Raw genomic sequence first — 56,122 nt, forward strand, 5'->3', positions numbered from 1 at the left:
CGAGGAGCTCCGGGGCGTCGAGCCGGTGGCCGAGTCGGGAGGAGAGCCGCAGCAGGCCGTCCATCCGCCGGAAGCGGCGGGTGTTCTTGCCGGAGCCGAACCTGCCGGAGCCGTCCCGCACCGCGTAGAGCCGGTCGCCGGCCAGGCCGCGCCCGTCCACCTCGACCGCGTCGAGGAGTTCGCCGCCGGTGGACTTCACCGGGTAGCGCCAGATGCGCTCCACGACACCGGAGATCTCTGCCATGGCGGGAGCCTATCCGGCCCTCCCGATCGTGGTCTAGACCTATTGGCGGACCGTCAGCCCACCCGCGCGACCGCCCGGACGGGCGCGCCGTCCGCCGCCGCCAGCCGCAGCGGGAACAGCGACACCTCCACCGGCGCACCCGCCTCCCGGGCCGCCAGCAGCGGGGTCAGGTCGGTGAGGTTCTCGGCGATCACCCCGCCGCCGTCCCGGCCCAGCAGCACCCGGTGCGCGGCCAGCGAGGGCTCCTGGCCCGCCGGGTCGTGCTCGTCCGCCAGCTCCGCGAGCAGCGCCGCCACCGCCGGATCGGCCGGTCCCTGCTCCGGCGTCGGGTCCACCGACAGCGCGTCCACCCCGACGGTGCGCACCCCCGCCGCCACGATCGCCTCCGCGGCCTCCCGGGACAGGTACGGGTGCGCCAGGTACAGCTCGCTGCCCCAGTGCCGCGGCCAGCCGGTGGCCAGCAGCAGCACCGCGCCCGGCGTGCACTCGGCCAGCGCCGGGGCGAGCTGATCCGCCGTCACCGCGGTGCGCGGGGCCAGCCCGCGCAGGTCCGCGACCACCGCCGGGCCGGTGAACAGCTCCAGCGGCAGCCCGTCCAGCGTCGGCCAGGTCACGTCCACGTGGTACGGGGCGTCCACGTGCGTGCCCGCCTGCGAACCCAGGTGCAGCGCCAGCACGTTGACCCCGGCGGTGTCGGTGGTGAGGGCGGGCCGCAGCTCCACCTCCGGGTCGCCGGGGTAGACCGGCATGCCGGTGGTGAGCGGATGGGTGAGGTCGATCAGCGTCGGCGCCATGCCGTCCATCCTGCCCCGCCCGGCCCGCCCGGCGCAGCGCTCCCGGGCCACTGCCCCGCCCCCGGTGCCCCACCGCCTAGGGTCGGAGCATGAACGATTCGCAGGTGCGCAGGCCGTGGGTGGTGGGGGTGTCCGGCGCGTCCGGGACGCCGTACGCGGCGTCGGTGATCCGGGCGCTCCTCGCCGCCGGCGAGGCGGTCGACCTGGTGGTCTCCCGCGCCGCCCGGCTGACCATCCTCGACGAGACCGGCATCGCCTACCGGGACGCCCACTGGCGCGAGGACCTGGCCCGCTGGATCGGCACCGACGACCTCGACGGCGTCCGCCACTGGTCGGCCGGCGACTTCGCGGCCGGCCCGTCCTCCGGCTCCTACCCGGCCAAGGGCATGCTGGTCGTCCCGGCGACCACCGGCGCGGTGGCCGGCATCGCGCTCGGCCTCAGCAAGGACCTGCTGCAGCGGGCCGCCGCCGTCACCCTGAAGGAGCGTCGCCCGCTGGTGGTGTGCCTGCGCGAGACACCCCTCAATGGGGTGACGTTGAAGCACCTGGTCGAGCTGGACGCGCAGGGCGCCGTGGTGCTGCCCGCCTCGCCGGGCTTCTACGCGGGCGGCTCCACCGCCCGCGAACTGGTCGACTTCGTGGCCGGCCGGGTGCTCGACGCGGTCGGCGTGCCGCACGCGCTCTACCGCCGCTGGGACGGCGAACTGGGCGCTGCGGCCAAGGCAGAGTGAGGCCGTGCGGATCGGGAGAGTATGTTCATTGCGATATCCGGGTTGATCGGCGTACGCCGCCTTCGAATCCGGATAATGATCTCGGGTCCGGTGAGGTTCGGAAGGGCGCTGGCAGGTATATGGACACAGTGGACAGACAGCTCATCCAGGCACTGCGGGAGAACGGCCGCGCCTCGTACGCGGAGCTCGGCCGACTGGTCGGCCTGTCGGGTCCGAGCGTCACCGACCGCATCAACCGGCTGGAGCAGGCCGGGGTGATCACCGGCTACCGCGCCACCGTCAACCCGGCGTCGCTGGGCTTCGGCGTGACCGCCCTGATCGGTCTTCAGCTCACCGACGCCGCCGACCACGAGGACGTCGCCCACCGCCTCAAGGACCTCTCCGAGGTCGAGGACTGCTGGTTCATCGCCGGTGACGACTCGTACATGCTCAAGGTGCGCGTCCCGGACGTGGAGGGGCTGGAATCGGTCGTCAAGCGGATCTCCGGCACCAAGGGCGTGGCCCGCACCCGTACGACCGTCGTACTGTCCACCAAGTGGGAGAGCCGGGTCAGCGACCTGCCGCTGGGCTCCGGCGAGTGACCCCGCGGACGACGGAGGAGTGACACGATGACGCTGGTCGGACTGGAGGAGCTGCGCGCCGCGCAGCAGCGGATCGCCGGGGTGGCCGTACGGACCCCCCTGCTGCCCTGCCCGTGGGCGGCGGACGGCGAGCGCCGTCTCTGGCTCAAGCCGGAGAGCCTCCAGCCGACCGGCGCGTTCAAGATCCGCGGCGCCTACAACCGGCTCGCGGCGCTGACCGCCGAGGAGCGGGCGCGCGGCGTGGTCGCCCAGTCCAGCGGCAACCACGCGCAGGCGGTCGCCTACGCGGCCGGCCTGCTCGGCATCAAGGCCGTCATCGTGATGCCGGACACCTCCCCGGCGGTGAAGGTCGAGAACACCCGCGGCTTCGGCGCCGAGGTCGTCCTCGTCCCGCCGCACGAGCGCGACACCCTGCCCGCCGAGCTGGTCGAGAAGCACGGCTACGTCTGGGTGCCCCCGTACGACGACCGCCACATCATCGCCGGCCAGGGCACCGTCGGCCTGGAGATCGCCGAGGACGCCCCCGACGAGCTGGACACCGTGCTGGTGCCGGTCAGCGGCGGCGGCCTGATCTCCGGCACCGCCGCCGCGCTCAAGCTCGCCTGCCCGGGCGTGCGGATCGTCGGCGTCGAACCCGAACTCGCCGCCGACGCGCAGGCCAGTCTGCGGGCCGGCGAGCACCTCGCCTGGCCGGTCGCCGACACCTACCGCACCGTCGCGGACGGCCTGCGCACCCCCTCGGTCGGCAAGCTGCCCTTCCGGCACCTGCAGGCGTACGTGGACGACATCGTCACCGTCACCGAGGACGAGATCCGCGACACCGTCGCCCTGCTGGCCCGCCGCGGCCGGCTGGTCGCCGAGCCGTCCGGCGCCGTCGCCCCCGCCGCCTGGTTCCACCGCGCCTCCGAGGTCGGCGGCCGGGTCGCCGCGGCCGTGGTCAGCGGCGGCAACCTCGACCCGGCCCTCCTCAGCGAGCTGCTCGCCCGCTGAGCGGTCCCCAGGGGGACCAGGACGCCCATCAGGGGGCGCGGGGCGATCACTTCAGGGGCGCGGGGAACCGCGCAGTCCGGGGGCGGCGGTGGCCGAACCGGGCTGGCCCATGGTTCGTAAGGTGGCCCGCATCCGAATCGCGCAGTTCCCCGCGCCCCTGAAGCGATCGCGCACCCCTGGGCTGATGTCCCCGCCCCCGGAGTGGTCGCCGCCGCGCCGCGGGCTTCCCGCGCCCCTGTGGCCGGGCCCCGCATACCGAGGCGTAGGCTCGGTTCCGGCATTGTTTCGGCAGGTACGAGAGGCGGGGTCACCGCATGGACGCAGGGCTGAAGCGCGAGCTGGAGGCGAAGGTCTACGCGGGCGAGCGGCTCACCCGCGAGGACGGCGTCGCGCTCTACGAGAGCGACGACCTGGCCTGGCTGGGCGGTCTCGCCCACCACGTGCGGACGCAGAAGAACGGCGACGTCGTCCACTTCAACGTCAACCGCCACCTCAACATGACCAACGTGTGCAGCGCCTCCTGCGCGTACTGCTCCTTCCAGCGCAAGCCGGGCGAGAAGGACGCGTACACCATGCGCATCGAGGAAGCCGTCCGCCTGGCCAAGGCCATGGAGGTCGAGTCCCTCACCGAGCTGCACATCGTCAACGGCCTGCACCCGACGCTGCCCTGGCGCTACTACCCGCGCTCGCTGCGCGAGCTGAAGGCCGCGCTGCCGAACGTCTCGCTGAAGGCCTTCACCGCCACCGAGATCCACTGGTTCGAGAAGATCAGCGGCCTGACGGCGAGCGAGATCCTCGACGAACTGATCGACGCCGGCCTGGAGTCGCTCACCGGCGGCGGCGCGGAGATCTTCGACTGGGAGGTCCGTCAGCACATCGTGGACCACGCCACCCATTGGGAGGACTGGTCGCGGATCCACCGCCTGGCACACGAGAAGGGTCTCAAGACCCCGTGCACCATGCTGTACGGCCACATCGAGGAGCCCCGGCACCGGGTCGACCACGTGCTGCGGCTGCGCGAGCTGCAGGACGAGACGGGCGGCTTCCAGGTCTTCATCCCGCTGCGCTACCAGCACGACTTCCACGACTCCAAGGACGGCGTCGTGCGCAACCGGCTGATGGACCGCACCGAGATGGCCACCGGGGCCGAGGCGCTGAAGACCTTCGCGGTCTCCCGGCTGCTCTTCGACAACGTCCAGCACGTCAAGGTGTTCTGGGTGATGCACGGCGTCACCACCGCGCAGCTGGCGCTCAGCCACGGCGCCGACGACATGGACGGCTCGGTCGTCGAGTACAAGATCACCCACGACGCGGACAACTTCGGCACGCCCAACAAGCTCGGCCGTGACGACCTGCTCGACCTGATCCGCGACGCGGGCTTCCGCCCGGTCGAGCGGAACACCCGCTACGAGGTCATCCGCGAGTACGACGGCCCGGACCTGGCCCGTCGGGAGACGCCGCAGGCGATGCGCCTCTGACACCCCGCCAGTCGCGGGCGGCCGCGCCGCGCCGCCGCCGGACACGCGCCGGGGCCCGTCGGCACCGCGCCGACGGGCCCCGGCGCGTGTCCGGCGCCCGCGCGCCCCGGCCGCGACAACACCCCTGCGGGGTTTGTCCGATCGGCGCAGCCTTTCCACTGGCGCCCCGCCGACCGCGTATGCTCACAGGCTCACCACACGCCCCGGGTTTCGTCCAGGCCCGGGACTTTGGGAGGATCGTCCCCATGTCCGGTTCCCATCGCGCCACCAGCCACCTCCACCCGGCCGACGTGCCGGGTCCCCGCAGCAGTGCGGACGGTCAGGCACCACGGCCGCGCGGGCACCGGCGGAAGGCCAAGCCGAAGCGCCGCGGCGGCAAGACCCTGATGGGCGGTACGGCGGTGCTGCTGGCCGCCACGGCCGGCTGGTTCACGGTCGGCCAGGGCCGGTCCCTCCCCTCGTTCACCAGTGCCGGCGCGGCCGAGCGGCCCGAGGCCGACACCACGCACGCCGACATCGCCCCGCTGTCGGCCGGCGGCCACACCGAGGGCCCGTCCACCGCGGACCGCTCCGACCGCACCGACGGGACGGTCGCGGCGATCCCGGGTCTCGGCCCGTCCTTCCTCGCCAAGATCCCGGCCGAGACCAAGCAGGTCGTGGTCGCCTCCGGCAAGGACAAGGACTCCGCGGACACCGTCGTCACGCTCTGGACGCGCACCCCGGACGGCCGCTGGCGGGCCGGTCAGGCGTGGGCGGCCCACAACGGCTACAAGGGCTGGTCCGCGGAGAAGCGGTCCGGCGACCTGCACAGCCCGATCGGCGTCTTCGGCCTCACCGACGCCGGCGGCCGCAAGGCCGACCCGGGCAGCAGGCTGCCCTACGACAAGGACGCGAACTTCGTGGTCGGCGGCAAGGGCTTCAACGGCGAGCCGCTGGCCGGCTCCTTCGACTACGTGGTGGCGATCAACTACAACCGGGTGGCCGGCCGCTCCCCGCTGGACACCGCGTCGCCCGAGGGCAAGGCCAAGGGCGGCGGCGTCTGGCTGCACGTCGACCACGGCGGCCCCACGCACGCCTGCGTCTCGCTGCCCGAGGCGAACATGATCGAGCTGATCCGCGCCCTCGACCCGGCCGCCCACCCGGTCATCGCGATGGGCGACGCCGCGGCACTGGCCGTCTGACCCTGCGATTTGCGGGGATTTGTCACCCTTCTACAGTCAAACTCCCCGGATACTGTTCCGGTGCGTCACCGGGCGACTGATGGGTAACCCGGTTGAGTTGATGTATGACCGCCTCCCGCATCGTGGCGCTCGGCCACTACCAGCCGCCCAAGGTCCTCACCAACGACGACCTGGCGAAGCTGGTCGACACCGACGACGAGTGGATCCGCTCCAGGGTGGGCATCCGCACCAGGCACATCGCGGTCGACGAGACGCTCGTCGACCTCGCCGCCGAGGCCGCGCAGAAGGCGCTCGCCGCGAGCGGGCGCCAGGCCCACGAGGTCGACCTCGTGGTGGTCGCCACCTGCACGGCGGTCGAGCGCAGCCCCAACACCGCCGCCGCGGTCGCCGCCCGGCTCGGCATCACCGCGCCGGCCGCGTACGACATCAACACCGTCTGCTCGGGCTTCTCGTACGCGCTGGCCACCGCCGACCACGCGCTGCGGGCCGGCGCGGCCACCCGGGCCCTGGTGATCGGCGCCGAGCGGATGTCCGACACCATCGACTGGACGGACCGCTCCACCTGCGTGATCTTCGGCGACGGGGCCGGCGCGGCGGTGGTGGAGGCCGTTCCCGACGAGCAGGCCGGCATCGGCCCGGTCGTGTGGGGCTCGGAGCCCGCGAAGGGCGACGCGGTGGTCATCACCGGCTGGGACCCGACCATCAGCCAGCAGGGCCAGGCGGTGTTCCGCTGGGCCACCACCCGGATCGCCCCGCTGGCCCGCGAGACCTGCCTCAAGGCCGGGCTGGACCCGTCCGAGCTGCGCGGCTTCGTCGCGCACCAGGCCAACCTGCGGATCATCGACGCCATCGCGGCCAAGCTCGGCACCGCCCCGGACGCGGTGATCGCCCGCGACGTGGTGGACTCCGGCAACACCTCGGCCGCCTCGATCCCGCTCGCCCTCAGCAAGCTCGTCGAGCGCGGGGAACTGCGCTCGGGCGACCCGGTGCTGCTGTTCGGCTTCGGCGGCGGTCTGGCGTACGCCGGCCAGGTGGTGCGCTGCCCGTAGCGCGCCGGGCGCGCGTCCGACCCGGACAGACAGCAGTGGGGCGCCGGAATCCGCGGATTCCGGCGCCCCACTGCTGTCGGGCACGTCACGGTGCGTCGGCGAACCTCCCCCGAGGACACGGCCGCCGCCCGCCACGCCCCGGACAGGAGGCCGGGGCGAACGTGCGAGGTGGACGATGGAGCGGGCTACTTGGGCGGCTTCTTGCCGGCGACGCCCAGGTAGACCTGGAGGGCCAGGTTGGGCTTGAGGTCCTTCACCTTCACGCCCCACGAGGTGAAGGCCTTCTGGTGCTCCGCCGCGGAGGCGAGCAGGGAGACCAGCGAGCCCGCCACGGCGGCCGGATCGATCGTCTTGTCGGTCTTGCCCTGGTTCGACCGGACGGCCTCGGTGAGCGGGGCGACCACCGAGTTGAGCACCTTCATCCGGATCTTGAAGAACCGTTTGTCCCCCTCGGCAGCACCGAGAGTGACCACTCGAAGAATGGCATCGTTCTTGCGCCAGAAGGCGAGGAAACCGTCCACCAGTTCTTCCGAAGTGGCGGCACCGGTCTTTCCCGCCCAGGACTTTCCTTCGACGAGCTCTTTGAGCCCGCCGCTGTCCTCGGCCATTTCCTCTGCGATCTCGAGGACAGCGCCCTCGACATCCGGGAAGTACTGGTAGAAGGTCGCGGGGGAGGTACCCGCCATACGGGCGACGTCGATGACCTTGACGTCCCGGTAAGGCGACGTGCTGAGCATCTCGCGGAGGCAGTCGAGCAGCTTCTGCCGCGTCTCCTGTCCGCGTCGCCCGGCGACGCGACCGTCGACGGTGCGAACTTGTCCTGTCATGCCGTCAGCTTACCGTGGCACGATCTTGGCGCGATTCGGTGATGCGACAATTAGGCCGCTCGTGGCGGTAATGGAGCGCCCGGACGGATATTCAGCGCTCCTGTTGTAGCCCCCCCGTGCACTGATGACCCCACAGCGTGACGACCGGTCTGCTGAGGGGTGGTCGGATGACAGGCAGTGATCGCCGCGGCGGTCGGACCCGGCTCCGCCGGAGGGCCGGCCGGCCCGTGCGCGGTCGCGTCCGGGGCGTGTCCGGGCCCGCCAGGGGCGGCGCCGGGCGCGCGTCCGGAGCGGACGCGGCCCGTCCGGAACGGCCTGCCCCGCGCGGCGCGGGCGGGGGAGATTGGCTCCCGGGGGGTGGGCATTGGAGAATCGGGTGCGCACCCCGGACGGGGGACGGCACAACGGGGAGGTGGCAGCTCAGTGGACCAGCTGACGGCGCACGATCCAAGGCGGATCGGGCCCTTCGAGGTGCTGGGACGGCTCGGCGCGGGCGGGATGGGGCTGGTCTACCTGGCGCGCTCCGCATCGGGCCGGAGGGTCGCCATCAAGACCGTGCGCACCGAGCTGGCCGAGGACGACCTGTTCCGGGTCCGCTTCGCCCGCGAGATCGCCGCCGCCAAGACGGTCGGCGGCTTCTACACCGCCGCCGTGGTCGACGCCGACGCCGACGCCCGGGTGCCCTGGCTCGCCACCGCGTACGTGCCGGCGCCCTCGCTGGAGGACCTGGTCAACCACTGCGGTCCGCTGCCGGTGGACGCGGTGCGCTGGCTGGTCGCCGGCATCGCCGAGGCGCTCCAGTCGATCCACGCCGCCGGCCTCGTCCACCGCGACCTCAAGCCGTCCAACGTGCTGGTGGTCGAGGACGGCCCGCGGGTGATCGACTTCGGCATCGCCGCCGGTGTCTCGCACACCCGGCTGACCATGACCAACGTCGCGGTCGGCACCCCGGCGTACATGTCGCCCGAGCAGGCCCGCGACAGCCGCAGCGTCACCGGCGCCAGCGACGTCTTCTCGCTCGGCTCGCTGCTGGTCTTCTGTGCCACCGGCCACCCCCCGTACCGCGGCGCCAACCCGGTCGAGACGGTGTTCCAGCTGCTGCGCGAGCAGCCGGACCTGTCCGGGCTGCCGATCGAGCTGGCCGACCTCGTCCGGGCCTGCATGCGGCCCGCGCCGGAGCACCGGCCGACGCCCGCGCAGATCCAGGCCGAGCTCGCCCCGCACCTGTTCTCCCGGGACGACGCCCTCGGCGACGCCGGCGACTGGCTGCCGCCCAGCGCGCTGCAGCTGATCGAGCAGAAGCGCGGCCGCCGCTCGCTCGCCCCGCCGGTCGCGCCCCCCGTCGCCCCGCCGCCCGTGCCGCCGGTGCTGCCGCCGCAGCCGTCCGCGCCCCCGGCCGACAGCCGGGGCAACGGCTCGCTCGGCGGCGAGGCCGCCACCGAGCGGATGGCAGCCGGCGGCCGGCCCGCCCGGCAGGAGGAGGTCCGGCTCTCCGGTGGACCCGTCCGGATAGGGCCGGGCCCGCGCGCCGACCAGTCCGTGGCCGGGCAGTCGGCCGCCGCGCCGGCCGCGCCCGCGGCCACCGACTGGGTCCGCCGCGCACCCGTCCCGGCGCCCGCCCCGGCGCCGCGCTGGCGGCCCTGGCGGTTCCGGATGTCCAACGACGTCTGGGGCACCCCGGTGGTCGCCGACGGCACGCTCTTCGTCTCCAGCTTCGAGGTGCACGCCCTGGACATCGCCTCCGGCGAGCGGCGCTGGAAGACCCGCGACGTCGCCTGGGCGCTCGCGGTCGCCGACGGCCGGGTGCACGCCGCCGACGGCCCGCACCTCTACACCGTGGACGTCGCCGACGGCACCGAGCGCTGGCGCAACTCCCTCGACGGCTGGGTCTACTCGCTGGACGCCGCCGACGGGGTGCTCTGCTGCGGCATCAGGGGCGGCGGCGTGCAACTGCGTTCGGCCGCCAACGGCGCGGAGCTGTGGCGCGCCGACGACGCCCAGCAGGACTACGAGAACCCGCAGTCCGGGCCCGCCCTGGTCGGCGGCTGCGCCTACTACTACGGCGGCGGGCGGCTGCGCTGCGTCGACCCGCGGGGCGGCGGGCTGCGCTGGTCCGTGCCGGTCGGCGAGGACGTGCCCTCCCGCCCGGTCGAGCGCGGCGGCGTGCTGTACGTCACGGCCGGCCCCCGGGTGTACGCCCTGGACGCCGCCACCGGCGCCGAGCGCTGGCGCTTCGACGCGCCCGTGGTGCTGTTCACGCCGCCCGCGCTGGACGCCGGCGCCGCCTACGTCGCCGACTACCTCGGCACGCTCTACGCCGTCGACCTCGCCACCGGGCGGGAGCGCTGGCGCGGGCGGACGGGCAGCCGGCAGGGCGCCGAGCCCGCCGTGGTCGCCGACGGCGCCGTGCTGCTCGGCTCGGGGGAGACCCTCCACGCCTTCGACACCGCCACCGGGCGGGAGCGCTGGCGGTACGCCGCCCGCGGCGAGATCGTCGGCTCCCCGGCCGTCGCCGACGGCCTGGTGCACCTGGGCAGCCGGGACCACTCGCTGCACACCGTGGACCTCGCCACCGGCCGGCTCCGCTGGGAGCTCGGCACCAAGGGCGAGCTCACCGGCTCGCCGGTGGCCGTCGCGGGACGGGTGTTCGCGGGCAGCAAGGACCGCTGCGTCTACGCGCTGGACTCCTACTACGGCACCGCGGTGCCGCAGTAGGACGCGGGGAGGCCCCGGGGCCGGCCCGTCACAGCCCCGGGTGGCGGGCCCGCCAGCCCGCCCAGGCGGACTCGATCATGTCGTCGACGCCGTACCGCGCCGACCAGTCCAGCTCCTTGTGGATGAGGTCGGCCGCGGCGACCACCCGGGCCGGGTCGCCCGCGCGGCGCGGGGTGACCTCGGGCTCCACCGCGAGGCCGGTGATCCGGGCGATCGCGTCCAGCATGCCGCGGACGGAGACGCCCTCGCCGCGGCCGATGTTCAGGGTCAGGCTCACCGGCTCCCCGGCCGCGTCCAGCCGGCGGACGGCGGCCAGGTGCGCGGCCGCCACGTCCTCCACGTGGATGTAGTCGCGGATGCAGGTGCCGTCCGGGGTCGGGTAGTCGTCGCCGAAGACCAGCGGCGGCAGGCCGTCGGTGAGCCGCTGGAAGACCATCGGCACCAGGTTGGTGACCCCGTCGTCGGCCAGCTCCGGCGAGGCCGCGCCGGCCACGTTGAAGTACCGCAGCGAGACCGCCGACAGCCCGTACGCCTTCGCGGCCGCGGCCAGCAGCCACTCGCCGATCAGCTTGGTCTCGCCGTACGGGTTGATCGGCTCGCACGGGGTGGACTCCGTCACCAGGTCGGTGTCCGGCATGCCGTAGACCGCGGCGGAGGAGGAGAACAGCACCTTGCGGACGCCGCCCGCGACGGCCGCCTCCAGCACCGTCCGCAGGCCCTCGACGTTCTCCCGGTAGTAGAGCAGCGGCTCCGCCACCGACTCGCCGACCTGCTTCTTGGCCGCAACGTGCAGCACCCCGGTGACCCCGTGCTCGCGGACGGCCGCGTCCAGCAGCTCCCGGTCGAGCGTCGAACCGACCACCAGCGGCACCCCGGCGGGCAGCCGGTCGGCCGAGCCGGAGCTGAGGTCGTCGAGGACGACCACCCGCTCGCCGGCCTCCGCCAGCTGCCGCACGACATGTCCGCCGATGTAACCGGCGCCGCCCGTGATCAACCAAGTCATGCCCGAGATCCTATGCGGCACCCGTTCGAAACCCCGGTGACCGGCGGCCGGTGCGGGCCGGGCGTGTTCGAGTCGAGTTGTCCGACACCCCGATAAGTACGGTCCGGTACGATCGCAGGCGGTTATCGTCAGCGGGAGGAGCAGGTCGCGGGATGACCGCCAGCACTCCCGGCACGGCGCCCAGCACGTCACCCCAGGTCAGCGTCGTGGTGATCGTCTTCGACGACGCCGCGCACATCACCGCTGCGGTGCGCTCGGCGCTCGCCCAGGGGGACTCCGTGGCTGAGGTGATCGTCGTCGACGACGCCTCCACCGACGCCACACCCGAACGCCTGGCCAGGCTCGCCGCCGCCGACCCCCGCGTGAGAGTGATCACTCGCACGGAGAACAGCGGCGGCTGCGGCACCCCCCGCAACCAGGGCCTCGCCGCGGCCCGCTCGCCGTACGTCATGCTGCTCGACAGCGACGACGTGCTCGCCCCCGACGCCGCCCGGACGCTGCTGCAGACCGCCGTCGCCGAGCAGGCCGAGGTGGTCGCCGGGGTCTGCGTCCGCCGCGAGCTGCCCGCCGGCACCGACACCCCCTGGCAGCGCGACCTCTTCCCCGCGGCCGGCGCCCCGTCCCGCCGCTACGAGGGCATCGGCGAGCGCCCCGAGTTCCTCCGCGACACCCTCTGCGTGAACAAGCTCTACCAGCGGGACTTCCTCGACAAGCACCAGGTGAGGTTCGCCGAGGGCCCGGTGCACTACGAGGACTTCGTCTTCACCGCCCGGCTGTACGCGGCCCGGCCGCGGCTGGTCGCCGTCGGCGACACCGTCTACCTGTGGCACGTCCGCCGGGAGGCCGGCCGCCAGTCCATCTCGCTCCGCCGGGACGAGGTCCGCAACTGGCAGGACCGGGTGGACGCGCACGCCGATGTGGTGCGGATCCTCGCCGAGGCCGGCGAGCCGGACCTCGCGGACGCCGCCCGCACCAAGTTCATCGACCACGACCTGCGGATGTACATCCGCGAACTGCGGCAGAAGCCCGCCGCCTACCGCGCCGCCTGGTGGCGGATCGCCCGCACCCACCTGGCCGGCTTCGGCCCCGCCCCGCTGCGCGGCGCCACCCCGGCCGGCCGCTGGCTGAGCGAACTGCTGCTGGCCCGCCCCGAACCGGTCGAGGGCACCGACCTCGCCCGCGCCTGCGAGCTCGCCGCCGCCCCGCCCCGGCTCGCCCCGCCCTACCTCGCCGACGAGGACGGCCGCCCCGTCCTGGTCGACGGAGTGCCGCTCACCGGCCTCGACGAGCTGCCCCCGGCCGGGCTGCCGCTGGCCGTCGACGGCACCGTCCGGCTCGGCCCGGTCTGCAGCGTCCGGCTGCGGCTGCACGACCCGTACGGGCTGGTTTCCGCCGCCCGCCCGGTCCACGTCCGCCTGGAGCTGCGCACCCGGCTCGGCCCGCCGCTCACCGTCGGCCGCGCCCTGGAGCTGGACGCGCACCCCGACGGCGGCTGGACGGCCGAGACCACCGTGGACGCCTTCGAACTGCGCGACGTCGGCGAGATGACCGCCTGGTCGCTGCGGGTCGTGCTGGGCTTCGAGAACGGCGACCGCGCCGCCACCGCCGTCCGCGCCCCGGGCCTCGGCAAGCGGCACGCCGTCGTGTACCGGCCGCTGCTGCGCCTCGCCCTCGTCCAGGCGTACGGGACGACCAACGGCGAGCTCGGGATGCGGGTCGCCGACGGGGTGCGCGGCGGCTGGGAGGTCGTCCGGGCCCGGCTGCGCCGGGTGCTGGCCCGCCTCGGCTGAGGGCGAACGGCCCGCCCGGGCCGGGCGTGCGACGGCCGTCGGGGCGCCCGCGGGACGGGGCACTCCCCGCGCGGTGGGAGAATTCATCCCATTCCCATGATGCCGTGGCTCAATCGGCAGAGCCGCCGCGGCAGCGTCGGAGACCCTCAGCACGCACCCTCAAGCACCACCCGACGACAAGGACCCCCGTCCATGCCCTCCAGTCAGGCGCAGCCGCTGGTCAGCGTCATCGTGATCGTCTACAACGACGCCGCCCGGCTGCCCCGGGCGGTGGCCTCCGCCCTCGGACAGTCGCTGCGCGGCCTGGAGGTGCTGATCGTCGACGACTGCTCGACCGACGACAGCTTCGCCGTGGCCCGGCGGCTGGAGCAGGAGAACCCGGGCCGGGTGCGGGCCCTGCGACTGCCCGCCAACAGCGGCGGCTGCGGTGCCCCGCGCAACCACGGCGTGGCCGAGGCCCGCGGCGAGTACGTGATGTTCCTGGACAGCGACGACGAGCTCGCCGAGCACGCCGCCCGCAACCTGTACGAGGCGGGCTCCCGCACCGGCGCCGACCTGGTCTCCGGCCTGAGCGTGCGCCGTTTCCTCGGCAACCGGTACGGCAAGACCGACGCCTGGTACCCGTGGATCTACTCGCGCACCCGCACCCTGGAGTCGATCGCCGAGCTGCCCGACCTGCTGGTCTGGGACACCCTCTCCACCAACAAGGCCTACCGCCGGACCTTCCTCGCCGAGCACGCGCTGACCTTCCCCGTCGGGATCCTCTACGAGGACCTGCTCTTCTCCTCGCAGGCGTACCTCGCCGCCGAGCGGATCACCCTGATCCCCAACCGGGTCTACTGGTGGGACGTCGCCCCGCCGACCAAGGGCGAGCGCTCGCTCTCCAACCGCCGCCACGAGATCCGCAACTTCACCGACCGGCTGGAGATCCACCGTCGGATCGACGCGATGCTCGCCGACCGCGGCATGGTCGAGCTGAAGTACCGCAAGGACGTGAAGTTCCTCAAGCACGACCTGGTGCTGCACCTGCGCGACCTGCCCTTCCTGCCCGAGGACTTCCGCAAGGAGTTCGCCGAGCACGCCCGCGGCTACCTGGCCGGGCTCGCCCCGGAGGCGTACGAGGAGGTCGGCAGCCCGCAGCGGATCTGCGCCTACCTGCTCGGGCAGGACGACTGGGACAACCTGCTGCCCGCCGTCGACACCCTGATCAACCGGGACAAGCTCGCCGCCCCGCTCACCGAGCAGGACGGCCGGGTGTACTTCTGCGCCGACCACCTCGACGACCCCGAGGGCCGCAAGGTGCTCGACGTCACGGCGCACGGCTACCACGCGGCCCCGCTGCGCAAGCTCTTCCTGCGCAACCGGCTCACCCACTACGCGGCCGGGCCGCAGGGCGTCGAGCTGGCCGGCCGGATCGTCAACCCGCTCGGCCGGATCCCCGCCGACGCCAAGCTCGCCGCCCGGCTGGAGTTCTCGCCGCGCCGCAAGGGCCTCAAGTCGTTCACCTTCCCGGTCGCCGACGTCCGGCACGACGGCGACGGCATCGCCTGGCGCGCCACCGCCGACCTCGCCCGCCGGCTGCGCCCGCTCGGCATCCTGGACGCCGTCTGGGACGTCCGCTGCGTGCTGACCGCCAACGGCGAGCGCACCACCACCCGGCTCACCGTCGGCGACCTCGACCTCGCCTCGGCGGCCGCCCCCGCCGTCCGGCCCCGGCTGACCCGGCTCACCGGCGACCGGCTCGCCCCGCACGCCACCGCCCGCGGCCACCTCGCCTTCGAGATCGCCGCGGAGGGCGCCGCCGCCCGCCGCGGCACCGACCTCGTCGAGCGGGCCCTGCGCGGCGAGGCCTCCGCGCTCGCCAACACCGCCGCCGACCGGGCCCGGCGCACCGCCCGCGGCGCGCTGCAGCTCAAGCGCACCCTGAACAACGGCGACACCAAGCTGAAGGTCTACCATCGGCTGCTGCAGCGGCTGCCCGTGGTCAAGGGCCAGGTGGTCTTCGAGAGCCAGCAGGGCCGGCAGTTCAGCGACAGCCCGCGCGCGGTCTACGAGGAGCTGGTGCGCCGCGGTGCGCCGATGAAGCCGGTCTGGTCGTACGCGAAGTCGACCGAGGGCTTCCCGTCCGGTGCCGCCCTGGTGCGCCGCTGGTCCTGGAAGTACCTGCGGGCGCTGGCGCAGGCCGAGTTCTGGGTGGACAACCAGGGCTACCCGTACCGGCTGCGCAAGCGCCCGGAGACCACCTACATCCAGACCTGGCACGGCTCGGCGCTCAAGAAGATGGGCTTCGACCTGGCCTCGCTGAAGCGGCAGACGCCCGTCCAGCAGGCCGAGTACCTGTCCGGGCTGAACCGCTTCGACCACTTCGTCGTCCGCTCCGAGCACGACGTGCGCACCCTCGCGCCGGCGTACCGGATCGGCGAGGAGCGGCTGCTGCGGGTCGGCTACCCGCGCAACGACGTGCTGCTGCGCGAGGACGCGGGCAAGGACCGGCAGCTCGCCGGCGAGCTCGGCATCGACCTCACCAAGCCGGTGGTGCTGTACGCGCCGACCTTCCGCGCGGACGCCCGCGGCAGGGTCCGCGCCTTCGAGCTGCCGTTCGACGTCGAGGAGTTCGCCGAGCGGTTCGGCGACCGGCTCACCCTGCTGGTGCGCTGCCACTACCTGAACCGGGTGGTGCTGCCGCCGTCCGTCCGCGGCCGGGTGATCGACGTCTCCGAGGTCCAGGACGTCACTCCGCTGTACCTGCTCTCCGACGCGCTGATCACCGACTACTCGTCCCTGATGTTCGACTACGCGCTGCTCGACCGGCCGATGCTGTTCTTCGCCCACGACTGGGAGGAGTACGCCGAGGACGTCCGCGGCACCTACTTCGACCTGCTGCGCGAGGCGCCCGGCCCGGTGCTGCGCGACGCCGGCGAGCTGTACGCGGCCCTGGACGAGCTGGAGGCCACCGGCAAGGAGTACGCCGACCGGCGGCGGGAGTTCGCCGCCGCCTACGGCGAGTACGACCGGGGCGACGCCGCGGCCCGGATCGCCGACCTGATGTTCGGGCCGGCCCCGGCGGCCGCACGGCCCGGGCACGACGAGCAGGACCAGCAGGAGCGGGAGGCCGGCCGGTGAGCCGCGACATCTTCATCGTCAGCAACAGCGTCGACGAACTGGGCGGCGTCGCCAGCTGGTCGCACCGGATGGCCGAGCTGCTGACCGGCCGCGGCCACCGGGTCGAACTGATCGGCATCTGCCCCGCGGTGCTGCACAAGGACTTCGGCGACGGCCTGCCGTACGGGATGACCACCCTGTACGACGGCCAGCCGCCCGCCGCCTGGACGCCGGCCTACCCCTGGCAGCGGCTGGACGTCGCGGCCCGCCGCCGGCAGTCCGTCCGCGCGGCCGGGATGCGCGAGGCCGCCGAGCGGATGAGCGCGATGTTCCGCGCCGCCCGGCCCGGCGCCGTGGTGATCGTCACCCAGGTCTGGGCGATGGAGTGGGTCGCGCTCGCCGACCTGAAGGGCCTCCAGGTCGTCGGCATGAGCCACGAGTCCTTCGAGACCTGCCGGGCCTCCTCGCGGTTCGGCCGGGTGCAGCGCCACTACGCGGACGTCGACCGCCTGGTGGTGCTCACCGACGAGGACGCGGACGCCTGGATCCGCCAGGGCATGAACTCGACCTGCGGCATCCCCAACCCGCTGCCCTTCCCGGTGCCGGAGACGGCCGCCCCCGCTGCCCGCACCGTGGTCTCGATCGGCCGGCTCGCCCAGGAGAAGGGCGTCGACCTGCTGCTGGAGACCTGGGCCGAGGCGATCCGCGGCCGCGAGGGCTGGCGGCTGAAGGTCTACGGCCTCGGCGAGGAGGAGGAGGCGCTGCGCGCGCAGTGCACCGCCCTCGGCCTCGACGACTCGGTCGAGTTCTGCGGGCGGACGGACGACGTGCCCGGCGCGCTCGCCGGTGCCGGGATCTTCGTGCTCTCCTCGCGCGGCGAGGGCTTCCCGATCTCGCTCATGGAGGCGATGGCCTGCGGCGTTCCCTGTGTGGCCTTCGACTGCGCACCGGGCGTGCACGAGATCGTCCGGGACGGCGAGGACGGCCTGCTGGCCCCGGTCGGCAACACCTCCGCGCTGGCCCGCCAGCTCGGCCGGCTGATGGACGACGACGAGCTGCGCGACACCATGGGGGCGCGGGCCCGGGAGGCGATCGTGCGGTACTCGCCGGAGCGGGTGCTGGACCGGTGGGAGGAGCTGTTCGCCCTGCTGGAGGCATGAGCCGGGCAGGTGCGGCGCGCTCGGGCGCGCCGCGGCGGTGATTCGGACATACAGCTGAAATGCTGACGAAGTCGACCTGTCCGTCGCGCCCGCGCACAGCCTCGGGAGGAGCCCCGGTGCGCCCGAAGAAGGAACCCACCCGACCGTCCCCGGCCGGCCCGCGCCCCACCGGGCCGAGGCTCCGGGTGCCGACCGGCGGCTGACCCCCGCCACCGGGGCCGGGCCCGGCGACCGCACCGCGCAAGGGTGGCGGCCGCCGGGCCCTCCAACGCCCGGCCCTCCGGCGATCGGCTGCTCGGCGCTCGGGCATGTCGGCGAAGGGCGGTCGGGTGGTTGATCCAGGGCCCCATGCGCCCCTGTGTGCCCGACCGCCCTCGAAGACACGCCGTGGGGCCGGTCAGGTCCGGGCGGCCCGCGTCCGCCAGGGCAGCTCGACCGTCACCGAGGTCGGGCCGCCGGCCGGGCTCTCCACCAGGAAAACCCCGTCCACCGCGCCCACCCGCTCGGCCAGCCCCGCCAGACCGCTGCCGGTGCGCAGGTCAGCCCCGCCCCGGCCGTCGTCCTGCACCACCAGCATCAGCCGGTCGCCGGACCGCCAGGCGTCCACCGTCGCCGTCCGCGCCCCGGCGTGCTTGGAGACATTGGTGAGCAGTTCGCTGACCGTGAAGTAGGCGATCCCCTCGACCGCCGGGTCCGGCCGCTCGGCCCCCTTCAGGTCGACGTGCACCTTCACCCCGCCGGGCACCGTGCAGCGGGCCGCCACCGCCGAGAGCGCGGCGTCCAGCCCGCGGTCGGTGAGCACCGCCGGGTGGATGCCCCGGGCGAGGTCCCGCAGCTCCCGCAGGGCCAGCTTCACCTCGCCGTGCGCCGCGTCCACCATCCGCGCGGCCCCCGCGACCTCCTCCGGCGTCCGGCTCTCGGAGAGCCGCTCCCGGGCCAGGCCGAGGTCCATCGCCAGCGCCACCAGCCGGGCCTGGGCGCCGTCGTGCAGGTCCCGCTCGATCCGGCGCAGGTCCGCCGCCGCGGTGTCGACCACCGCGCCGCGGTCCTCCTCCAGCTCCCGCACCCGCTCGGTCAGCGCGTTCGGGCACAGCAGCAACCCGACCAGCATCCGTTCGACCGCCGCCAGCCCCCGCATCGCCCACGGCAGCACCGGCCAGCCGACCAGGACGAGCACCAGCGTCACGGCGAAGCCGATGATCCCCCACGGCAGCAGCAGCACCCCGAACAGCACCGAGCGCCAGCTCAGCCCGTCCGTCAGACAGGCCACCACCCAGCCCGCCGGCCCCGGCCGCACCGGCGCCAGCGGGGCGGCGTCCGGCACGTCCGAGCCCAGCGCGGCCCGGGCCCGCCGCCGGGCCAGCGCCCCCAGCCAGCGGCTGCCGGCCAGGCCCGCGGCCAGCAGCGGCAGGCCGAGCACCGTCACCGCCAGGCCCAGGCCCACGCACAGCGTCACCACCGTGAAGACGAAGCCGGCGATGCCGAGCGGCAGGTTCAGCAGCATGTGCTGCACCTGCAGCCACAGCTGCCGCCCGTACAGCGAGGGCCGGGCCGCCTTCTCCTCCTGGCCGACCTGGTCCTTCATCCGTGCACCGCCCTCCCGACGGACCTCGCCCCGTCACCGCCGGCGGACCGGGCGCCCCCTCGGCGCCCCGCCGTCCGCTGCCCGACCAGCATCGCGGGTCGCCGCGGGCCGCCGCCATGGGGGTGGACGCCGTCCCCGCCCGGGGGTTAACCCCACCCCCGGGACACCCGCTCCGGGCGGTGCCGGCGGGGCGGGTGTCCAGCATGCGTCTTGCGGATCGGGCGGGTTCAGGAGTAGACGAGCGGTGCACTTAGACTCACGCCTGAGTAATGGTTATGAGCGCGTAAAGAGATCGGATCCCGCCGCGCGGCGGGCCCGGCCGATGTGGAGGCGAACGCATGGAGGGGCAGCTGGCTGCTGCCGGCCCTGCCGCGGGCAGTGGCTACTTCGACGCGTACGCGGCGGTGGGCATGCTCGCCGTCGTCGGCGTGCTGTTCGTCGCGGTGTCGTTCACCGCCAACCGCCTGCTGCGCCCGGTGGTGTACTCGCCGGAGAAGCTGCTGGCGTACGAGTGCGGAGTGGACCCGGTCGGCGAGGGGTGGGCGCAGATCCACATCCGCTACTACGTCTACGCCTTCCTTTACGTGATCTTCGCGGTCGACGCGATCTACCTCTTCCCGTGGGCGACGGTCTTCGCCGCCGCGGGGTACGGGGCGGCGACGCTGGTGGAGATGTTCGTCTTCATCGGCTTCCTCGCGGTCGGACTGCTCTACGCCTGGAAGAAGGGCGTTCTGGAATGGACGTGACCCACGCCCACGCGCACGGCGGCGACGGCCCCGTGCCGCTCGGCATCCCCGACCCGGCCCACCCGGGCGCCGTCGAGCCGCGCCGGCTCGGCCCGCTGGCCCGGCTCGCGCCGGACCCGGTCAAGGTGGTCCTCAACTGGGGCCGCCGCTACAGCCTCTGGTGCTTCAACTTCGGCCTCGCCTGCTGCGCGATCGAGTTCATCGCCGCGTCGATGGCCAAGCACGACTTCATCCGGATGGGAGTCATCCCGTTCGCGCCCGGCCCCCGCCAGGCCGACCTGATGATCGTCTCCGGCACGGTCACCGACAAGATGGCCCCGGCCGTCAAGCGGCTCTACGAGCAGATGCCCGAGCCCAAGTACGTGATCTCCTTCGGCGCCTGCTCCAACTCCGGCGGCCCGTACTGGGACTCGTACTCCGTGACCAAGGGCGTCGACCAGATCGTCCCGGTCGACGTCTACGTGCCGGGCTGCCCGCCGCGGCCCGAGGCGCTGCTCCAGGGCATCCTCAAGCTCCAGGAGAAGATCGCCGCCGAGTCGCTGCCGCAGCGCTACACCGCGCCCGCCTCCGCGCTCCGCCGCGGGCTGGTCGCCGGACCGGAGGGCGCGCAGTGACCACCCCCGAGCAGCCCGGGACCGAGCCGGTGCCGGGCGCCGAGCCCGCCGTTGCCGCGGACGCCCCCGCCGGGCAGCCCGCGGCCGAGCAGCCCGCCGCCGAGCCGACCCCGGCCGAGCGGACGGCCGCCGGGATCGGCCCCTGGGCGAGCGCCACCGAGGCGTACGGCCTGCTGACCGTCGACGTCCCGGCCGAGCACTGGATCGAGGCGCTGACCGCCGCCCGCGACGGCCTCGGACTCAGCTACTTCGACTGGCTGAGCGCCGTCGACGAGCTCGCCGAGGGCTTCTCCGTCTCCGTCCACCTCGCCGACGTCGCCACCCCCGGCGCCGTCCGCCACCTGCTGGTGCGCACCCGGGTGCCGCGCGAGAAGGCCGCCCTGCCCACCGCCGTCGGCGTGTACGCCGGCGCGGCCTGGCACGAGCGGGAGACCCACGAGATGTTCGGCATCGACTTCGCCGACCACCCGCACCTGGTCACCCTGCTGCTGCCGGACGGCTTCGAGGGCCACCCGCTGCGCAAGGACTTCGTGCTCGCCGCCCGGGTCGCCAAGGCCTGGCCCGGCGCGAAGGAGCCCGGCGAGTCCGACCACGGCGACGGCCCCGCCCGCCGCAAGATGCAGCCTCCCGGCGTGCCCGACCCCAACGAGTGGGGCCCGCTCAAGGGCACCCTGCCGCCGGTGGCCGAGCGCCCGGCCCGGGCCGCCCGCACCCCGCGCGCGGCCGGCGCCGCCCCCCGCGCCGCCGGAGCCGGTCCCCGTGCGGCCGCCGCCGGGGCCGAGGGCGCCCCCGTCCGGGCCGACCGGCCGCGGCGGACCCGTTCGATCAGCGAGGGTTCGGTCAGCCAGACCGCACCCGAGGCACCCGCGGCCCAGCCCGAGGCACCCGCCGCACCCGCGGCCCCCGCCGAGGAGCGGCCGCGCCGGACCGCCCGGACGCAGTCCTCGGACGCACCCTGGCACGCACCCGTCCCGGCCCACGACGAATCCCCGGCGGAGCCCGCGAAGCCCGAGCCCGCGAAGCCCGAGCCCGCCGGGCCCGAAGCCCCGCAGGACCCCGACACCCCGCAGACCCCCGGCCAGGACGGAGACGGCGCGTGAACCTCCTCGACACGCTGCTGCGCTGCGTCGCCACCCTGGTGGTCTTCCTGGTACTGCCGCTGGTGATCGGCCAGACCGAGCACAAGGTCATGGCGCACATGCAGGGCCGCCTCGGCCCGATGTACGCCGGCGGCTTCCACGGCTGGGCCCAGCTCATCGCCGACGGCGTCAAGTTCGCGCAGAAGGAGGACGTCGTCCCGGCCGGTGCCGACCGGCGGATCTTCCGGATCGCCCCGGCCGTCGCCCTGCTGCCCTACCTGCTGGTGCTGCTGGTGATCCCGGTCGGCCCGAACGGCTTCGTCGGCCAGGCGATCGACGCCGGCATCTTCTTCGTGCTGGCCGTGATGGGCATCGGCGTGCTCGGCTCGCTGATGGCCGGCTGGGCCTCCGCCAACAAGTTCTCGCTGCTCGGCGGCCTGCGCACGGCCGCCCAGCTGATGTCGTACGAGCTGCCGATGCTGCTCGCGGCCGCCTCGGTGGCGATGGCCGCCAGCACGGTGTCGCTGCCCGGGATCGTGGACGCCTTCCACTGGTGGTGGATCCCGTGGCAGGCGATCGGCGCCTTCGTCTTCTTCACCGCCGGCCTCGCCGAGCTCCAGCGGCCGCCGTTCGACATGCCGATCGCCGACTCGGAGATCATCTTCGGCGCCTACACCGAGTACACCGGCCTGCGGTTCGCGCTCTTCCTGCTCTCCGAGTACGCGGGCATCCTGGTGGTCTCCGGCCTGACCACGGTGCTCTTCCTCGGCGGCTGGCACGGCCCGCTGCCGGACTCGCTCGGCTGGCTGTGGACGCTGCTCAAGACCTTCGCGCTGGCCTTCGTGGTGATCTGGATCCGGGTCACCTACCCGCGGCTGCGCGAGGACCAGCTGATGCGCTTCGCGTGGACGGTGCTGATCCCGCTCGCGCTCGTCCAGCTGGCCCTCACCGGCATCGTCAAGGTGGCGATCTCCTGATGGCTCTCAACATCCCCGGCACCGGCCTCGCCAAGGGCCTGGCCGTCACCCTGCGGACCATGACGCGCAAGAGCGTCACCGCGCAGTACCCCGAGGTGCAGCCCGTGCTGCCGCCGCGCTCCCGCGGCGTCATCGCGCTGCTGGAGGAGAACTGCACGGTCTGCATGCTCTGCGCGCGCGAGTGCCCGGACTGGTGCATCTACATCGACTCCCACAAGGAGACGCTGCCCGCCGCCGACCCGAACGCCCGCGCCCGCACCCGCAACGTGCTCGACCGCTTCGCGATCGACTTCTCGCTCTGCATGTACTGCGGCATCTGCATCGAGGTCTGCCCCTTCGACGCGCTGTTCTGGTCCCCGGAGTTCGAGTACGCGGAGACCGACATCCTGGAGCTCACCCACGAACGGGACCGGCTGCGCGAGTGGATGTGGACGGTGCCCGCGCCGCCCGCCCTCGACCCCGCCGCCGAGGAGCCCAAGGAGATCGCGACCGCCCGCAAGGCGGCCGAGAAGCTGGCCGCCGCGGCCGCACAGGAGGGTGAGGACGCATGAGCACCCTGCTCGCCGCCACCGGCTCGCTGGAGCCGGCCGCCCGGTCCTTCCTCTCCCCGACCGGGGCCGAGGTCGTCTTCCTGCTCGTCGGCCTGGCCGTGCTCGGTGCCGCCGTCGTCTCGGTGACCACCAAGCAGCTGGTGCACGCCGCGCTCTGGCTGGTCGTCGCGCTCGGCGGGCTCGCCGTGGAGTTCCTGCTGCTCACCGCCGAGTTCATCGCCTGGGTGCAGGTGCTGATCTACCTCGGCTCGGTGGTCGTGCTGGTGCTGTTCGGCCTGATGCTCACCCGGGCGCCGATCGGCCGCTCGCCGGACGCCGACTCCGGCAACCGCTGGGCGGCCCTGCTGGTGGCGCTGGCCGCCGCCGGCACCCTGGTCACCCTCGTCGCCGACGCCTTCCGCACCAGCTGGATCGACCTCACCGCGGGCGGCGGCTCCACCCGCGCCACCGGCGAGTACCTCTTCCGCCACTGGGTGCTGCCCTTCGAGGCGCTGTCGGTGCTGCTGCTGGCCGCGCTGGTCGGCGCGATCGTGCTCTCCCGCAGCACCTCCGGCACGCTGCCCCGGCCGCGCGCCGGGAAGCTGCGCGCCGGCAAGCCCGTCGGCCGGCCCGCCGCCCCCGCGGCGACCGCTCCGGCCGGTCCGACCGCTCCGTCCACCGCCCCGCCCACCGCCCCGACCGCCCCCGCGCAGGAGCGCTGACGCCGATGCACCTCGTCTACCCAGCCGTCCTCGCCGCGCTGCTGTTCTGCGTCGGCGTCTACGGCGTGCTCGCCCGGCGCAACGTCGTCCTGGTGCTGATGTCCGTCGAGCTGATGCTCAACGCCGTCAACCTCAACCTGGTCGCCTTCGACGCCTGGCTGCGCGACGCCGTCCACGCCGGACAGGCGCTCACCCTCTTCACCATCACGGTCGCCGCGGCCGAGATCGGCCTCGGCCTCGCCATCGTGCTGCTGGTCTTCCGCACCCGCGGCACCGCCGACGTCGACCGGCTCACCCTGCTCGGCGACCCGTCCGAGGCGGCCCCCGAGGCCGCCGCGACCGAGCCGGAGGGCCGGGCCGCATGAACCTCGCCCTGCCCCTCCTCGTCCCCGCCCTGCCCGCGCTCGGCGCGGCCGCGGGCCTCGCCACCGGCAAGAAGTACCCCGGCCTCGCCCGGCCGCTGGCCGTCCTGCCGGTCGCCGCCTCCGCGGTGCTCGCCGTGGTCGTCGCCCTGCAGCTCGGCACCGGGCGGAGCCTCGACGCCGCCACCCGGCTCACCCCGACCGGCGGCCCCGACGTCTCGCTCGCCCTCCACCTGGACGGCTTCTCCGTCCTGATCTCGCTGCTGGTCGGCCTGGTCGCCACCCTGGTGCAGATCTACTCCACCGCGTACCTCAAGGACGACCCCCGCTACCCCTCGTACGCGGCGCTGGTCTCCCTGTTCACCGCGGCGATGTTCCTGGTGCTCTACTCCGGCGACCTGATCGTGCTGCTGGTCGCCTGGGAGATCATGGGCATCTGCTCGTACTTCCTGATCGGCCACCACTGGGAGACCGAGGACGCCCGCTCCGCCTCGCTCAAGGCCTTCCTGGTCACCAAGCTCGGCGACGTGCCGTTCGTGTTCGGCATCTTCGTGCTCGGCGCCGACGCCGGCAGCTTCCGGATCACCGACGTGCTGGCCGCCGCGACCGAGGGACGGCTCGGCCACCCCACCCTGGCCGCCCTGCTGCTGCTCGGCGGCGTCGCCGGCAAGAGCGCGCAGTTCCCGCTGCACACCTGGCTCCCCGACGCGATGGCCGGCCCCACCCCGGTCTCCGCGCTGATCCACGCCGCGACCATGGTCGCGGCCGGCATCTACCTGGTCGCCCGGCTGATGCCGGTCTTCCTGCTCTCCGCCGCCGCCCTGGTGGTGCTCGCCGCGATGGCGGCCGTCACCATGGTCGGCTCGGCGCTCTGCGCCCTCGCCCAGGACGACCTCAAGCGGGTGCTCGCCTACTCGACCGTCGGCCAGCTCGGCTACATGGCCGGCGCCCTCGCCTCCGGCGACCGCGACTCGGCCGTCTTCTACCTGGTCGGCCACGGCGTCTTCAAGGCCCTGCTCTTCCTCACCGCCGGCGTGGTCATCCACGCCGCGCACACCAACTCGATCTCCGCGATGTCCCGGATGCCCGACCTGCGCAAGCGGGTGCCGGACGCCTACTGGGCGATGGGCATCGGCCTGGTCGCGCTGATGGGCCTGCCGCCGTTCACCGGCTTCTTCTCCAAGGAGTCGGTGTTCACCGCCGCCGAGCACGCCGCCCACGGCGAGGCGCTCACCCGCGGCGTCGGCCCCGCCTCGGCGGTGCCCGAGGCGGCCGGCTGGATCGTCCTGGTCGCGGCCGGCCTCACCGCGCTGCTCACCGCCGCCTACTCCACCCGGCTCTGGCTGGTCGCCTTCCACGGCCGCGCCGCCGCGGCGCCGACCGCCGGTGCGGCCGCCGCCGAGGCCGGCGCCCCGTACTCGCCCGAGATCGACGAGGCCGACCCGGCCACCGCCGAGCCCGCCGCGATGCGCTGGCCGCTCTGGGTGCTCGCCGTCCCGACCATGGCCTTCGGCCTGCTCGGGCTGCGCGACGGCTGGCTGCCCTCGCTGCTCGACGGCGGCTCGCTGCGCCCGACCCCGGCCACCTCGGTCACCGGCACCGGCCTGGCGCTGGCCGGCGTCCTGATCGCCTACGCCGCCTGGCGGGCGGCCGGGGCCCGGCAGGCAGCCACCGCCGGGGCCGTGCCCGATCCCGGCCGGCTGCTGCTCGGCCCGGTGCACCGGTTCGCCCAGCACGGCTTCGGCGTCGACCGGCTGTACAGCACGCTGTTCGTCCGCCCGACCGCGGCCGCCGCCCGGCTGGTGAACTTCCTCGACCGCGAGGTCGTCGAGACGTACGTCCGCGGCGCCGGCAACGGCACCAACGCCCTCGGCTGGCTCGTCCGCCGGGCCCAGACCGGCAACGCCCAGAGCTACCTCAGCGCGCTGCTCGCCGGGGCCGTCCTGCTCGCCGTCCTGGTGGCGGTCGGCACATGACCCGCAGCCCGCACCCGACCCGACCCGCCGCAGCACGAACCTGGAGCCCCCGATGAACGCAGTCCTCATCGCCCTCCTGCTGCTGCCGCTGGCCGGCGCCGCCGCCACCCTCGTCCCGTTCGGGGCCGACCGCGCCGCCGCCGACCGCCGCGCCCTGCGGTTCGGCACCGGCGTCACCGGCGCGACCCTGGCGCTCGCCGTGGCCCTGGCGGTCGGCTTCGACCAGGACCGCCCCGCCGTGATGCAGGCCGTCACGAACGTCCGCTGGATCCCGGCGATCGACGTCCGGCTGCACCTCGGCGTGGACGGCATCTCGCTGCCGCTGCTCGTCCTCACCGCGCTGCTGACCTTCCTCTGCGCGCTGTACTCCACCCGCCGGCTGCCCGCCGGCGAGGGCGTGCCCTCCGCGCGGTCGTTCACCGGCCTGCTGCTCCTGCTGGAGGTCGGCATGCTGGCGACCTTCGCGGTGCTCGACCTGGTGCTGTTCTTCGTGGCGTTCGAGGTCGTGCTGATCCCGATGTACTTCCTGATCGCCCGCTGGGGCAGCGGCGCGAAGGTGCCGGCCGCCAACCGGTTCATCCTGTACACGCTGCTCGGCTCGGCCGTGATGCTGCTCGGCTTCCTGCTGATCGGCTTCAACGCCGGCACCTTCGACATGACCCGGCTGGCCGCCGCCCACGGCGCCGGACTGAGCCACACCACCCAGGTGGTCGCGGCCCTCGCGATCCTGGTCGGCCTCGCCGTGAAGGCCCCCGCCTGGCCGCTGCACAGCTGGCTGCCGGACGCGCACACCGCCGCACCGACCGTCGGCTCGGTGCTGCTGGCCGGCGTGCTGCTGAAGATGGGCACCTACGGCCTCGTCCGGGTGCTGCTGCCGGTCGTCCCCGAGGGCGCCGCGACCTTCGCCCCCTACCTGGGCGCGTTCGCCGCCGTCGGCATCCTCTACGGCTCGCTGGCCTGCCTCGCCCTGGCCCGCCAGGGCGCCAAGGGCGACCTCAAGCGCCTCATCGCCTACTCCTCGGTCGGCCACATGGGCTTCGTGCTGCTCGGCATCGCCACGCTCACCCCCGCCGGGGTGAACGGCGCGCTGTTCGGCAACATCGCCCACGGCCTGATCACCGGCCTGCTCTTCTTCCTCGTCGGCGCGGTCAAGGACCGCTACGGCACCTCCGACCTGGACACCCTGGCCGGCGCCACCGGCGCCGCCCTGTACGGCCGGGCCCCGCGGATCGGCGCGCTGCTCGCCTTCGCCGCCGTCGCCAGCCTCGGCCTGCCCGGCCTGGCCGGCTTCTGGGGCGAGCTGCTCGCCATGTTCGGCGCCTTCGACCCGGCCGCCGGGCTCTCCCGGCCCGCGTTCGTCACCTACATGGTGCTGGCCGGCCTCGGCACCCTGCTGACCGCCGGCTACCTGCTGGTCGTCGTCCGCCGGGTCTGCATGGGCGACCCGAAGCAGCCCGCACTCGTCACCGAGCTGCCCGACATCAAGGCGTACGAGGCGGCCAGCTGGACACCGCTGGCCGCGCTCACCCTGGTCGCCGGCGTCTGGCCGGCCCTGCTGCTCAGCCTGTCCGACCCGGCCGTCAAGCACCTGCTCGGGGGTGGCTGAGCCGTGATCAGCACCCCGCTCGGATCTCCTCTCCTGGGGCAGCCCGCCATGAACCCACTCGCCGTCGCCGACCCCGGCGGCCTCATCCAGTCCGTCGACTGGGTGGCCGTCGCGCCGCCGCTGGTCGCGGCGCTCGCCGCACTCGCCGTGCTGGTCGCGGACCTCTTCCTGCCGGCCCGCCAGAAGCGCGTCCTGGGCTGGGCCTCGGCCGCGGGCCTGCTGCTGGCCCTGCTGTCGATGCTGCCGCTGGTGCGCGGCGACGCCCGCTCCACCTTCTGCCTGAAGGCGGCCGGCGGGGCGTGCAGCTACACCGCCGACCACTTCGCGCTCGCCTTCCAGCTGCTCGCGCTCGGCGGCGCGCTGATCGCCGTCCTGCTCTCCCTGCACACCGTGGACGAGGAGCGGCTGCCCGGCGGCGAGTACTGGTTCCTGCTGCTCTCCAGCGCCTCCGGCGCCGTCCTGTTGCCCGCCTCCCGCGACCTGGCGACGCTGATCATCGCCCTGGAGGTGGCCTCGCTGCCGGCCTTCGCCCTGGTCGCGCTGCGCCGGGACGGCCGCGGCGCCGAGGGCGCGCTGAAGTTCTTCCTCTCCTCGGTCACCGCGACCGCCGTGATGCTGCTCGGCGTCGGCTTCGTCTACGCCGCGACCGGCTCGATCCACCTCGTGGCGATCGCCGACGGCCTGACCCACGTGCCCGGGCAGCTGAAGCCGCTGGCCGAGGCCGGCGCGGTGCTCACCCTGGTCGGCTTCGCCTTCAAGGTCGCGGCCGTGCCCTTCCACTTCTGGCTGCCCGACACCTACACCGCCGCGCCGATCCCGGTGGCCGGCTACCTCTCGGTGGTCGGCAAGGCGGCGGGCCTGGCCGGGCTCGCCCTGGTCACCACGATCGCCTTCCACCCGTACGGGCACACCTGGGGCCTGGTGCTGGCGGTGCTGGCCGCGCTGACCATGACGGCCGGCAACGTCGCCGCCGTCCGGCAGCGCGGCGACACCCCGTTCAGCGCGGTGCGGCTGCTCGCCTGGTCCTCGGTCGGCCAGGCCGGCTACCTGCTCGTCCCGCTGGCCGCCGCCGGCTACCAGGGCTCGCCGCAGCCGCTCGGCGCGACCGTCGCGTACGCGCTGATCTACGGCGTGGTCAACCTGGGCGCGTTCGGCGTCGCCGCCGTGGTGGCCAGGACGGCCGGCACCCGGCTGGACGACCACCGCGGACTGTTCGCCCGCGGCCGGTGGAGCGCCCTCGCGATGGCCTTCTTCCTGCTCTGCCTGGCCGGCCTGCCGCCCGGTGTGATCGGCCTGTTCGGCAAGGTCGTGGTCTTCCGCGCCGCCGTCGACGCGAAGCTGGGCTGGCTGGCCGTCGTGATGGCGGTCAACGTGGTGATCGCCCTCTACTACTACCTGCTGTGGACGGCCCGGCTGTTCGCCCCGGCGGAGGCCGGGGCCGAGGTCCGCGCGGTCCGCACCCCCGGTCCGCTGGCGGCCGCGCTGGCGCTCACCGCGGGCGGCGCGGTGGTGCTCTCGGTCGCTCCGCAGCTGGTCCTGCAGGTGGTCGGGGGCAGTCTGTTCTGACCGTCCGGGGGGCACCCGGGCGGCCCGCCCGACGTGCGGCGGGGAACGAACGAGCGGCATCCTTCCGTTGATTCCCACGAGGGCGCCGCCACCGGGCTCCCCGTCGCACCACCACGGAGGGCCTGCCGTGCACCGCCAGCACAACGGGTTGAGGACGGCCGTACTTCTCGGCGGCCTGTCGGCACTGATCCTGCTGATCGGCAGCTTCTTCGGACGCACCGGGCTGCTGGTCGCCCTGGTCATCGCGATCGCCACCAACGCCTACGCGTACTGGAACAGCGACAAGCTCGCCCTGCGGGCGATGCGGGCCCGGCCGGTGAGCGAGATCGAGGCCCCGCAGCTCTACCGGATCGTCCGGGAGCTCTCCACCTCGGCCCGCCAGCCGATGCCCCGGCTCTACATCTCGCCGACCCCGGCACCGAACGCCTTCGCCACCGGCCGCAACCCGCGCAACGCCGCGGTCTGCTGCACCGACGGCATCCTGCAGCTGCTCGACGAGCGCGAGCTGCGCGGCGTCATCGGCCACGAGCTCAGCCACGTCTACAACCGGGACATCCTGATCTCCTCGGTCGCCGGCGCACTCGCCTCGGTGGTGATGTTCCTGGTGAACTTCGCCTGGCTGATCCCGGTCGGCCGCAGCGACGACGACGAGGGCCCCGGCCTGGTCGGCATGCTGATGATCATGATCCTCGGGCCGATCGCCGCCGCGCTGATCCAGCTGGCCGTCAGCCGCTCCCGCGAGTACCAGGCCGACGCCGACGGCGCCCGGATCACCGGCGACCCGCTCGCCCTCGCCAGCGCACTGCGCAAGCTGGAGACCGGCACCCAGCGCCTGCCGCTGCCGCCCGAGCCCCAGCTGCAGACGGCCAGCCACATGATGATCGCCAACCCGTTCCGGCCCGGCGAGGTCGGCGCCAAGCTCTTCTCCACCCACCCCCCGATGCCCGAACGCATCGCCCGCCTGGAACGCATGGCCGGCCGCTGACGGCTCGGGCACCCCGCTCCCCGGGGGCGGGAGGGCCACCAGGGGCGCGTGAGGTTACCACGCGCCCCTGAGGTGATCCCGACCTCCCAGGGCGAAGCGGGTGACTCCGTCCACCGCTCCGGCGCGCCTCCGTCCGTCCGGGGACCCGGCTGGTACTGATGGGCCGGTTACCCGTTGAACGGCCGGTGGGCCTGGCGCGGAGGAGTGGTGCAGTGACGATTCTCCCGACCGACACCGAGCACCGGCCCCCGCCGCGTGAGCCCCGCCGCGGTTTCGGCTCGGCCCGCCGCGGTGGCCGCGGACGCAAGCTGGTGGGCTGGCTGACCACCACCGACCACAAGCAGATCGGCACGCTCTACCTGACCACCTCGTTCGCCTTCTTCCTGATCGGCGGCGTGATGGCCCTGGTGATGCGGGCCGAGCTGGCCCAGCCGGGCACCCAGATCGTGTCGAACGAGCAGTACAACCAGCTGTTCACCATGCACGGCACGATCATGCTGCTGATGTTCGCGACCCCGCTGTTCGCCGGCTTCACCAACTGGATCATGCCGCTGCAGATCGGCGCCCCGGACGTGGCCTTCCCCCGGCTCAACGCGCTCGCCTACTGGCTCTACCTGCTCGGCTCGATCATCGTCGTCGGCAGCTTCCTCACCCCGGACGGCGCCGCCGACTTCGGCTGGTTCGCCTACACGCCGCTCTCCGGCGTGGTCCACTCGCCCGGCATCGGCGGCGACATGTGGATCATGGGTCTGGCGCTGTCCGGCTTCGGCACCATCCTCGGCGCGGTCAACTTCATCACCACCATCGCCTGCCTGCGGGCGCCCGGCATGACCGTCTTCCGGATGTCGATCTTCGTCTGGAACGTCCTCTTCACCAGCATCCTGGTGCTCTTCGCGTTCCCGGTGCTGGCCGCCACGCTGTTCGCCCTGGAGGCCGACCGCAAGTTCGGGGCGCACGTCTTCGACCCGGCCAACGGCGGCCCGATCCTCTGGCAGCACCTGTTCTGGTTCTTCGGGCACCCCGAGGTGTACATCATCGCGCTGCCGTTCTTCGGCATCGTGACCGAGGTCATCCCGGTCTTCAGCCGCAAGCCGATCTTCGGCTACACCGGCCTGATCGCGGCCACCATCGCCATCACCGGCCTGTCGGTCACCGTCTGGGCCCACCACATGTTCGTGACCGGGCAGGTGCTGCTGCCCTTCTTCTCGTTCATGACCCTGCTGATCGCCGTCCCGACCGGGGTGAAGTTCTTCAACTGGGTCGGCACCATGTGGCGCGGCTCGCTCAGCTTCGAGACCCCGATGCTCTGGAGCATCGGCTTCCTCGTCACCTTCCTGTTCGGCGGCCTCACCGGCGTGCTGCTGGCCTCCCCACCGATCGACTTCCAGGTCTCCGACTCGTACTTCGTCGTCGCCCACTTCCACTACGTGGTCTTCGGCACCGTCGTCTTCGCGATGTTCGCCGGCTTCCACTTCTGGTGGCCCAAGATGACCGGCAAGATGCTCGACGAACGGCTCGGCAAGATCTGCTTCTGGACGCTGTTCATCGGCTTCCACACCACCTTCCTCGTCCAGCACTGGCTGGGTGCCGAGGGCATGCCCCGCCGCTACGCCGACTACCTCGCCGGGGACGGCTTCACCGCGCTGAACAGCCTCTCCACCGTGGGCTCGTTCCTGCTCGGCCTGTCGATCCTGCCGTTCCTCTACAACGTCTGGAAGACCGCCAAGTACGGCGAGAAGGTCGCCGAGGACGACCCCTGGGGCTTCGCCCGCTCGCTGGAGTGGGCGACCTCCTGCCCGCCGCCGCGGCACAACTTCGCCGCACTGCCCCGGATCCGCTCGGAGAGCCCCGCCTTCGACCTCCACCACCCCGACATCGCCGAGTGGGACCGCCTGCAGAACGCCGTCGAACCCCGCCGCGAGCACCGCTGACGGCCCGGCGGAGGAATCCTCAGAAATATTTCCGCGGCCGTGTCGATCCGGGCCCGTCCCGTTCGACGCACAGACGGAAGCCGGAACGACCGGCGCCCCGGCCCGCACCGGGCGGAGTCCGACACCGAGGAAGGCACCACCATGCGCTTCATGCTGATCGTCAAGGCCAACGAGGACTCCGAGGCCGGCGTCATGCCGACCAAGGAGGCGATGGACGCGATGAACCGGTTCAACGAGGAACTGATCAAGGCCGGCATCATGCTCGCCGCCGACGGCCTGCACCCCAGCTCCAACGGCGCCCGGCTCACCTTCAAGGGCGGGAAGGCCACCGTCACCGACGGGCCCTTCGCCGAGACCAAGGAACTCATCGCCGGCTTCTGGGTGCTCGACGTCAGTTCCCGCGAGGAGGCCCTGGAGTGGGCCGGCCGCGCCCCGTTCGAGGACGGCGCGGTGCTGGAGCTCCGCAAGGTCTTCGAGGCCTCCGACTTCCCGGCCGAGATCCTCAACCCGGAGGACGCCGCCAAGGAGCAGGCCTGGCGCGACGAGCACCAGAAGCCGATCACCGGCTGACCCCGTCCCGGCCCGTCCGGGGCCGCGCCGCGCTGGCCGCGGGCGGCCCCGGACTGCTGTGATGGGGAGCTGTGACGGCACCCGACACCCACCGCACCGTCGAAGCGGTCTGGCGGATCGAATCGGCCAGGATCATCGCCGGCCTGGCCCGGCTGGTCCGCGACGTCGGCCTCGCCGAGGAGGCCGCCCAGGACGCGCTGGTCGCCGCCCTGGAACAGTGGCCCGAGGCCGGCGTGCCCGACAACCCGGGCGCCTGGCTCACCGTCACCGCCCGCCGCCGCGCCGTCGACCGGATCCGCCGCGAGGCCGGGCTCGCCGAGAAGCTCCGCCTCGTCGGCCACGACCTGGAGACCGACCCGCCGCAGGGCCCGCAGCCGGAGCAGGCCGTCCTCGCCGACGAGATCGAGGACGACCTGCTCCGGCTGGTCTTCACCGCCTGCCACCCGGTGCTCTCCACCGAGGCCCGGGTCGCCCTCACCCTGCGGCTGCTCGGCGGCCTGTCCACCGAGGAGATCGCCCGCGCCTTCCTCACCGCCGAGGCCACCGTCGCCCAGCGGATCGTCCGTGCCAAGCGCACCCTCGCCAAGGCCGAAGTCCCCTTCGAGGTGCCGGAGGGCGAGGAACTCGCCCCGCGGCTCGCCTCGGTGCTCGAAGTCGTCTACCTCGTCTTCAACGAGGGCTACGCCGCCACCGCCGGCGACGACTGGATGCGGCCCGCCCTCTGCGAGGAGGCGATGCGGCTCGGCCGCGTGCTCACCGGCCTGATGCCCCGCGAACCCGAGGTGCACGGCCTGATCGCCCTGATGGAGATCCAGGCCTCCCGCACCCCCGCCCGCACCGGCCCGGGCGGTGAGCCGGTTCTGCTGCTCGACCAGGACCGCAGCCGCTGGGACCGGCTGCTGATCCACCGCGGCCTCGCCGCCCACGACCGTGCCGAGGCCCTCGCCGCCGAGCAGGGCACCCCGCCCGGCCCGTACGCCCTGCAGGCCGCCATCGCCGCCTGCCACGCCCGGGCCGGCACCGCCGGACAGACCGACTGGGTGCGGATCGCCGCCCTCTACACCGCCCTCGCCACCCGCAGCCCCTCACCGGTGGTCGACCTCAACCGGGCCGTCGCGCTCGGCATGGCCTTCGGCCCGCAGACCGGCCTCGACCTGGCCGACGAACTCGCCGACGAACCCGCCCTGCGCGGCTACCACCTGCTGCCCGGCGTCCGCGGCGACCTGCTGGCCAGGCTCGGTCGGCACGGCGAGGCCGCCGCCGAGTTCACCCGCGCCGCCGGCCTCACCCGCAACGCCCGCGAGCGCGGCGTACTGCTCGCCCGCGCCGCGGAGAGCGCCCGGGCCGCGGACGGCCGACCCGCCCCACCGGAGCGTCCCGGTCCCTGACGTTCGGGCAGACTGGACAGGACGTCATCCGGCCGAGGGGGAGCGGGACATGGGGGTGCGCGACGGCGCGCAGGAATTCGGCCGCCGGGCCGGCACGGCGCTCGGCACGGCCGCGCGGACCGGCCGGGCCAAGGCCCGCAACGTCGTCGGCGAGGGCGACTGGGTCCGGCGGGCGCTCGCCACCCTGCCGCCGCCCGAGGCACCGGCCACCGAGGACTGGGAGGTGTCGATCGCCGCCCTGATCGGCCGCCACCCGCGCGTCCCCGGACCGGCGGTCTGGCTGCTCCACCAGCTGGACGGGCTCGGCCAGGTCGCCTTCGGCCCGGAGAAGGTCGGCTTCGACGGCGAGGACGTCCCCTGGACGAAGGTGCAGGAACTGCGCCTGCACTCCACGCTCGACCTGCTGCCCGACGTCGTCCTCGACAAGGAGGTCGACCGGATCAGGGAGTTCCTGCCGCCGGTGCCCGGCCGCAAGTGGGTCGTCGCCCGCGCCGCCGAGGGCCTGCTCACCCTGGTGATGGCGGCCGCGGAGGCGGCCGAGGCCGCCGGCCGCGAGGAGCGGCTGCTGCCCTGCGAGATCGTCCACCGCGGACTGCTCGGGCGGCCGCGGCAGCTCGGCGGCGGCCTGTTCGCCGCCACCGCGCTCGCCGCCCTGCCGGCCGCCGCCGACAGCCTGGTGGCCACCGCGAAGGCCCACGGCGTCCCGGTCGTCCCCGTGGAGCCGACCGGGACCCGCGCCGACCGCGCCGAACGCCTGCGGGCCGCCTCCGGCCGCCTCCGCGACCGCCTCAGCACCCTCCTCGCCGAAGCCCCGGACACCCCCGAGATCCCCCACCCGACCGAACCCCCCAAGGCCCTCGGCTGACGGACTCGAAGCCGGAGGGCGCCCCAGGCAGGTCTGGGCGCACCCCCCAGGGGCGCGTGAGGCACCTCCCGGCCGAAGGCTGGGGAGAACTGCGCAATCCGGATGCGGCGAACCGTACGGGACCGACCCGCCACGGTGACCGTACGTCAGGACTGCACGGGCTCCACCGCTTCCTCGTCCGGTGCCGGCTGCGCCGCACCGCGTTGCCGGACCGGCATCCACCGGCGGGTGCGCAGTGCGGCCAGGCGTCCGGCCGCGGGCTCCGTCCAGCGGGCCGCCAGCGGGCCGACGATCACCAGGATGAGCACGTAGGCGGTGGCCAGCGGGCCGAGGTCCGGTTCGATGCCGGCGGTGACCGCCAGCCCGGCGATGACGATGGAGAACTCGCCGCGGGCGACCAGCGCTCCGCCCGTCCGCCAGCGTCCCCGCGGTCCGATGCCGGCCCGGCGGGCGGCCCAGTACCCCGTGGCGATCTTCGTGAGCGCGGTGACGAGCGCGAGGGCCAGTGCGGGCAGCAGCACCGGCGGGATCGAGGTCGGGTCGGTGCTCAGGCCGAAGAAGACGAAGAAGACCGCCGCGAAGAGGTCCCGCAGCGGGCTGAGCAGCGTGTGCGCACCCTCGGCGGCCTCGCCGGAGAGGGCGATGCCGACCAGGAAGGCGCCGACCGCAGCCGACACCTGCAGCTTCTGGGCGATGCCGGCCACCAGCAGGGTGAGGCCGAAGACCACCAGCAGCAGCTTCTCCGGGTCGTCGTGCGAGACGAACTTCGAGATCACCCGGCCGTAGCGGAGTGCGACGAAGAGCACCGCGCCGGCCGTGGCGAGGGCGATCGCCAGGGTGATGCTGCCGGCGAGCAGTCCGGCGCCGGCCAGCAGGGCGGTGAGGATCGGCAGGTAGAGGGCCATCGACAGGTCCTCCAGCACCAGGACGCTGAGGATCACCGGGGTCTCCCGGTTGCCGAGCCGGCCGAGGTCGCCGAGCACCTTGGCGATCACTCCGGAGGAGGAGATCCAGGTGACGCCGGCCAGCACCACGGCGGCCACCGGACCCCAGCCGAGCAGCAGTCCGGCGGCCGCGCCCGGCAGCGCGTTGAACGCGAAGTCGACGGCGCCGGCCGGGTACTGCTGCTTGAGGTTGGTCACCAGGTCGGCGGCGGTGTACTCCAGGCCGAGCATGAGCAGCAGCAGGACGACGCCGATCTCGGCGCCGGTCGCGACGAACTCCTCGCTGGAGCTGAGCGGCAGCAGCCCGCCGTGGCCGAAGGCCAGGCCGCCGAGGAGGTAGAGGGGTATCGGGGACTGCCCGTACCGGCTCGCGAGCCGGCCGAGCAGGCCGAGGACGAGGACGACGGTGCCGAGTTCGATGAAGACGGTGGCGGTGTGCACCCGATCACTCCCGTCCCAGGATCGCGGCGGCGGCGTCCACGCCCTCGCGGGTGCCGATGACGATGAGGGTGTCCCCGCCTGCCAGCCGGAAGTCCGGGCCGGGGGAGGGCACCGCGCCGGTGCGGCGGAGCACCGCGACGATGGAGACGCCGGTGGCCGTGCGCATCCTGGTGTCGCCGAGCAGCCGGCCGTTCCAGTACGAGGTGCCGCCGAGCGGGATGCGTTCGGCGACCAGCCCGAGGTCGGTGGTGTGCAGCACGCCGGGGCTGTGGTGGGCGGGCATCAGCGCGTCGACCAGGGCGGTCGACTCGTCCGCCGTCAGGTGCAGGGCCTGCGCGCAGGCGTCGGGGTCGTCGGCGCGGTAGACGTTGAGGCTGCGGGTGCCGTCGCGGTGGGCGATGACGGAGAGGTGCCGGTGTTCTCGGGTCGTCAGGTCGTACTGGATGCCCACACCGGGCAGGCTGGTCGTCCGGACTCGGGGAACGGGCATGGCGTCTGTCCTCTCGTCAGCGGATCCGGGCAGCGCGCAGCGCGGACTGCCGCGCGGGGCGCGGTGCCAGGATGCGGAATCGGCCGTCCTATAGTAATGAAAAGGTAAAGCGGCTTGCCCGGGCGGATCGCGGACGTCTCGATGGCCGCCCGGCCCGGCGCATGCCAGGCTGGACGGTATGAAGGTGATCGAGCTCATCCTCAACGTCCTGTGGCTGCTGTTCTGCGGCCTCTGGATGGCGATCGGCTACGCGGTGGCCGGGATCATCTGCTTCATCCTGATCATCACGATCCCGTTCGGCATCGCGTCCTTCCGGCTCGCCGGCTACGTGCTGTGGCCGTTCGGCCGCACGACGGTGGACAACCCCGACGCCGGTCCCGCCTCCTGCGTCGGCAACGTGATCTGGCTGATCTTCGCCGGCTGGTGGCTGGCCATCGCCCACTTCGTGACCAGCATCCCGCTCTTCCTGTCGATCATCGGCATCCCGTTCGGCTGGGCGAACCTCAAGATGATCCCGATCTCGCTCGCGCCGCTCGGCCGCGAGGTCGTCAGCACCGACGAGCGCTTCGCCGGCTGGTGAGCCCCGGCCCCGGGTCGCGGCCAAAGGCCCGGGCGCCCGCCCGGACCTGACGCCCCGGCACCGGGAGGCCGGGGCGGCGCACGGCACGCGCTACGGTGGGCCGGTCCCCACGCCCCGCCGCCGAGGAGAGCCGTGCCCAGCTGGCGCGCCACCCTGACCGCCGCCGCCGTCACCGAGGCGCCGCTGCGTGCCGACTACACGGCCGCCGCCCGGCGCGTCCTGCGCCGCGAGCAGGCCCCCTACCTGGCGCTGCGGCTGCTCGCCGCCCCGCCCCTGGTGCCCTACCTGGCCGCCGGGCTCGCCTTCATGAACCTCGTCGACGACACCGCCGAGAACGGCACCGCCCGGGAACGGGCCGACGGCCTCAAGGACCTCGCCGAGCGCACCGCCGAGGCGCTCGACACCCCCGCCCGCAGCACCGACCCGGTGCTGCGGGCCTACGCGCACGCCGTCCGCACCCGCGGACTCCCCGAGCACTGGGTGCACGGCTTCCTCGCCGGAGCGGCCACCGCCGAGGCCGCCTTCACCGGCTTCGGCACCGAGCAGGACTACCAGGACTACCTCGACGCCTACGCCCTGCCCGGCATCCTGGTCTTCACCGGCCTGCAGTACGCCGGCGGCCCCGACGGGGAGCAGACCCGGGCCTGGCGCCGGTTCGTCGACGCCGCCCAGCGGGTCGACTTCCTCGCCGACCTGGCCGGCGACCTCGCCGCCGGACGGCTCTGCATCCCCCGCGAACGCCTCGTCGAGCACGGCGTCACCCCCGAGGACCTGCGGGCGGCCCGCGACACCGCCGCCGTCCGCGCCCTGCTCGCCGACCAGTGCGCCCGGGCCCGCCGCGCCCTGGACGCCTCCGCGGACGTCGTCGACCACGCCGACCCCGGTCTGCGGGCCGTCGGCCGCACCATGACCGACCTGATGGCCCACCAGCTCACCGCCGTCGAACGGGCCGGCGCCGGCGCCCTCCGCCGCGACATCGGCTACGGCCTCCTCGCCCCGCTGCGCATCCTCGCCCGGGCCCGCCGCCGCCCCTGAAACGGTTGGACAACCCGCCCGCCCGCGGAGCAGGCTGGCGCCCAGTACGGATCGGCGCCGCCCCCGAGCGAGGAGTCCCATGACCGCGACACCGTCCACCGACCCGGCCGCCGACCCCTCCGGTCTGCCCGAGCGCAGCCGTCCGGTCGCCGAGGCCCTCGCCGCCGCCGGTGTCGGCGCCGCGATCCGGGTCCTGCCGGACTCGGCACGGACGGCCGCCGAGGCCGCGGCCGCCCTCGGCTGCGAGGTCGGCGCGATCGCCAACAGCCTGGTCTTCGTCTGCGACGGCGCCCCGCTGCTGGTGATGACCAGCGGCGCGCACCGGGTGGACACCGCCTTCCTCGCCGAGCGCCTGGGCACCGGGCCGATCACCCGGGCCGGTGCGCAGCAGGTCCGCGAGGCCACCGGGCAGGCGATCGGCGGCGTCGCCCCGGTCGGCCACCCGGCGCCGCTGCGCACCGTCGTCGACACCGCGCTGGAGGCCCATCCGGTGCTCTGGGCGGCCGCCGGCCACCCGCACACCGTGCTCCCGCTGACCTACCGCGAACTGCTGCACCTGACCGCGGGCGAACCCGCCCCCGTCACCGCGGACTGACCGGCCGGGCGGCACTCACACCCGGACGAGCGCCTTGCCGACGGTCTCGCCCCGCAGCATGCCGAGGAAGGCGTCCACGATCCGGTCGAAGCCGTCCACCACGGTCTCGTCCGATCGGACCAGGCCGCTTCGCAGGTGGGGTACCAGGAACCCGTACAGCTCGTCGCGCACCGCCAGGTGGTTGCGGACGAGGAAGCCCTCCAGCCGCAGGCTCTTGCCGACGACGTCGTACAGGTTGCGCGGCGCGGCGGGGTGGCTCGGCGCTGTTGTACTGGGCGACGGCGCCGCACCAGGCGATCCGCCCGTGGTCGCGGAGCACCTCGATCGCCCCCTCCAGGTGGTCGCCGCCGACGTTGTCGAAGTAGACGTCGACGCCGTCGGGGGCGGCCGCCCAGCTGCTGCTGCCCGCCGTGATCGCCCGGGTCACCGCCCGGCACCCGGGGCTGGCCCCGCAGGTGCGGATCGTGCGGGAGCTGGGGCCCGGCACGGCAGGCGAGGTCGCGGACGGCCGGGCCGACCTCGGCATCGCCACCGTCGACCCCGAGGCCGGACCCCCACCCGGCCTCGTCGTGGTGCCGCTCTTCGAGGAGTCCTACGCCCTCGTCCACCCGGCCGGCCACACCCGGCCCAAGGAGCTCCCGCTGGTCGACTGGGACGAGAACTGCAGCTCCTACACCAGGAGCTGGTGGTCCGAGCAGGACTGGCTGCCGCCCGCCACGATCCGGGTCGAGGACGACACCGTGGTGCTCTCCCTGGTCGCCCAAGGCGCCGGGATGGCCGTGGTACCCGGACTCAGCCTGCTCGGCGCCCCGCCCGGCCTCGCCGTCACCGACCTCGGCCCGAGACCGCCGAGCCGTCGGATCGGGTACGTCACCACTCCCGCGCTCGCCCGCACCGCGGCCGTCCGCGCACTCGTCCGCGAGCTGCGATCGGCGCCGCTGCCGACCGGGCTGGCGGCCGTTCAGCGGCCGTCCCGCTCGCCTTCCTGATCCGCCTCGACGGCCTCGCGCAGCCGACGGAACTCGGCGGCGATGCCGTCCGGCGTGTAGTGCGCGTTGAGCCCGCTCGGGTTGGGCAGCACCCAGACCGCGGTCGCGCCGATGCCCTCCGGCTGCGGCCCGACCCGGGCCTTCGGCCGCCCGAACGCCGCCCGGTAGGCGCCGATGCCGAGCACCGCCAGGACCTCGGGCCGCAGTCGCCCGACCCGCTCGACCAGGGCGGCCCCGCCCGTCCGGTACTCGTCCGCGGTCAGCTCGTCCGCCCGGGCCGTGGTGCGCGCCACCACGTTGGTGATGCCGAGGCCGTACCCGAGCAGCTCGTCCTGCTCGTCGGGACGCAACTGCCGCGGGGTGAACCCCGAGCGGTGCAGCGCGGGCCAGAAGCGGTTGCCCGGCCGCGCGAAGTGCCGGCCCGTGGCGCCGGACCACAGGCCCGGGTTGATCCCGCAGAACAGCACCCGCAGCCCGGGAGCCGCCACGTCAGGGATCGTCGCGTCGTGCGCGGCCGCCAGCTCCTCGGCCGTCGGACGGCGGAAGGGACTCGTCATGCCCCCATCCTGACCGATGGATAGTCAGTTCGAATATTCGGCTGACCCGGCGGCGCTGAGCAGCGCAGAATGACGGAATGTCATACGAACTCAACGCTCTGCTCGCCACCGCCGACCTGCTCGACGTGGTGGCGGCCGAAGTGCCGGTCGCGCAGGTCGCGCGACTGGCGCAGGGCCTGGCGCTGATCCCGATGACCGAGCGGCTGCACGGCGTCCTGAACGTCCCCGGCGACCGTGCCGAGCCGGGCTTCACCCGCTTCCCCGCCGGATTCGGCCGCAGACTGGAGGCCTGGTCGCAGGCCGGCCCGATCGCCTACGTCGAGGCCGACTTCTTCGGCGGCGCCGGCACCCAGCAGGCAGCCGTCTGGCTGCACGGCCGGATCGACCTCGGACCGCTGCGCATCGAGGAGGACGAGCCGCGGTCCGCCGACGGCACCCCCATCTCGCAGGCGCTGCGCCGGCTCGGCGCGACCGTGCCGGAGGGGCGCTTCGACGAGTTCGACGCCGTCGGGCTCGGGGCGCAGCGCCACTCGGCCGACTGGGTCCGCGGCTGACCCGCCCGGCCGGAGGCTGCTCCGGGGCTGCGGCTCCCGGTCAGGGGCCGACGTGCGCGAGGATGCGCCTGAGGTACTCCGCCCGGTCGGACAGCAGCACGATGCTGACGGCGATCCGGTTCCCGCCGAGCGGCAGGAAGACGGAGCCCGCGACGGGGAGCGCGGTCACGTCGAGCCGGAACCCGGCCAGCCGGACACCGGTGGCCCGCTCGTGCTCGCGCAGGAAGTCCCGGATCCGGGGAACGGCGCGACTGGGGCTGGTGGCGCGGGCGACCTCACGTTTGCGGGCGGCGCTCCACGCCTGCAGGGCGGCGAAGTTCTCCGTGACGACACGGTCCAGCGGAGCATCCGGCAGGACGGGGGAGCCGGGTTCGTCCTGCCCGGTCGGCGGCAGGGCGCGGTCCCACCAGTGCCGCCACGCCGCGCCGGCTCCGTCGGCCGGGGCGGCCGGGTCGACGGCCAGCTCCGGTGGAGGCGCCACCGGAGGCAACCCCGGTGGGCCGGCGATGCCGAGCGCGTCGCGGATCGCCAGCGCGAACGCCGCGTCGTGCGAGTAGTCCAGGGACACCGACCACGGCGCGCCCGACATCGCTGTCATGCGGTCATCCTCCGATCAGACGACGTAGTCGCGGTCGCTGGGACCGCCGCTGGAGCAGATCTCGCCGTCCCACAGCAGCGCGTCGCTGGAAGGGGTGACGCCCGCGGTCTCCCAGGTCACGCCACCGCTCCGCACGTCCCACTCGCCGCGCCAGGACGTGTCCACCCCCAGGCCGCCACCCCACGAGTGCGAGTCCGAGCCGTACTTGTCGGACCTGTTGACCTGCCAGTGGTAGGCGACCGCACCCGTGTTGAGGTCGAAGCCGGTCTCGATCTCGGAGACGAAACCGCCGACCGGGTGGATCCACAGGTAGGCGTCGCCGCAGTCCCCCTCGACGACGTTGTGCGGACTCACCGCCGCCGCTCCGACGCCGGCCTTCGCCCGGTAGGGGCTGCCGTCCGGGTTGGTCGCCGAAGCGGTCGGTACCACGCGCTCGCGGCCGTCCGGGCCGGTCACCACCTCGAAGCCGTGCGACTCCGCGACCTTCCGGTCAACGCCGCGGACCGTCATCCTGACGACCGTCGCGCCGGCCGGCGGCACGTGCTTCGACGCCTGTACGGCCGGTGCCGGCTGTGCCGCCCCGGCCGTCCGGCCGTCCGAGGGCGCCGCCTGGGCAGTGCCGGCGCAGGCCGCCGCGAGCAGGCACGCGGTGAAACCCGCAGCCAGCGCATGCCTGAGCGATGAACGCATCACGATCCCCCCTCGACTGCCGCAACGTCCCGCACAGGGCCCTCGCCCAGGCCGGGCGGCAGACGCAGGCGACGCTATCCCCTTGTCCTCCAAGGGTCGTTCGACGGCGATCCGATTGGCTCGTTCGCATCGGCGGCATGGCCGGTTCCGCCGTGGTGGCGGTAGCGGCGAGTCGCTCGGCCCTGCGCCCGGGCGGCGGCCGAACCGACCGGTCGCCGGCGGCGCTCAACACCCGGCGCACATGCGGCGGGAGGGCGCATCGAGGGCGGCGGGGGCCGTTTCCGGCACTCCGCCCCGATGCGCCCTCCCGGGTCGGAACGACTAGCGGTAGTTCACGAACTGGATCGCGAAGTCGAGGTCCTTGCCCTTGAGCAGCGCCTGGACGGCCTGCAGGTCGTCACGGCTCTTCGAGCTGACCCGCAGCTCGTCGCCCTGGACCTGCGCCTTGACGCCCTTCGGGCCCTCATCGCGGATGATCTTGGCGACCTTCTTGGCGTCGTCGGTGGTGATGCCCTCCTTGACGTCCGCGAAGATCTTGTACTCCTTGCCGGACAGCTGGGGGTCGGCGGCGTCCAGGGCCTTCAGCGAGAGCCCGCGCTTGATGAACTTGCTCTGGAGGACGTCCAGGATCGCCTTGACCCGCTCCTCGCCGTTGGCCTTCATCTCGATCTTGTCGCCCGACCGGCTGATCTCGCCGCCGACGCCCTTGAAGTCGAAGCGCGTGGCGATCTCGCGGGAGGTCTGGTTGATCGCGTTGTCGACCTCCTGCCACTCGACCTTCGAGACGATGTCGAAACTGGAGTCGGCCATGGGTGTTGGTCTCCTTGGGTACTGGCTGCACGGTCACTGCCCGGCCGTACGGCGCGGGCACCGCCCAAGCCTATCCAGCGCGGCCCTGCGCTGCCCCCGTCCGCCGCGGCCGACCCGTGATCGCGCCCCCGGCAACCGAGTGGCGAACCACCCCCATCCATCAGGTATTGTTTACCGCGTCGAACGGGGCAGCGCCCCGGGGGACACCATCCTGGCTGGTTGCCCGAGCGGCCAAAGGGAGCAGACTGTAAATCTGTCGCGCAAGCTACGCAGGTTCGAACCCTGCACCAGCCACAGGATAGAAAACAGCCCCTGATCTGCGGAAACGCAGGTCGGGGGCTGTTTCGTCGTGTCGGGCCGTCTCTGCTCAGGGGGTGGCGCCGATGGGGACGGACATGGCTGCGGCCTCGGTGGCGTCGACGGGTACGGCGGCTTCGGGGCGGCGCAGGTCGAGCGCGATGAGGACGGCGGCGGCGACGCCCAGGTAGACGAGCAGGGTGGTCAGTGCCTGGCCGGTCCCGTGGCCGTCGAAGTAGATCGTGTGGTGCAGCAGGATGTAGCCGTTGCGCGGCGGCAGGTAGGGGCCGATGTCGCGCCAGAAGGCGGGCAGGTACGGCACGCCGGACGCGCCGCCGGAGGACGGGTTGCCGAAGAGGATCATCACGACGACCGTCACCAGGGTGCCCACGGGCCCGAGCAGCTTCTGCAGGATCGCGGCGACGAAGGCGACCACGGCGACGATCAACGAGCAGATCGGCCAGGTGATCCAGAACTTGTGGCTGGGGAACCCCTGCAGCCAGTAGCAGACGATCAGGTCGATGACGAGGCCGCTCACGACGGCGAACCCGGCGAGCTGGGCGGCCCGCCAGCGGCCCGCCGCCCTGCCGGTGGCGGCCATGAGCAGGGTCGAGCTCATGTAGCCGCCGATGAGCAGCGGCACCAGCATGAGCCCCTGGACCAGGCCGAACGGGTCCTTGGCCGCGAGCGGCGTCGGCGCGTACTGCTGCAGGGCCACCTTCTGGCCGGTGGCCTTCGCGGCCTCCTCGAACTTCACCGCGAGGTCGAGCGGCGCGAGGTCGCTCATGGACGGCACCACGATCAGGGTGTTCGAGGTGCCGGAGGAGACCAGCGCGCCGAAGATCCGGGCCTCGTCGATCGCCGTCTTGGCCGCCGCCTCGTTCGGGTACTGGGTGACCTTCAGGGAGATGGTCTTCTGGGCCGCGGGCAGGACGGGCGAGGTGCCGACCACGCCGAACGGCAGGTCGGTGGCCTTGGGGGCGTGCGAGGCGCTCATGTAGTTGGTCGCGAACAGGCACTGCATGACCGCGCAGATGCCCAGCGCCGCGAGCATTCCGATCACGGCGCGCCGGCGGTCGGGAGGGGGCGCCGCGGCGGCGGCCGGAGCCGTCGCGCCGGCGGCGCGGGCGGCCGCCCGGGCCGGTCTGATCCGGCCGTACCAGCCGATGACGGCCGTTCCGGCCGCGGCGTAGAGGAACAGGACGACCAGCGGGGTGGAGATGTCGCTCCCGCCGAAGTAGAGCACGTGGTTGATCAGGGTGACCGCGCTCTGCGGTGGCAGGACCACGCCGATGTTGCGCCAGTAGACCGGCAGCAGGTAGGTGCCCAGCCCGCCCGCGGGCGGTCCGCCGATGACGATGAAGAGCACCGCTACCAGCAGCGTGCCCATCTTCCCGACCAGGGCCTGCATCGCGGCGGCGCTCAGCGCCACGGCCGAGGTGACGAGCCAGAAGCACGGCAGCAGCGGCCAGAAGTGGCTGCTGGAGTACGCGCCGATCCCCAGGCCGGCGATCAGGTCGGTCAGCAGCGCGCCCACCAGCGCGTATCCGATCAGGATGGCTGCGCGCCACGGTGCGGCGGCGACGCCGTGGGCAGCCTTGTAGACCAGCACCGCGGCCAGGTAGCCGCCGATCAGCAGTGGCAGCAGCAACAGCGACGTCACTGCGCCGACCGGGTCGGTGGAGGCGAGCGGCTTGACCGTCTGCACGGTCACCGGCCGGCCCAGCTTGTGGGCCGCGTCGAGGAACGCCGGCTCCAGCTCGGTCTGGGCGAAGAAGCTCTTCGACGGAACCACGATCAGCGTGTCACTGGCACCGCCGCTGACGTACGCGCCGTACAGCTCGCCCCGATCGGCCGCGTTCGTGACGGCGGAGGCGCTCGGATAGCCGGCCAGGTCGAGCCCCGTCTGCGATGCCACCGCGGCGACCACGGGCGAGGGCGGCCCGGTCACGCCGAAGGGCATGTTCCGCGGAACGAGCAGCTGCTGGGCACTGACGAGGCACAGGGCGAGCAGGGCCTGTGCGAAGAGCACCAGCCCCAGCGCGAAGACGATCTTCGCTGCGGCCCTCCGTTCCCCTGCCGCCGGAGCCGCCTGCTTCGCCATCCCTGACCTCCAGCCGACCGTCGCCGCACGTGGGCCGCCGCAGCCCGATTCGTTTCCGTCAGCAATCACCACACGGTCCCGACCGCCCGGCAACCCAGGAGGCGCCCGGAGGTGACGCCCGGTCTGGGCCGTGGGCCGCGGGGCGGCAGCACGGCTGGCGGGGTTCAGCGGGCGTCGACCCGCCAGAGCAGCGCCGGTGTGAGCAGCCGCCGGTACGGCTCGCTCTGGAACTGCAGGGGCGGGGCCATGTCGCCGAACGACGCGGCGAAGGCGCGTGGCGAACGGGCCAGTGCCGCGAGCACCCCGGCCGCCACCTCGGGCCCCGGGCGCGGTCCTCGGCCGTGAGCCGGGTCCGCGTCCCGTCGGTGAGGAACGACGTCCCGGCGTCGACGGTGCGCTCAGCCGTTGCCGATCCGGTGTTTATCCGTCGAGCGCAGAGTGGTTGCCGGGCCGCGGGGAAGTCCCGGGGCCGGACCGTACGGGGGAATCACGATGGGAACCGCACGCAGGATCGGAACAGCCGCACTCGCGCTGGCCGCCGCCGGGGCGTTGTCGCTCGGCGCGGCCGGCTCGGCCTCCGCCGCCGACACGGCGAGGACGGCGAAGGGCGCGAAGGCGGCCGAGGCGCCGGCACTGGCCTCGGCCGCCCGCAGCGTCAACGTGTCGTTCAGCAACTGGACGGGCTGCACCCTCACCCGCGAGGAGTGGGGCCTCAGCCACGGCATCTGGACGGCGCAGCCGCCCGTCCGGATCTACGACCAGGGCACGGGCAGCTGGGCTTCCGAGTCGAACGGCTTCGCCACCGGCACCGAGGGCTACGCCCGGTTCTTCTCGGAGAACTGCGCCGACCCGGTGCTGAACGGCCGCCTGGTGCGGGTGCACTGGAACGACCCGTACGCGGGCTCCAACTCGTACGACTCCTCGGGCACGGACCTGAAGTTCTACGTCTCGCGGAGCGGCGGCTCGGGCAACAACGCGAGCGTCCAGTTCTCGGCCTGGGGCCGCTGACGGGAGCTCACCCGCGGAGCGCGGCACGGGGGAGCCGCGCCCGGGGGTGAGCGCACGGGGCCACGGGGGAGCAGCGCGGGCGGGCCGGCCACGGGGGACGGTCCGCCCGCGCTGCGTGCCCGGCGTCCGGCTCCGGCGGGTCAGTCCTCCGGGAGGGGCTGCCGGGGCAGGGCCAGGGCCACGGTGTCGGCGAACTCCCGGACGGCGCTGGTGCGGGACACCACCCGGCCGCGGTGCACCACCAGCCGGCTGTGCCCGCCCGCCAGCACCCCGGCCAGGTCGTCGCCGCGCACCGCCAGCAGCTCGGCCGGGAAACCCGCGTCCACCCGGACGGGCGGCAGCCCCAGCACGGCCCGCGCCCGGCCGGCGACCGCGTCGTACGCGTCCTCCGGGCCGAGCGCCCCCGAGGACGCCAGCAGGAAGGCGGCCTCCAGCGGATCGGCCCGCCCGACCGGCGCCGCGAGATCGCGCAGCGCCCCGCTGCCCGCCGCCAGAGGCACCCGGGCCTGCGTCAACTCGCGCACCACGGAGGGCCGCAGACCGCCGGGAGGGCGCTCGCCGCCGGCGCAGCCGCCGGACTGCGGCAGGCAGACCACCCGGACGCCCGCGCTCGCCAGCACGGTGGACGCGCCCGGGGCCAGCGCGTCGCACGGACCCAGTGTCACCCTCGGCCGGAGCGGCGCCAGCACACCCGTCATCCGGGCGAGCCGGCCCGGGTCGGCGCCCGAACAGTGCAGGTCGACGGGGAGGTCCGCCTCGCGGGCGGCCTCCAGCAGCACCTGCACGTACCCGACCGGGTCGGGGTCGGCCTCCGGGCAACCGCCCACCGCCGCGGCGCCCAGTCGGAGCGCCTCGCGCAGCTGCGCCCGGCCGTCCGCGCCGGCCCGGCCGGTGAGCAGCCGGGGCATGGCGACCGCCTGGAGGTCGGTCAGGCCGCGCAGCGCCTGCGCCGCGGTCAGCACCGCCTCCAGCCGGCCGAGCCCGTGCACGTCGCCGATCCGGACGTGGGTGCGCTGGGCGGTGGCGCCGTAGGCGAGTGCGGTGAGCGCGGCCTCGGTGACCCGGCGGACGAGCTCCGGCGGGCCGTCCGGCGGCGGGCCGGGCAGCGCCGCGGAGAAGGCGGTGTCGTAGTGGGCGTGCGGCTCGGCCGGGGCGGGCAGCAGCAGGTAGCCGGTGAGGTCGATCCGCGTCCCGCCGCTGCCGTCCGCCGCCCCTGAGGCCGGCGGCAGCGGACCGAGGCCGCCCGGGGTGCCCACCGCCAGGATGCGCTCGCCGGCGATCCGGACGTCCACCACCCGGCCGTCGGCGAGCCGGGCGCCGGTGAGCAGCAGGACGGGCTCCCGGCCGGGCGGCCCGTCGGCGGGTGCGTCTGCCCCGGTCATCGGCGCTCCTCCGGATCCTGTCGGCCGCGGCCTGCCGGTCGAGCCTAGGACGCAGGCGCACGGTCGCCGCGGAGGCGGGCGAAAGTCGTATCGGTCGGGCCGCCGGGATGCGCGGAGCCTCGAACGGCCGCACGGCCTGCGGGTGTCCGTGCGGCCCGCCCCACCTGGGATCTTCCGTGTCGGATACGGATTTCACCTCTGGCCCGGAACCGTGTAATCTCTTCCTCGTTCGCCCCTATAGCTCAGTCGGTAGAGCGTCTCCATGGTAAGGAGAAGGTCTGCGGTTCGATTCCGCATGGGGGCTCTGGTGAAAGGCCCTCCGCTCCGGCGGGAGGTCGCTCATCAAAGCGGTGTAGCTCAGTTGGTAGAGCAAGCGGCTCATAATCGCTGTGTCACCGGTTCAAGTCCGGTCACCGCTACCCCGCGTAGTCGATCGGGGGGTCATCCTCCCGATCGGCTACACTTGTCTGTGTTCTTATTCGTTGTCCCAGGAAGGCACTCCCGTGGCTGCCACCGACGTCCGCCCGAAGATCACGCTGGCCTGCGTGGAGTGCAAGGAGCGGAACTACATCACCAAGAAGAACCGGCGCAACGACCCGGACCGTCTTGAGATGAAGAAGCACTGCCCGCGTTGCAACGCCCACACGGCGCACCGCGAGACCCGCTGACTTTGCCTCGACTCCAGGCCGCTCCCCCTCGTGGGGCGCGGCCTGGAGTCATTTCTGCATGTCTGCATGACGGTTGATCAGAGGAGTTGCCCATGCCGCTCGACCCCTCCTTCATCGGGCGGACCTACCCGCCCACCGCGCCGTACGAGGTCGGCCGGGAGAAGATCCGCGAGTTCGCCGTCGCCGTCGGCGACGCCAATCCCGCGTACACCGACCCGGAGGCCGCCAAGGCGTTCGGCCACCCGGACGTGATCGCGCCGCCGACCTTCCCGTTCGTCATCACCTACGCCGCCGCCGCGCAGGTCGTCACCGACCCGGAACTCGGCCTGGACTACAGCCGGGTGGTGCACGGCGACCAGAAGTTCGCGTACACCCGCCCGGTGCGGGCCGGTGACCGGCTGACCGTCACCGTGACGATCGACTCGATCAAGTCGCTGGCCGGCAACGACGTGCTCTCGGTGCGCGGCGAGGTCAACGACGAGTCCGGCGAGCACGTGGTGACGTCGGTCATGACCCTGGTCGCTCGTGCGGCCGACGAGGCGGGGGAGTGAACCCGATGACGATCAGCTTCGACGAGGTCGAGGTCGGCACCGAGCTGCCGGCGCAGTCCTTCCCGGTGACGCGCGCCACGCTGGTGCAGTACGCGGGCGCCTCTGGCGACTTCAACCCGATCCACTGGAACGAGAAGTTCGCGCTGGAGGTCGGCCTGCCGGACGTCATCGCGCACGGCATGTTCACCATGGCCGAGGCGGTCCGCGTCGTCACCGACTGGGTCGGCGACCCGGCCGCGGTGGTCGAGTACGGCGTGCGGTTCACCAAGCCGGTGCCGGTGCCGAACGACGGCGTCGGCGCGGTGATCGAGGTGTCCGGCAAGGTCGCGGCGCTGCTGGACGGCCGCCGGGTGCGCGTCGACCTGCTGGCGACCAGCGGCGGCCAGAAGGTGCTCGGCATGTCCCGAGCCGTGGTGCAGCTGGGCTGAGAAGGTGTCGGAGGGGCGGGCCTGCCGGGCGGCGGGCCCGCCCTTCGTCGTTCGCCGCCGCGGGAGTCCGGGCCGAGGGCCGTCGCCCGGCGGCCGTTTCCCCTGCCGGTCCGCGGGCATGGCGTCCTCGATCCCCCTCCGTGCGGTGGTCGGCGCACGGCCGCGGGGTCGCCGCGGCGCGCTGACGTGACCATAGCCAGGCGCCGGAGCGGCCTGCAAGGTGTCGTTGAACTCTGGACCATGCCGGCGGCGCCGGCCGCCCGGGCCGCCGCCGCCCGCCGACCGGACGCGGCAAGGCGCGTGCGTATTCGAAGCACGAGTCGGACGGCGCATCAATTTTCTTTTTTCGGGACGAGTTTCGACGGGATATTCCGTCCGGTCAGTACATTTCTTCGGCGTTGCAACCGCGTTGATTTACGCGGAGTTGGTTGCATGCGCGAATGTCACTCGCGTACGGTCCTGACCCGGGACGCGGCGGAACTGCCCGCTGTGCGCCCACCGTCACCGCTCACCCACTGAACGATCGTCCGCCGTACCGGAGTTGTCGCAGGCCGCGGCCTGTCCGGCGCCGGTCGCGGCCGGTCGAACCATCGTGTGAAGAGCCCGGATTCCGTGTCTGCCGCGCGCTGCGAGCGCGTGATTCGGGCTGCCTTCCCGCAGTCTCGGCTTTGCCGCCGATTTACCTGCGGGTGGCTATCGGAAATGTTCCGACCGGACGAAATCACCGTACCCTGGGGAAGGATCGACCGTGCCTGTCGTGACCGCCGTTGAGGCCCAGCAGTGGCTGATCGAGAAGATCGCCCACTGGCTCTCAGTGCCCTCGGAGGACGTTCCGCCGGAGACGTACTTCGACGAGCTCGACCTCGACTCGACCGAGGCGCTCATCCTCGCCGGGGAGATGGAGAACTGGCTCGGCTTCGAACTCGGGACCACCACCCTCTGGTACCACCCGAGCATCAAGGACCTGGCCGAGTACATCGCGGAGGAGTCCGCCGCACGCGCCGGGGAGAACCATGCGGCCTCGGCGTGACGCCGGCCCCGCCGTCGTCCACCGGCTTGCCGAGGCCGGCGACGGCCTCGGCACGGTCTTCCTCGTCCACCCCGGCGCACTCGCCGCCGGCGTCCACCGCACCCTCGCCGAAGCCCTGCCGCCCGGCACCGGACTGACCGTCCTCGACCTGTCCGGGCACCCCGCCTACTGGGAGGCCGCACTCACCGGCGGTCGCGCCGACACCACCGTCGAGGAGCTCGCCGACCGCATCGGCGATGAACTCGACGCCCTCGACGGCGGCGGGCCGCGGACCCTGGCCGGCTGGTCCTTCGGCGGTGTGGTCGCCCAGGCCCTGGTCGAACGGATGCCGGCCGGGCGCCGGCCCGACCGGCTCGTCCTGCTCGACAGCATCGCGCCCACCCCCGAGTACCAGCAGCCCGACGACGCCCTCGAACCGCCGCTGCTGCTCGGCTGGTTCGCCATGTACCTGGGCGCCAAGCGCGGCCGACCGGTCGACGTCGACCCGCAACTGCTCGCCGGCGGCGGCACCGAGGACGGCCTGCGCCACGTCCTCGCCGCCGCCGCGGCCGGCGGCGCCCTGCCCGCCGACACCGCACCGGCCGGCCTGCGCAAGCTCTACGACACCTACGTGGACGGGCTGTTGCGCAACAACCGGCTCACCGCCCCCTACACCGCCCGGCCCTCCTCCGTCCCGCTGGTGCTCGTCACCGCCGAACGCAGCCTGCTGCCCGGCGACCGCACCCTCGGCTGGGGGCCGCTCGCCCCACACGGGCTGGAGGTCCACCGCAGCCCCGGCGACCACTACACCATGCTCAGCCGGCCGGACGCCGCCGCCGTGATCGCGCGCCTGGTCCGCCCCGCCGCCCCCGCGCGGCTCGCACCCGCAACGAAGGTCTGACGCAGGCCCGTCCGTACGGGCCCGGCCGCCCGCAAGCCCAGGCCGGCGCCCGGCCCTCCGAGTTCGAGAGAGCCCTGCCGTGAACACCTCGAAGCCCACCAGCCCCCTGCCCGACGCGGAACTCGGCCGCCGGCTCGCGGACGAGCCGATCGCCATCGTCGGCCTCTCCGCGCTCTTCCCCAAGTCCCGCGACCTGCGGGAGTTCTGGGGCAACGTGATGTCCGCCGCCGACTGCATCGAGGACGTGCCGAGCACCCACTGGGACGTCTCCGAGCACTACGACCCGGACCCGTCCGCGCCCGACAAGACGTACGCCAGACGGGGCGGCTTCATGCCCACCGTCCCGTTCAACCCGATGGAGTTCGGGCTGCCGCCGACCACCCTGGAGGTCACCGACGTCCTCCAGCTGCTCAGCCTCGTCGTCGCCCGCGACGTGCTGCGCGACGCCGGCGCCGACCGCCCCTGGTACCGGCCCGACCGCACCGGCGTGGTGCTCGGCGTCACCGGCGCCAACCAGCTCACCCAGCCGCTCTCCGCCCGGCTGCAGACCCCCGTGCTCAAGGAGGTCGTCCGCAGCTGCGGCCTCAGCGAGCGTGACGCCGAGGAGATCGCCGAGAAGTTCAAGCTCGCCTTCGCCCCCTGGGAGGAGAACTCCTTCCCCGGCATGCTCGGCAACGTCGTCGCCGGCCGGATCGCCAACCGGCTCGACCTCGGCGGCACCAACATGACCATCGACGCCGCCTGCGCCAGCTCGCTCGCCGCCACCAAGGCCGCCGTCAGCGAACTGCTGGAGCACCGCGCCGACACGATGATCGCCGGCGGCTGCGACGCCGAGAACACGATCTTCATGTACCTCTGCTTCAGCAAGACCCCCGCCTTCTCCAAGGCCGGCCGGATCCGCCCCTTCGACAAGGACGCCGACGGCACCCTGATCGGCGAGGGCATCGGCATGTTCGCGCTGCGCCGCCTCGCCGACGCCGAACGCGACGGCAACGAGGTCTACGCCGTCATCCGCGGCATCGGCTCCTCCAGCGACGGCCGCTTCAAGTCCATCTACGCCCCGCGCAAGGAGGGCCAGATGGTCGCCCTGCGCCGCGCGTACGAGGACGCCCGCTGCACCCCCGACAGCGTCGAGCTCTTCGAGGCGCACGGCACCGGCACCGCCGTCGGCGACGCCACCGAGCTCTCCGCCCTCGCCGCCGTCGTCGCCGACGCCACCGGGGAGCGGCAGTACGCCGCGGTCGGCAGCGTGAAGTCCCAGATCGGCCACACCAAGGCCGCCGCCGGCGCCGCCGGCATGATCAAGCTGGCGCTCGCCCTGCACCACAAGGTGCTCCCGCCCACCATCAACGTCGACGAGCCCAACCCCGCGATCGACTTCACCGCCGGCCCGTTCTACGTCAACACCGAGAGCCGGCCCTGGATCAAGGACCCGCGGCGCACCGACCGCCGCGCCGCCATCTCCTCCTTCGGCTTCGGCGGCACCAACTTCCACTTCGTGCTCCAGGAGCACGGCGACGGCGAGGACCTCAAGGTGATGTTCCCCGTCGCCCGGGTCTACCTCTGGCACGCCGCCGACCCGGCCGCCCTCGGCGCGCAGCTCGCCGACGGCGCCCCCGCCGCCGAGGGCCCCGCCCCCGCCGACCACGCCCGGCTCGCCCTCGCCGCCCGCGACGACACCGAACTCGCCGAGCTGCGCGCCCTCGCCGCCGCCGAGCTGCGCGCCAAGCCCGACGCCGCCGACTGGGCCCACCCCCGCGGACTCTGGTACCGCCGCCGCGCCGCCGACCACGGCAAGGTCGGCGCCCTCTACGCCGGCCAGGGCAGCCAGTACGTCAACCCCGGCCACCGCGCCGTCCTCGCCCTGCCGCCGCTGCGCGCCGCCTTCGACCGCGCCAACCGCGAGTTCGACGGCGCCGAACTGCTCTCCCGGGTGGCCTTCCCGCCGCCCGCCTTCTCCACCGCGGCCCGCACCGCCCAGGAGGAGTCGCTGCGCCGCACCGCGTACGCGCAGCCCGCGATCGGCGCGCTCGCCGCCGGCCAGTACCGCTACCTCGGCGAACTCGGCTTCGCCGCGGACGGCCACCTCGGCCACAGCTTCGGCGAGCTGACCGCCCTCTGGGCGGCCGGCGCCCTCACCGACGACGCCTACTTCGCCCTCGCCCGGGCCCGCGGCGCCGCCATGGCCCCGCCCACCGACCCCGGCTTCGACGCCGGCGCGATGGCCGCCGTCAGCGCCCCCGAGGCGAAGGTCGCCGAACTGCTCGCCGACCACCCCGAACTGGTGGTGTGCAACCGCAACGCCGCCGACCAGATCGTCGTCGGCGGCCCGACCGCCGCGGTGGAACGGCTGGTCGCCTCGGCGGCCGGAGCCGGGCTGCGGATCTCCCGGCTGCCGGTCTCCGCCGCCTTCCACACCCCCTTCGTCGGCCACGCCGTCGAGGCCTTCCACGCCGCCGTCGACCGGGTGGAGGTCCGCCCGCCGCTGCGGCCCGTGTACGCCAACACCCCCGGCGGCCGCTACGGCGACGACCCCGCGGCCAACGCCGCCCTGCTCGCCGAACAGCTGATCAACCCGGTGCACTTCGCCGACCGGGTCGAGGAGATGTACGCGGCCGGATTCCGCACCTTCGTCGAGTTCGGCCCCAAGGGCGTCCTCACCCAGCTGGTCGCCCGCATCCTCGGCGACCGCCCGCACCACGCCGTCCGGCTGGACGGCGGACCGGGCGCCGACGCCGACCTCGCCCTCAAGCGGGCCGTCGCCCAACTCGCCGTCCTCGGAATCCCGTTGTCCGTCGCCGACCGTTACGCCGCGGCCGCGCCGGAGGCACTCCCGAGCAAGGGCATGACGGTGCCGCTGAACGGCATCAACCACGTCTCGGACGCCCGCAAGGCCGCCTACCGCGAGGCCCTGGAGAACGGCTACCGGGTCACCCCGGCGGCCGTACCGGCGGTGCCCGCGCCGGTCGTGGAGCCCGTGGCCCCCGCTCCGGCGGCGGTTGCCCCGCCCGCACCCGCACCGGTCCCCGTGCCGCCGCCCGCCGCCGTACCGCCGGAGCCCGCACCCGTCCCCCTCCCCGCGAGGAACGCCGTCCAGGAGAACGCACCCGTGGACCACGACCACGCCGCCGCCGCGGCACCCGACCGACTGCCCGAGCTGATCGCCGACCACCTCGCACTCCACGACGACTACCTCAACGGCCAGCTGCAGAGCGCCCAGCGGCTCGCCGGACTGCTGGAGAACGCCGCCGGGCAGGGCCGGGTCGACGAGGTGCTCGCCGGCGTCACCGCCGTCAAGGAGCACGGCCTCGCCATCGGCCGCACCCACCTGCGGGCCAACGAGATCCTCCGCGACCTCGCCGCCCTGGAGCTCGGCGGTGCACCGGCCGCGCCCGCCCAGCCGCAGGCTGCCGCCGCGGCGCCGCCGGTGGCCGTCCCCGCACTGCCGGCCGCCGCCCCGGTCGCCGAGTTCGTGCCGGTGGCCGCCGAGCCGCTGCCCGCCGCCGAAGCCCAGGTCGCACCGGCCCTGCCGCCGGCCCCGGTTCCGGCTCCCGCGCCCGCACCGGTGGCGCCGGCGGCTCCGGCACCGTCGGTGAGTGCCTCCGAGGTGTCGGCCGCGCTGTTGGAGGTGGTGGCGCAGAAGACCGGGTACCCGGCGGAGATGCTCGAACTGGGCATGGACGTGGAGGCGGATCTGGGGATCGACTCGATCAAGCGGGTCGAGATCCTGGGTGTGCTCTCGGAGCGGTTCCCGAGTGAGGTGCCGGTGGGTCCGGAGCAGTTGGGTGAGCTGCGGACGCTGGGCCAGATCGTGGACTTCATGGTGGGGGTCGCGGGTGCGGCGCCTGCTGCTGCGGCCCCGGCTGCTGCTGCCGCTCCGGCTTTCGGTGCCTTCGAGGTGTCGGCCGCGTTGCTGGAGGTGGTGGCGCAGAAGACCGGGTATCCGGCGGAGATGCTCGAACTGGGCATGGACGTGGAGGCGGATCTGGGGATCGACTCGATCAAGCGGGTCGAGATCCTGGGTGTGCTCTCGGAGCGGTTCCCGAGCGAGGTGGCCGTCGGCCCCGAGCAGCTCGGCGAACTGCGCACCCTCGGCCAGATCGTGGACTTCATGACCGGTGCGATCGGCGCCACCGAGGCGCCCGCCGCGCCCGAGGCGTCCACGGTTCCCGCGCCCCGTCCGGAGCCCGCCGCGCCCGCCGGCGCGATAGGCCGGGCGCAGGCCGCGCTCCTCGAACTCCCCTCCCCGGACGTGCTGGTGGACGCCTACCCGCAGGGCGCCGCGGCGCTGCTCGTGGACGACGGCGGAGACCTGGTGCCGCTGGTCGCCGAGCGGCTGCTGGC

At 73.8% G+C, this 56,122-nt stretch carries 51 protein-coding genes, 3 tRNA genes and 1 pseudogene (2 of these 55 only partly in view); 40 read left to right on the plus strand and 15 right to left on the minus strand.

What is annotated here, in order from left to right:
• Positions 1-244, minus strand: partial view of an MOSC domain-containing protein gene (locus ABD353_RS00290; protein WP_344621383.1) — the beginning only. Its footprint begins 473 nt before the window's first position; the window shows 244 of its 717 coding nt (coding positions 1-244); its start codon is at positions 242-244; its stop codon lies beyond the left edge, outside the window.
• Between the two features lie 53 nt (positions 245-297).
• A complete protein-coding gene (locus ABD353_RS00295; RefSeq protein WP_344621384.1) occupies positions 298-1,038 on the minus strand; it encodes a cyclase family protein in 741 nt (246 codons plus the stop codon).
• Positions 1,039-1,127: 89 nt separating this feature from the next.
• On the opposite strand from ABD353_RS00295, the gene ABD353_RS00300 reads away from it, so the two are divergent.
• The 6 genes from ABD353_RS00300 (at position 1,128) to ABD353_RS00325 (ending at position 7,048) form a co-directional block, all read left to right on the plus strand.
• Positions 1,128-1,769, plus strand: coding sequence for a UbiX family flavin prenyltransferase (locus ABD353_RS00300; RefSeq protein WP_344621385.1), 642 nt, complete (start codon positions 1,128-1,130; stop codon positions 1,767-1,769).
• Between the two features lie 119 nt (positions 1,770-1,888).
• Positions 1,889-2,350 (plus strand): Lrp/AsnC family transcriptional regulator, encoded by a 462-nt coding sequence (locus ABD353_RS00305; protein ID WP_344621386.1) that lies wholly within the window; start codon positions 1,889-1,891, stop codon positions 2,348-2,350.
• 27 nt (positions 2,351-2,377) lie between these two features.
• Complete coding sequence (locus tag ABD353_RS00310) at positions 2,378-3,340, plus strand: threonine ammonia-lyase (RefSeq protein ID WP_344621387.1); 963 nt, start codon at positions 2,378-2,380, stop codon at positions 3,338-3,340.
• Positions 3,341-3,654: 314 nt separating this feature from the next.
• Positions 3,655-4,818: an aminofutalosine synthase MqnE gene (gene mqnE / locus ABD353_RS00315; RefSeq protein WP_344621388.1), complete on the plus strand. Its 1,164-nt coding sequence runs from the start codon at positions 3,655-3,657 to the stop codon at positions 4,816-4,818.
• A 245-nt stretch (positions 4,819-5,063) separates the two neighbouring features.
• A complete protein-coding gene (locus tag ABD353_RS00320; protein WP_344621389.1) occupies positions 5,064-5,999 on the plus strand; it encodes a hypothetical protein in 936 nt (311 codons plus the stop codon).
• A gap of 104 nt (positions 6,000-6,103) precedes the next feature.
• Positions 6,104-7,048, plus strand: a complete 945-nt coding sequence (locus ABD353_RS00325) for a beta-ketoacyl-ACP synthase III (protein ID WP_344621390.1) — start codon at positions 6,104-6,106, stop codon at positions 7,046-7,048.
• 185 nt (positions 7,049-7,233) lie between these two features.
• On the opposite strand, the gene ABD353_RS00330 is transcribed toward ABD353_RS00325, so the two are convergent.
• Positions 7,234-7,875, minus strand: a complete 642-nt coding sequence (locus ABD353_RS00330) for a TetR family transcriptional regulator (protein ID WP_344621391.1) — start codon at positions 7,873-7,875, stop codon at positions 7,234-7,236.
• A gap of 423 nt (positions 7,876-8,298) precedes the next feature.
• Between ABD353_RS00330 and ABD353_RS00335 the strand changes: the two genes are divergently transcribed.
• Positions 8,299-10,590, plus strand: coding sequence for a serine/threonine-protein kinase (locus ABD353_RS00335; RefSeq protein WP_344621392.1), 2,292 nt, complete (start codon positions 8,299-8,301; stop codon positions 10,588-10,590).
• A 28-nt stretch (positions 10,591-10,618) separates the two neighbouring features.
• On the opposite strand, the gene galE is transcribed toward ABD353_RS00335, so the two are convergent.
• Entirely contained in the window at positions 10,619-11,593 is a 975-nt protein-coding gene (gene galE, locus ABD353_RS00340; RefSeq protein WP_344621393.1) for a UDP-glucose 4-epimerase GalE, read from the minus strand.
• A 152-nt stretch (positions 11,594-11,745) separates the two neighbouring features.
• Between galE and ABD353_RS00345 the strand changes: the two genes are divergently transcribed.
• From ABD353_RS00345 to ABD353_RS00355, 3 genes are all read left to right on the plus strand, one after another.
• Positions 11,746-13,383: a glycosyltransferase gene (locus ABD353_RS00345; protein WP_344621394.1), complete on the plus strand. Its 1,638-nt coding sequence runs from the start codon at positions 11,746-11,748 to the stop codon at positions 13,381-13,383.
• A 192-nt stretch (positions 13,384-13,575) separates the two neighbouring features.
• The gene (locus tag ABD353_RS00350; RefSeq protein ID WP_344621395.1) at positions 13,576-16,506 is read left to right on the plus strand and encodes a bifunctional glycosyltransferase/CDP-glycerol:glycerophosphate glycerophosphotransferase; all 2,931 of its coding nucleotides are present in this window, start codon (positions 13,576-13,578) and stop codon (positions 16,504-16,506) included.
• Positions 16,503-17,645: a glycosyltransferase gene (locus ABD353_RS00355; RefSeq protein WP_344621396.1), complete on the plus strand. Its 1,143-nt coding sequence runs from the start codon at positions 16,503-16,505 to the stop codon at positions 17,643-17,645. Before ABD353_RS00350 ends, ABD353_RS00355 begins: the two co-directional genes overlap by 4 nt.
• Positions 17,646-18,042: 397 nt before the next feature.
• Here ABD353_RS00355 and ABD353_RS00360 read toward each other — a convergent pair whose 3' ends face one another.
• Positions 18,043-19,230, minus strand: coding sequence for a sensor histidine kinase (locus ABD353_RS00360; protein WP_344621397.1), 1,188 nt, complete (start codon positions 19,228-19,230; stop codon positions 18,043-18,045).
• A gap of 338 nt (positions 19,231-19,568) precedes the next feature.
• Between ABD353_RS00360 and ABD353_RS00365 the strand changes: the two genes are divergently transcribed.
• The 15 genes from ABD353_RS00365 to ABD353_RS00435 all read left to right on the plus strand — a co-directional run bounded on the left by ABD353_RS00365 (position 19,569) and on the right by ABD353_RS00435 (position 35,147).
• On the plus strand, positions 19,569-19,976 hold the full coding sequence (locus tag ABD353_RS00365; protein WP_344621398.1) for an NADH-quinone oxidoreductase subunit A: 408 nt from the start codon (positions 19,569-19,571) through the stop codon (positions 19,974-19,976).
• The gene (locus ABD353_RS00370) at positions 19,967-20,590 is read left to right on the plus strand and encodes an NADH-quinone oxidoreductase subunit B (RefSeq protein ID WP_344621399.1); all 624 of its coding nucleotides are present in this window, start codon (positions 19,967-19,969) and stop codon (positions 20,588-20,590) included. Before ABD353_RS00365 ends, ABD353_RS00370 begins: the two co-directional genes overlap by 10 nt.
• Entirely contained in the window at positions 20,587-21,690 is a 1,104-nt protein-coding gene (locus tag ABD353_RS00375; protein WP_344621400.1) for an NADH-quinone oxidoreductase subunit C, read from the plus strand. The genes ABD353_RS00370 and ABD353_RS00375 overlap by 4 nt, the downstream gene beginning before the upstream one ends.
• Complete coding sequence (gene nuoH, locus ABD353_RS00380) at positions 21,687-22,646, plus strand: NADH-quinone oxidoreductase subunit NuoH (RefSeq protein ID WP_344621401.1); 960 nt, start codon at positions 21,687-21,689, stop codon at positions 22,644-22,646. The genes ABD353_RS00375 and nuoH overlap by 4 nt, the downstream gene beginning before the upstream one ends.
• On the plus strand, positions 22,646-23,197 hold the full coding sequence (locus tag ABD353_RS00385; protein ID WP_344621402.1) for a NuoI/complex I 23 kDa subunit family protein: 552 nt from the start codon (positions 22,646-22,648) through the stop codon (positions 23,195-23,197). The genes nuoH and ABD353_RS00385 overlap by 1 nt, the downstream gene beginning before the upstream one ends.
• Positions 23,194-23,898 (plus strand): NADH-quinone oxidoreductase subunit J family protein, encoded by a 705-nt coding sequence (locus tag ABD353_RS00390; RefSeq protein WP_344621403.1) that lies wholly within the window; start codon positions 23,194-23,196, stop codon positions 23,896-23,898. Before ABD353_RS00385 ends, ABD353_RS00390 begins: the two co-directional genes overlap by 4 nt.
• Positions 23,899-23,903: 5 nt before the next feature.
• A complete protein-coding gene (gene nuoK / locus ABD353_RS00395; RefSeq protein ID WP_344621404.1) occupies positions 23,904-24,263 on the plus strand; it encodes an NADH-quinone oxidoreductase subunit NuoK in 360 nt (119 codons plus the stop codon).
• The gene (locus tag ABD353_RS00400) at positions 24,260-26,236 is read left to right on the plus strand and encodes an NADH-quinone oxidoreductase subunit 5 family protein (protein ID WP_344621405.1); all 1,977 of its coding nucleotides are present in this window, start codon (positions 24,260-24,262) and stop codon (positions 26,234-26,236) included. The genes nuoK and ABD353_RS00400 overlap by 4 nt, the downstream gene beginning before the upstream one ends.
• Before the next feature lie 52 nt (positions 26,237-26,288).
• Positions 26,289-27,842: a complex I subunit 4 family protein gene (locus ABD353_RS00405; RefSeq protein WP_344621406.1), complete on the plus strand. Its 1,554-nt coding sequence runs from the start codon at positions 26,289-26,291 to the stop codon at positions 27,840-27,842.
• A 48-nt stretch (positions 27,843-27,890) separates the two neighbouring features.
• Entirely contained in the window at positions 27,891-29,408 is a 1,518-nt protein-coding gene (locus ABD353_RS00410) for an NADH-quinone oxidoreductase subunit N (protein WP_344621407.1), read from the plus strand.
• A gap of 127 nt (positions 29,409-29,535) precedes the next feature.
• A complete protein-coding gene (htpX, locus tag ABD353_RS00415) occupies positions 29,536-30,393 on the plus strand; it encodes a zinc metalloprotease HtpX (protein ID WP_344621408.1) in 858 nt (285 codons plus the stop codon).
• Between the two features lie 212 nt (positions 30,394-30,605).
• Complete coding sequence (ctaD, locus tag ABD353_RS00420) at positions 30,606-32,324, plus strand: aa3-type cytochrome oxidase subunit I (protein ID WP_425555047.1); 1,719 nt, start codon at positions 30,606-30,608, stop codon at positions 32,322-32,324.
• Positions 32,325-32,465: 141 nt separating this feature from the next.
• Positions 32,466-32,894 (plus strand): YciI family protein, encoded by a 429-nt coding sequence (locus tag ABD353_RS00425; protein ID WP_344621409.1) that lies wholly within the window; start codon positions 32,466-32,468, stop codon positions 32,892-32,894.
• 71 nt (positions 32,895-32,965) lie between these two features.
• A complete protein-coding gene (locus tag ABD353_RS00430; protein WP_344621410.1) occupies positions 32,966-34,282 on the plus strand; it encodes an RNA polymerase sigma factor in 1,317 nt (438 codons plus the stop codon).
• 49 nt (positions 34,283-34,331) lie between these two features.
• Positions 34,332-35,147, plus strand: coding sequence for a hypothetical protein (locus tag ABD353_RS00435; RefSeq protein WP_344621411.1), 816 nt, complete (start codon positions 34,332-34,334; stop codon positions 35,145-35,147).
• Between the two features lie 146 nt (positions 35,148-35,293).
• On the opposite strand, the gene ABD353_RS00440 is transcribed toward ABD353_RS00435, so the two are convergent.
• Positions 35,294-36,532 (minus strand): cation:proton antiporter, encoded by a 1,239-nt coding sequence (locus tag ABD353_RS00440; RefSeq protein ID WP_344621412.1) that lies wholly within the window; start codon positions 36,530-36,532, stop codon positions 35,294-35,296.
• Positions 36,533-36,536: 4 nt separating this feature from the next.
• The gene (locus ABD353_RS00445; RefSeq protein ID WP_344621413.1) at positions 36,537-37,022 is read right to left on the minus strand and encodes a cation:proton antiporter regulatory subunit; all 486 of its coding nucleotides are present in this window, start codon (positions 37,020-37,022) and stop codon (positions 36,537-36,539) included.
• Positions 37,023-37,200: 178 nt separating this feature from the next.
• On the opposite strand from ABD353_RS00445, the gene ABD353_RS00450 reads away from it, so the two are divergent.
• From ABD353_RS00450 to ABD353_RS00460, 3 genes are all read left to right on the plus strand, one after another.
• A complete protein-coding gene (locus ABD353_RS00450) occupies positions 37,201-37,602 on the plus strand; it encodes a YccF domain-containing protein (protein WP_344621414.1) in 402 nt (133 codons plus the stop codon).
• 132 nt (positions 37,603-37,734) lie between these two features.
• Positions 37,735-38,637, plus strand: coding sequence for a squalene/phytoene synthase family protein (locus ABD353_RS00455; RefSeq protein WP_344621415.1), 903 nt, complete (start codon positions 37,735-37,737; stop codon positions 38,635-38,637).
• Positions 38,638-38,716: 79 nt separating this feature from the next.
• Positions 38,717-39,232 (plus strand): YbaK/EbsC family protein, encoded by a 516-nt coding sequence (locus ABD353_RS00460; protein ID WP_344621416.1) that lies wholly within the window; start codon positions 38,717-38,719, stop codon positions 39,230-39,232.
• A gap of 15 nt (positions 39,233-39,247) precedes the next feature.
• On the opposite strand, the pseudogene ABD353_RS00465 reads toward ABD353_RS00460, so the two are convergent.
• Positions 39,248-39,620 (minus strand): annotated as a pseudogene (locus tag ABD353_RS00465) (zinc-binding dehydrogenase); the annotation flags it as partial.
• Between the two features lie 22 nt (positions 39,621-39,642).
• On the opposite strand from ABD353_RS00465, the gene ABD353_RS00470 reads away from it, so the two are divergent.
• Positions 39,643-40,221: a LysR family transcriptional regulator substrate-binding protein gene (locus ABD353_RS00470; RefSeq protein ID WP_344621417.1), complete on the plus strand. Its 579-nt coding sequence runs from the start codon at positions 39,643-39,645 to the stop codon at positions 40,219-40,221.
• Here the strand turns inward: ABD353_RS00470 and mug are convergent.
• Positions 40,194-40,778: a G/U mismatch-specific DNA glycosylase gene (mug, locus tag ABD353_RS00475; protein ID WP_344621418.1), complete on the minus strand. Its 585-nt coding sequence runs from the start codon at positions 40,776-40,778 to the stop codon at positions 40,194-40,196. The genes ABD353_RS00470 and mug overlap by 28 nt on opposite strands.
• 77 nt (positions 40,779-40,855) lie before the next feature.
• On the opposite strand from mug, the gene ABD353_RS00480 reads away from it, so the two are divergent.
• On the plus strand, positions 40,856-41,332 hold the full coding sequence (locus ABD353_RS00480; RefSeq protein ID WP_344621419.1) for a hypothetical protein: 477 nt from the start codon (positions 40,856-40,858) through the stop codon (positions 41,330-41,332).
• 40 nt (positions 41,333-41,372) lie between these two features.
• Here ABD353_RS00480 and ABD353_RS00485 read toward each other — a convergent pair whose 3' ends face one another.
• The 3 genes from ABD353_RS00485 to ABD353_RS00495 all read right to left on the minus strand — a co-directional run bounded on the left by ABD353_RS00485 (position 41,373) and on the right by ABD353_RS00495 (position 43,430).
• The gene (locus ABD353_RS00485) at positions 41,373-41,930 is read right to left on the minus strand and encodes a hypothetical protein (RefSeq protein WP_344621420.1); all 558 of its coding nucleotides are present in this window, start codon (positions 41,928-41,930) and stop codon (positions 41,373-41,375) included.
• A gap of 15 nt (positions 41,931-41,945) precedes the next feature.
• Positions 41,946-42,440 (minus strand): hypothetical protein, encoded by a 495-nt coding sequence (locus tag ABD353_RS00490; protein WP_344621421.1) that lies wholly within the window; start codon positions 42,438-42,440, stop codon positions 41,946-41,948.
• A gap of 501 nt (positions 42,441-42,941) precedes the next feature.
• The gene (locus ABD353_RS00495) at positions 42,942-43,430 is read right to left on the minus strand and encodes a YajQ family cyclic di-GMP-binding protein (protein WP_344621422.1); all 489 of its coding nucleotides are present in this window, start codon (positions 43,428-43,430) and stop codon (positions 42,942-42,944) included.
• A 213-nt stretch (positions 43,431-43,643) separates the two neighbouring features.
• Between ABD353_RS00495 and ABD353_RS00500 the strand changes: the two genes are divergently transcribed.
• Positions 43,644-43,724, plus strand: a tRNA-Tyr gene (locus tag ABD353_RS00500).
• Positions 43,725-43,797: 73 nt separating this feature from the next.
• Here ABD353_RS00500 and ABD353_RS00505 read toward each other — a convergent pair.
• The gene (locus ABD353_RS00505; RefSeq protein ID WP_344621423.1) at positions 43,798-45,831 is read right to left on the minus strand and encodes a hypothetical protein; all 2,034 of its coding nucleotides are present in this window, start codon (positions 45,829-45,831) and stop codon (positions 43,798-43,800) included.
• Between the two features lie 164 nt (positions 45,832-45,995).
• The gene (locus ABD353_RS00510; RefSeq protein ID WP_344621424.1) at positions 45,996-46,133 is read right to left on the minus strand and encodes a hypothetical protein; all 138 of its coding nucleotides are present in this window, start codon (positions 46,131-46,133) and stop codon (positions 45,996-45,998) included.
• Between the two features lie 190 nt (positions 46,134-46,323).
• On the opposite strand from ABD353_RS00510, the gene ABD353_RS00515 reads away from it, so the two are divergent.
• Positions 46,324-46,839, plus strand: coding sequence for an aegerolysin family protein (locus tag ABD353_RS00515; RefSeq protein WP_344621425.1), 516 nt, complete (start codon positions 46,324-46,326; stop codon positions 46,837-46,839).
• A gap of 140 nt (positions 46,840-46,979) precedes the next feature.
• Here the strand turns inward: ABD353_RS00515 and ABD353_RS00520 are convergent, their stop codons facing one another.
• Positions 46,980-48,221, minus strand: coding sequence for an amidohydrolase family protein (locus ABD353_RS00520; RefSeq protein ID WP_344621426.1), 1,242 nt, complete (start codon positions 48,219-48,221; stop codon positions 46,980-46,982).
• Positions 48,222-48,452: 231 nt separating this feature from the next.
• Between ABD353_RS00520 and ABD353_RS00525 the strand changes: the two genes are divergently transcribed.
• The 8 genes from ABD353_RS00525 to ABD353_RS00560 form a co-directional block, all read left to right on the plus strand.
• Positions 48,453-48,525: transfer RNA gene (locus ABD353_RS00525), tRNA-Thr, on the plus strand.
• Positions 48,526-48,567: 42 nt separating this feature from the next.
• Positions 48,568-48,640, plus strand: a tRNA-Met gene (locus tag ABD353_RS00530).
• An 84-nt stretch (positions 48,641-48,724) separates the two neighbouring features.
• The gene (gene rpmG, locus ABD353_RS00535) at positions 48,725-48,889 is read left to right on the plus strand and encodes a 50S ribosomal protein L33 (RefSeq protein ID WP_004571794.1); all 165 of its coding nucleotides are present in this window, start codon (positions 48,725-48,727) and stop codon (positions 48,887-48,889) included.
• A gap of 92 nt (positions 48,890-48,981) precedes the next feature.
• Positions 48,982-49,440, plus strand: a complete 459-nt coding sequence (locus ABD353_RS00540) for an FAS1-like dehydratase domain-containing protein (RefSeq protein WP_344621427.1) — start codon at positions 48,982-48,984, stop codon at positions 49,438-49,440.
• 5 nt (positions 49,441-49,445) lie between these two features.
• Complete coding sequence (locus tag ABD353_RS00545) at positions 49,446-49,868, plus strand: MaoC family dehydratase (protein WP_344621428.1); 423 nt, start codon at positions 49,446-49,448, stop codon at positions 49,866-49,868.
• A gap of 757 nt (positions 49,869-50,625) precedes the next feature.
• Complete coding sequence (locus ABD353_RS00550; protein WP_344621429.1) at positions 50,626-50,898, plus strand: acyl carrier protein; 273 nt, start codon at positions 50,626-50,628, stop codon at positions 50,896-50,898.
• Entirely contained in the window at positions 50,882-51,778 is an 897-nt protein-coding gene (locus ABD353_RS00555; RefSeq protein WP_344621430.1) for an alpha/beta fold hydrolase, read from the plus strand. The genes ABD353_RS00550 and ABD353_RS00555 overlap by 17 nt, the downstream gene beginning before the upstream one ends.
• Positions 51,779-51,857: 79 nt before the next feature.
• Positions 51,858-56,122: the 5' portion of an SDR family NAD(P)-dependent oxidoreductase gene (locus tag ABD353_RS00560; protein ID WP_344621431.1), read on the plus strand. The gene runs 2,272 nt beyond the window's last position; the window shows 4,265 of its 6,537 coding nt (coding positions 1-4,265); its start codon is at positions 51,858-51,860; its stop codon lies beyond the right edge, outside the window.

Origin of the sequence: Kitasatospora arboriphila (assembly GCF_039528095.1) — a bacterium.
Taxonomy (GTDB): Bacteria; Actinomycetota; Actinomycetes; order Streptomycetales; family Streptomycetaceae; genus Kitasatospora; species Kitasatospora arboriphila.

What these genes read in the sequence shown, in the direction of transcription:
- ABD353_RS00295 (WP_344621384.1), bottom strand. Translation starts at nt 1,038, where the DNA reads ATGGCGCCGACGCTGATCGACCTCACCCATCCGCTCACCACCGGCATG.
- ABD353_RS00300 (WP_344621385.1), top strand. Translation starts at nt 1,128, where the DNA reads ATGAACGATTCGCAGGTGCGCAGGCCGTGGGTGGTGGGGGTGTCCGGC.
- ABD353_RS00305 (WP_344621386.1), top strand. Translation starts at nt 1,889, where the DNA reads ATGGACACAGTGGACAGACAGCTCATCCAGGCACTGCGGGAGAACGGC.
- ABD353_RS00310 (WP_344621387.1), top strand. Translation starts at nt 2,378, where the DNA reads ATGACGCTGGTCGGACTGGAGGAGCTGCGCGCCGCGCAGCAGCGGATC.
- mqnE (WP_344621388.1), top strand. Translation starts at nt 3,655, where the DNA reads ATGGACGCAGGGCTGAAGCGCGAGCTGGAGGCGAAGGTCTACGCGGGC.
- ABD353_RS00320 (WP_344621389.1), top strand. Translation starts at nt 5,064, where the DNA reads ATGTCCGGTTCCCATCGCGCCACCAGCCACCTCCACCCGGCCGACGTG.
- ABD353_RS00325 (WP_344621390.1), top strand. Translation starts at nt 6,104, where the DNA reads ATGACCGCCTCCCGCATCGTGGCGCTCGGCCACTACCAGCCGCCCAAG.
- ABD353_RS00330 (WP_344621391.1), bottom strand. Translation starts at nt 7,875, where the DNA reads ATGACAGGACAAGTTCGCACCGTCGACGGTCGCGTCGCCGGGCGACGC.
- galE (WP_344621393.1), bottom strand. Translation starts at nt 11,593, where the DNA reads ATGACTTGGTTGATCACGGGCGGCGCCGGTTACATCGGCGGACATGTC.
- ABD353_RS00345 (WP_344621394.1), top strand. Translation starts at nt 11,746, where the DNA reads ATGACCGCCAGCACTCCCGGCACGGCGCCCAGCACGTCACCCCAGGTC.
- ABD353_RS00350 (WP_344621395.1), top strand. Translation starts at nt 13,576, where the DNA reads ATGCCCTCCAGTCAGGCGCAGCCGCTGGTCAGCGTCATCGTGATCGTC.
- ABD353_RS00360 (WP_344621397.1), bottom strand. Translation starts at nt 19,230, where the DNA reads ATGAAGGACCAGGTCGGCCAGGAGGAGAAGGCGGCCCGGCCCTCGCTG.
- ABD353_RS00365 (WP_344621398.1), top strand. Translation starts at nt 19,569, where the DNA reads ATGGAGGGGCAGCTGGCTGCTGCCGGCCCTGCCGCGGGCAGTGGCTAC.
- ABD353_RS00370 (WP_344621399.1), top strand. Translation starts at nt 19,967, where the DNA reads ATGGACGTGACCCACGCCCACGCGCACGGCGGCGACGGCCCCGTGCCG.
- ABD353_RS00385 (WP_344621402.1), top strand. Translation starts at nt 22,646, where the DNA reads ATGGCTCTCAACATCCCCGGCACCGGCCTCGCCAAGGGCCTGGCCGTC.
- ABD353_RS00390 (WP_344621403.1), top strand. Translation starts at nt 23,194, where the DNA reads ATGAGCACCCTGCTCGCCGCCACCGGCTCGCTGGAGCCGGCCGCCCGG.
- nuoK (WP_344621404.1), top strand. Translation starts at nt 23,904, where the DNA reads ATGCACCTCGTCTACCCAGCCGTCCTCGCCGCGCTGCTGTTCTGCGTC.
- ABD353_RS00400 (WP_344621405.1), top strand. Translation starts at nt 24,260, where the DNA reads ATGAACCTCGCCCTGCCCCTCCTCGTCCCCGCCCTGCCCGCGCTCGGC.
- ABD353_RS00405 (WP_344621406.1), top strand. Translation starts at nt 26,289, where the DNA reads ATGAACGCAGTCCTCATCGCCCTCCTGCTGCTGCCGCTGGCCGGCGCC.
- ABD353_RS00410 (WP_344621407.1), top strand. Translation starts at nt 27,891, where the DNA reads ATGAACCCACTCGCCGTCGCCGACCCCGGCGGCCTCATCCAGTCCGTC.
- ABD353_RS00425 (WP_344621409.1), top strand. Translation starts at nt 32,466, where the DNA reads ATGCGCTTCATGCTGATCGTCAAGGCCAACGAGGACTCCGAGGCCGGC.
- ABD353_RS00435 (WP_344621411.1), top strand. Translation starts at nt 34,332, where the DNA reads ATGGGGGTGCGCGACGGCGCGCAGGAATTCGGCCGCCGGGCCGGCACG.
- ABD353_RS00445 (WP_344621413.1), bottom strand. Translation starts at nt 37,022, where the DNA reads ATGCCCGTTCCCCGAGTCCGGACGACCAGCCTGCCCGGTGTGGGCATC.
- ABD353_RS00450 (WP_344621414.1), top strand. Translation starts at nt 37,201, where the DNA reads ATGAAGGTGATCGAGCTCATCCTCAACGTCCTGTGGCTGCTGTTCTGC.
- ABD353_RS00460 (WP_344621416.1), top strand. Translation starts at nt 38,717, where the DNA reads ATGACCGCGACACCGTCCACCGACCCGGCCGCCGACCCCTCCGGTCTG.
- mug (WP_344621418.1), bottom strand. Translation starts at nt 40,778, where the DNA reads ATGACGAGTCCCTTCCGCCGTCCGACGGCCGAGGAGCTGGCGGCCGCG.
- ABD353_RS00480 (WP_344621419.1), top strand. Translation starts at nt 40,856, where the DNA reads ATGTCATACGAACTCAACGCTCTGCTCGCCACCGCCGACCTGCTCGAC.
- ABD353_RS00485 (WP_344621420.1), bottom strand. Translation starts at nt 41,930, where the DNA reads ATGACAGCGATGTCGGGCGCGCCGTGGTCGGTGTCCCTGGACTACTCG.
- ABD353_RS00490 (WP_344621421.1), bottom strand. Translation starts at nt 42,440, where the DNA reads ATGACGGTCCGCGGCGTTGACCGGAAGGTCGCGGAGTCGCACGGCTTC.
- ABD353_RS00495 (WP_344621422.1), bottom strand. Translation starts at nt 43,430, where the DNA reads ATGGCCGACTCCAGTTTCGACATCGTCTCGAAGGTCGAGTGGCAGGAG.
- ABD353_RS00505 (WP_344621423.1), bottom strand. Translation starts at nt 45,831, where the DNA reads ATGGCGAAGCAGGCGGCTCCGGCGGCAGGGGAACGGAGGGCCGCAGCG.
- ABD353_RS00515 (WP_344621425.1), top strand. Translation starts at nt 46,324, where the DNA reads ATGGGAACCGCACGCAGGATCGGAACAGCCGCACTCGCGCTGGCCGCC.
- ABD353_RS00520 (WP_344621426.1), bottom strand. Translation starts at nt 48,221, where the DNA reads ATGACCGGGGCAGACGCACCCGCCGACGGGCCGCCCGGCCGGGAGCCC.
- ABD353_RS00540 (WP_344621427.1), top strand. Translation starts at nt 48,982, where the DNA reads ATGCCGCTCGACCCCTCCTTCATCGGGCGGACCTACCCGCCCACCGCG.
- ABD353_RS00545 (WP_344621428.1), top strand. Translation starts at nt 49,446, where the DNA reads ATGACGATCAGCTTCGACGAGGTCGAGGTCGGCACCGAGCTGCCGGCG.
- ABD353_RS00555 (WP_344621430.1), top strand. Translation starts at nt 50,882, where the DNA reads ATGCGGCCTCGGCGTGACGCCGGCCCCGCCGTCGTCCACCGGCTTGCC.